This is a genomic window from Blastococcus sp. SYSU D00669 (genome assembly GCF_054050715.1).
This window is the reverse complement of record NZ_JBJGZV010000020.1, coordinates 1-56,902: the sequence shown is the minus strand read 5'-3', so window position 1 is coordinate 56,902 and position 56,902 is coordinate 1. Positions and strand designations below refer to the sequence as shown.

Sequence of the window (56,902 nt, the reverse complement as noted above, 5' to 3'; positions counted from 1 at the left end):
TACGGGGCGCCGGGGCGGTCGGTGGTCAGGTCGGTGCCGTCGCCGGTGTGCCAGGTGAACCCGGTGGCGGTGGCGACGATGACCACCTGGAAGCCGCGGATGTCGACAGTGAACGTCTGGGCGGTCGGGCTGTCGGTCCAGAAGATCACCGGCAGGCCCACGAGCGCGTTGCCCGGAGGCTGCTGCTGGGTGGTCAGCTGCGGCAGCGGGAGCGTCTGGAAGTACCGGTACACCTCACCCGGCGACGGCGGCGGATTCAGATCTGTGACGTCCACGCACGCGGGACCTTCATTGGTCACGGGGCCATAGGCACTGCCGACTGGAGCGTTGGGGTCGGGAGCCAAACCATCGATGGTCGAGCGATCCGGCTGCACGAGGCGCTGACTCAAGACGTAGTAATAGACGACGATCCGACCAGGGGTCTCCGGACACGTGAAGTCCCCAGGAAGACACCCGCCTTCTCGTGGATCCGTGAATTGACAGGGCGTCAGCAACCTGTACGTGCGCTGACTGGGCGCCGTGCTGGCGACGCGAGACTGTTCGCCGGGAAATCCGCTGACAAGACTCGCGGTCAAACTTCCTGGTTCGAAGCCGACGTCGGGTCCAGGTTCAGGGCAGTCGAAGACGCCGCATGCTGCCGCTGTGCTCGCGTGGCCAGCAAACATTGCCAGAACTAATACGGCTACTGCCAAGACCCTTCTCATTGCTGAGTGAAGGAAAGTTGTCTAGTGATCCAGGCATGCCGAGATTGGTCCCATTCCATGGCTGCCGCGCCTACTAGCACTGGAATGTCAGGCGCCTGACGCTCGGGAACCAAAGCCCCGGCCGAATCGCGCACGAGGACAGCGCTCTGCGCTATGGAAAAGCTGAATTCCGCACTGGATCCGTTTACTGCAGGTGGACTGATACTGACGATCGTCGGGTCACCGCCCTCGACGGTGTAGCCCGACGCTGCGTCTCGGTCAGCGCGATCTGCGAGGAATGTACAGAGTCCACAATCTCGGCTGAGATCTCGAAGCGGTTGTCCAGCCTTGGCTTGCTGGTGGGCGACGAGCTGCAAGTAATAGCGCAAAGCGGCTTCGGCGCCGGCGGCGTCCTGGGTGCGCGCCTCATCCGGGACGGGGAAGTCGGGCGGGCCGAGGGGCTCGAGCGCGGGCGAGCTGGTCGTCTCCTCGGCGCTCGGCAGGGTGTCGTTCGCTTCCTGCTTGCTCGAGCAGCCGCTGACCAGCAGTGCGCTCAGCGCGAGACCGGCCAGGAAGCGCAGGGTCCACCGCCGCCGCACCGTCGTCCTCCCCGTCCATCACCCACCGGTTCCGGGGAGACTACGCAGATCACTATCCAGGCGGCGTCGATCCTGTGGACAACGCGCGCCGACCACGCGATGGGGTGAATCAGCGGTCGGGTAACTGCACGACCAGGGTCAGCGCGGCGCCGTCGTCCTCCCACACCACCCGTCCGCCGAGCTCGCGGCTCTGCCGCTGCACCGACCACAGCCCGAGACCCGTCAGATCCACCGGCGGCTGCAGGGTGGCGAGGTGGCCGGCCACGCGGTCGGCCGCCAGCCCGGCCTGGGTCAGCGCGATCTCCACCCACCCGCGGCGCCGGCTCACCGCCAGCCGCACCGCCGCACCGCGGCCGTGCCGGTGCGCGTTCTCCAGCAGGTTCGTCACGATCCGCTGCACGCGGGCGTCACCCACGGCCACCTCACCGGCGTCCCCGTTCACGACGACGGTCAGCTGCTCGGCGGGCAGCCCCGACGCGGCGATCGCCCCCTGCAGCACGTCCCGCAGCAGCCGCAGCCCGGGGGGCCGCCGGGTCGCCCCGCTGCTGGCCGCCGCGGTGCGCAGCATGGAGGACAGGTGCTGCGCCTGCGCCTGGGCCAGCCGCACCAGCTCCGCCCGCTCCTCGGGCACCCGGTCCAGCGAGCCCAGCACCGCCTCCAGTGAGGCGAGCGGGCTGCTCATGTCGTGACACAACGCCCGGACCAGGGCATCCTCCGGGGTGGGCACCTCCTCGGACGCCTTCCGGACGCGTGGAAGATGGGCCTTGAGCACGTGCGCCAGGTCGAGAAGCAGGCCTCTGGAGCGCTGAGACGCAGGGGTGGCCGCGAGTGTCATGGGCACCTCTCCCCGAGTTCGACGGGGGTCACATGGGGTTCGACGAGGCCTCGGCTGCTTCTCAACGCAGGCCGTCGGTGGACGTGGTGGTGGTCGACGACCACCCGCTCTTCAGCCGCGGCTTGGCCCTGCTCCTGCACGGAGTCAGCGACGGGCGCGTCCGGGTCGTCGGGACGACGGACGACGCCTCGGCGGCCGCCGCTCTCGTCCGGCGCCACCACGCCGACGTCGCGCTGGTGGATCTTCACATGCCGCCCCCGGGTGGCGCACGCGCGATCGCGGCCATCCGCCGGGCCGACCCGATGGTCCGCGTCGTCGCCCTCTCCGGCCTCGCCGGGTCCGACGCCGCCCTCGAGGCCCTCCGCGCCGGCGCCGCCGGCTTCCTGCCCAAGACCGCGGACCCGGAGACGATGGTCCGCCCGCTGCTCGCCGTCCTCGACGGCTGGTCCGTCGTCCCCGAGACCCTGCTGCGCGAACTGCTCGAGTCCGCCGCGCCGTCCGACGACGACAGCATCGCCGCCCGGCTGACCAGCGACGAGCGCCGCCTGTGGCGCCTGGTCGCCGACGGCATCAGCACCGTCGACATCGCCACGACGCTGCACGTCTCCGAGCGCACGGTGAAGCGACTGGTCGCCAACCTGCTGCGCCGGCTCGACGTCTCCACCCGCGTGGAGGCCGCCGCCCTCGCCGGCCGGGTCGGCCTGGGCCGGGACGGCCGTCCGGCCTGAGACGTTCCGCAACCTCACCGGGCGCCACCTACCCCCGTCGGCGCCCGGATAAGGTCCGGCTGGTGAGTTCACGGATCGTTCTGCTCGGAGCCACCGGCTACACCGGCGCACGGACGGCGGAGGCACTGGCCGCGCGCGGCGCGAAGCCCGTCCTCGCCGGTCGCAACCAGGGCAGGCTCGACGAGCTGGCCGAGCGGCTCGGCGGCCTGGAGACCGCCCGCGCCGACGTCACCGACCCCGCGAGCGTGCGCGCGCTGCTCGAGCCCGGCGACGTCCTCGTCACCACCGTCGGCCCGTTCCTCCAGCTGGGCGAGCCCGCGCTCACCGCCGCCGTCGACGCGGGCGCGGTCTACCTCGACTCCACCGGCGAACCGGCCTTCGTGCGCCGGGTGTTCGACGAGTTCGACCCGCGCGCGCGGGCCACCGGCGCCACGCTGGTGACCGCCTTCGGGCTCGACTACGTCCCCGGCAACCTCGCCGGCGCCCTCGCGCTGGAGGAAGCCGGCGACCGCGCCCACCGGGTCGACGTCGGCTACAGCGTCCAGGGCACCTCGGGGCAGGCGTTCTCCCGCGGCACCATGGTCTCGGCCATGGGCGTGCTCCTCGAGCCCGGCCCCGCCTTCCGCGACGGGCGGCTCACCGCCGAGCCGGCCGGACGGCGCACCTGGCGCTTCCAGGCCGGCACCCGCAGCCGGCTCGGGCTCTCGGTCGGCGGCTCCGAGCACCTGACCCTGCCGCCGCTCGCCCCGACGCTGCGCGAGGTCGGCGTCCACCTCGACTGGTTCGGGCCCGCGACCCCCGTCCTCCACGCGCTGTCCCCGGCCGCCGCGCTCGCCGCCCGCGTCCCCGGCGCGACGCGGGGCATGTCCCGCCTGGCCCGGGCCGTCGCCCGCCGCGTGAGCGAGGGCCCCTCGGCCGCGAGCACCGCGAACGCGCGCACGACCACCGTCGCCGAGGTCCGCGACGCGGCCGGCGCCCTGGTCAGCCGCGTCGTCCTCGAGGGCGGCGAGCCGTACGGGTTCACCGGCGCGATGCTCGCCTGGGGAGCGACGACGGCCGCGCAGGACGGCGTCCGCACCACCGGCGCAGCCGGCCCCGTGCAGGCGTTCGGGCTGGCCGAGCTCACCGCCGGCGCCGCCGGGGCGGGCCTCGTGCGCGCGTGAGCGCCGTCGCCTGCGTCGACATCGGCAGCACCTACACCAAGGCCGCGCTCGTCGGACTGCCCGACGGCGAGCTGCTCGCCACCGCGCAGGCCCCCACCACCCTCGACGACGTCGTCGCGGGCGTCCTCGACGCGACCAGGGGCTGGGACGCACCCGTGCTCGCCTGCTCCAGCGCCGGCGGCGGCCTGCGCCTGGCCGTGGTCGGCTACGAGGAGCTGATCAGCGCCGAGGCCGGGCACCGGGCCGCGCTCTCGGCCGGCGCGCGCGTCGTGCACGTCGCCGCCGGCCGGCTCGACTCCGCCGCGCTCCACGCGCTCCGGAACGCCGCCCCCGACGTCGTCCTCCTCGTCGGCGGCACCGACGGCGGCGAGGCCGGCGTGCTCCGGCACAACGCCGCGGCCCTGGCGTCCTCGGCCCCGCTGCAGGGACCCGGTGCGAGCGTGCGAGTGCTGGGGGGCAGCGGGGTCCTCAGGCGGTCCGTCCCGGTCGTCCTCGCCGGCAACGCCGCCGTCCGCGACGAGGTCGTGGCCACCCTGCGGGACGGCGGACTGCCGGTCGTGGCGGCCGACAACGTGCTGCCCGACATCGGCCGGCTCGAACCCGAGTCGGCCCGGACGGCGATCCGCGCCGTCTTCCTCGAGCACGTCATCGGCGGGCCCAGGCTCTCCACCGACCCGCGGCTGCGCGAATGGGTGCGGGCGGTGACGCCGGACGCCGTCCTGGAGGGCGTCGGCGTCCTGGCCCGCGAGGACGACGGCGTCGTCGTCGTGGACGTCGGCGGGGCCACCACCGACGTCTACTCGGTGCCCGACCCCGACGCCGAGCAGGCCGCGCTCGGCCGCGAGGCCGTGGGCGTGCCCGCCCGCCGACGGACCGTGGAGGGGGACCTGGGGGTCAGCTCCAGCGCCGGCGACCTGCGCGCCGCGGCCCGTGCCGAGGGCCTGCCCGACCCGAAGGACGACCCGCTCGGCCTGGGGACCGCCGCGGCCACCGTCGCGCTGCGGCGGCACCTGCGCGCCGAGGCCGCCTACGGTCCGGGCGGCGCCAGCGCCCGGGCCGCCGGGCTCGTCGTCCTCTCCGGTGGCGTCTTCCGGCACGCGGACGACGTCGACGCCGCGGTCGCCCGCATCGCCGCCGACGCCGGGGGAGCGGGCAGCGTGCTGGCCGGCAGCCGGGTCGTCGTCGACCGCCGTTACGTGCTGGCCGCCGCCGGGCTGCTCGCCGCCGAGCACCCGCGAGCCGCCGCGGGGCTGGTCAGCCGGCTGCGGTGAACGTCGCGGCCCAGGTGCCGTCGGAGGCCGCGGTGGTGAACGCGACGACCTCGTCGGCGGCCATGTCCACCGCCGCGTAGCCACCGCTGCCCGCGCCGACGCAGGCCAGCACGGTGGCCAGCCCGGCCCGCCGCTGGAAGAACGACTGCTGCACCGTCCAGCCGACGACGGCGCGGCGCTGCAGCACCGCCTGCTCGCGCACCAGCCAGCCGCTGCGCACGCTGAACGCCGTGCCCGCCACGGCGTGGCCGAGCGCGGCGTAGCGGCCCAGCCCGAGCGGCACACCCAGCACGGTGAGGACGGCGCCGGCGACCAGCAGCCACCACCAGCCCAGCAGCGGCGTGACCACCACGCCGGCCGCGAGCACCAGCAGGCCCGAGACGACGGCGCGCACCAGCCGGCGTCGCCGGGCGGCCGCGGGGTGCCGGGCGAGCGGGCCGGGGTCCTCGACCATGCGGCGAGCCAGGTCGACGGCCTCGGTGCGCGGCCCCAGGGGGAGCAGCTGACCGCGCCGGGTGGCGTCGCCGAGCCCGGTGACCAGCGCGCTCACGCGCGCGGCGCGGACCAGCCGCATGCCCAGGCCCTCCGACAGCGTGACGCCGCGGATCCGGTCGACCTCCAGCTCGGTGTGCCGGCGGGTGATCAGCCCGCGGACGGCGACCAGCGACCCGCCCCGCCGCACCAGCCGGAAGCCCCAGTTGACGACGGCCGCGCCGACCACCGCGCCGACCGCCAGCAGCACCAGCGCGAGGACGACGACGATCGCGACCAGCCGGCCGTCGACGACGTCGGGCCCGGGCAGGTCCGGCGTGAGCCGGTCGGGCAGCTCGTCGAGCAGCCGGAACAGCGCGCCGACCCCGGCCAGTGGCAGGACCAGGTAGCTGCCGACCAGCGGCGCGTAGAGCAGCCACCTGTTCTCGAACCGGGCGAACTCCTCCTCGGCCGGCTCGGGCGCCGGGCCCGCCTCCTCCGTCGGGGCCGGTGCGACCGGCCGCCGGGTCAGCAGGGCGGCGCGCAACCGGTCCCCCTCGGCGCGCGGCACCCCGTCGAGGACGATCTCCTCGTCCTTGCCGGCGGCCCCGGCCGCGGCGTCGACGCGCACGCGCACCAGCCCGAAGACACGGTGCAGCGCCGGCGCCTCGACCTCCACGCCGCGGATGCGGTCGTTGGGCACCGTCCGCACCGAGCGGGAGAGGAGGCCGCGGGTGACCACGACCGCCGTCGGGCCGTCGAGGTAGCTGAACCGCCACCACGACAGCGCCGCCGCCGTCAGGGAGAACAGCGTCACGCCGACGACCATGAGGACGACCGCCGTCGTCCCGCCGTTGAACCCGATCGCCGCCCCCAGCCCGATCGCGGCGGGGACGAACTGCCGGGCCTGCCGGAAGGTGACGGTGTGCACGAGGACGACGAGCGGTGAGGTCCGCCGCCCGGCCGCGACCGGGGGGGAGTCGATCACGATGTCTCCTGTTCGCTCCCGCGGGGCGCTCCGCTCCTCGCTCGTTCCTCGCTGCGATGCTCACGCCCCTGTCTGCTCACGTCGCCTCGTCCCGCACCTGCTCCGCCCGGCGCGCGAGGTCCTCGGCGACGCGGTTGGCCACGTCGAGCTCGAGGTTGGGCACGCGGACGGTGCCCTGCGACGAGGCGGTGAGGACGGCGATCGAGGCCAGGCCGAACAGCTGCTGCAGCACCCCGCGGGTGACGTCGACGGTCTGGATGCGGGCGATCGGCACGAGCGTCCAGGTGCGGGTCAGCCAGCCGGTGAGCGTGTAGACCGCCTCGCCGGTGACCTCCCAGCGGTGCACGCGGTAGCGCACGAACGGGCGGATGCCGATCGCCATCACCGCGTACGCCACGGCCAGCGCGGGCACCAGCCAGCGCAGCAGCGGCAACGGGCCGCCCTCGGCCGGCACGAAGACCAGGAAGGCCGCGACCAGGACGGCGTTGAACAGCGAGGCGATGATCCCCTCGGTGGTCCACAGCCAGATCGCCGAGCGGGACAGCTGCCAGGCCGGCATGCGGACCGGGGGCGGGGCGGTGGTCATCGCCCCCCATCCTCGCAGCGTGGCGGCCCGCGGCGGCGTTGCATCATGGAGGCGTGATGCCGATGCAGGTCCCGACCGTGTCCGTGGACGAGGTCCCCGAGGACGCCGTCGTCCTCGACGTGCGCGAGGACGACGAGTGGGTGCACGGCCACGTCGACGGCGCGACCCACATCCCCATGGGCGACGTCCCCGCCCGCCTCGACGACGTCCCCGAGGGCGACCCGCTCTACGTCGTGTGCCGGATGGGCGGCCGCTCGGCGCGGGTGGCCGCCTGGCTGAACCACAACGGCTACGACGCGGTGAACGTCGCCGGCGGCATGGGCGAGTGGGAGGCGGCCGGCCGGCCCCTGGTCAGCGAGACCGGCCGGCCCCCCTTCGTGCGCTGAGGCCCCCTGCAGGGGCCCGCCGCGAGCTTGCGAGCGGCGGGGGGCAGGGGGTCCTCTATTTGAGCTGGTACTCCGCGAACTTGTTGCGGAGGTCCTTCTTCGAGAACTTGCCGACGCTGGTCTTGGGCACCTCGTCGATGAACTCGACGGCGTCGGGCAGCCACCACTTGGCCACCTTCGGCTTGAGGAACTCGAGGACCTCGTCCTCGCTGAGCTCCTCGCCCTCCTTGACCACCACGCAGGCGAGCGGGCGCTCGTCCCACTTCGGGTGCGGGATGCCGACGACAGCGGCCTCCTTCACCTTCGGGTGGCTCATGATCACGTTCTCCAGGTCGACGGAGCTGATCCACTCGCCGCCGGACTTGATGAGGTCCTTGGTGCGGTCGGCGATGCGGATCGAGCCGTCGGTGTCCATGGCCGCGACGTCGCCGGTGCGCATCCAGCCGTCGTCGGTGCTCAGCTGCACGCCGGCGTCGGGGTTGTAGTAGTCCTTCGCGCACCACGGGCCGCGGACCTGCAGCTCGCCGGTGGCCGAGTCGTCCCACGCCTGCGGCTCCATCGAGTCGGCGTCGACGATCCGCGCCTCGACGCCGAACAGCGGGATGCCCGCCCGCGCCCGCCGGTCGGCCTTCTCGTCGTCGGACGCGTCCTCGAAGCGCCGCGGCAGCACCCCGGACGACGCCACCGGCGAGGTCTCGGTCATGCCCCAGGCCTGCAGGATCGGCAGCCCGACCTGCTCGCGGTAGGCCTCGCTCAGCGCCCGCGGCACCGCCGAGCCGCCGCAGCCGATCTCGCGCAGCTTGTGCGGCTTCCCGGCCAGGTGCGGCAGCACGCCCTGCCAGATCGTCGGGACGCCGGCGGTGAAGGTGACGCCCTCGTCGACGATCAGCCTCGCCAGCGCCTCGGGCTGCATCATCGGGCCCGGCATCACCAGCGAGGCGCCGGCGGCGGGCGCGGCCTGGGCGATGCCCCAGGCGTTGGCGTGGAACATCGGCACGACCGGCATGGCCACGTCGCGGATGCTCAGGCCGAACGCGTTGGGCGCGCAGACGGCCATGGTGTGCAGGAACGTCGACCGGTGGGAGTAGACGACGCCCTTGGGGTTGCCGGTGGTGCCGGACGTGTAGCACATCGAGGCGGCGAGGTTCTCGTCCGTGACGCCGAAGTCGACCGGGGAGGCGTCGGCCAGCAGCGCCTCGTAGTCGTGCACCCGCGGGTCGTCGGGGATCTCGTTGTTCCCGCCGTCGTCCATGACCACGACGTGGTGCACGGTCTTCATGGTGTCGATCAGCGGCCACAGCAGCGGGAGCACGCTGCGGTCGACGAAGACGACCTCGTCCTCCGCGTGGTTGGCGATGTAGGTCAGCTGCTCGGGGAACAGCCGGATGTTGAGCGTGTGCAGGACCCGGCCGGTGCACGGGGCGGCGAAGTACAGCTCGAGGTGGCGCTGGCTGTTCCAGCCGAAGGTGCCCACCCGGCCGTCGCCGCTGATGCCCAGCGTGTCCAGCACCCCGCCCAGCTTGCGGGTCCGCTCGGCCCACTCGGCGTACGTCACCCGGGTGACGCCGTCGGGGCCGTTGGTGGCGATCGTCGCGTCGCCGTAGTGCTGCTCGACGTGGCGGAAGATCGAGTCGATGGTGAGGGGGTAGTCCTGCATCAGGCCGCGCATGGCTGGATCGTGCCAGTGACACCGCTCACCCTCTACCGGTGAGTACGCCGCCCCAGCTCGCGCAGGACGTCGACGGCCACCCAGCGGGCGCCGCGCCCGCCCTCGCGCAGCCCCTCCGCCGTCGCCACCGCCCGGGCGTGCAGCGCCGGGTTGCGCTTGCCGATCTGGCGCAGCGCCCAGCTGGCGCCCTTGCGGACGACCGGCCGGTCGTCGTCCGCCCGCTCGGCGACGGCGCGCAGGAACGGCTCGAACCGGTCGTCGCCGGCCCGCTTGTCCGACACGGCGAGCCCGGCCATCGTCGCGAACCCGGCCCGCTTGACGAACGGCTCCTCCCGCCCGCTCCAGTCCAGCGCCCGCTCCCAGGCGAACGGGGTGTGCCGGACCAGGTTCTGGCAGACCTGGTCGCACACGTCCCACGAGTCGAACGCCGCGGCCCAGTCGTCGAGCTGCCGCGCGTCGACCCGGTCGCGCTCCTCGACCAGGCTGGCCAGGATCCGTGCCTCGTGCACGCCCGACGCCCACAGGCCCGCCGCCAGCTCGTGCGAGCGGCCGAGCTCCTTCGCCAGCCCGCGCAGCTCGGTCACCGTGACGCCGAGCGCGTGCGCGCCGCCGATGCCGTAGCGGGCCATCCCCTCCAGCCGCGCCGGGTCGGCCAGCTCCCGCAGCCGGTCGAGGACCTCCGCGGCGTCCGGGTCCGTGCGGCGCATGGGCCGCATCGTGCCAGTGACGGGGCGACCCGCTGCGGAGGAGGATTCCCGGCGGTCAGGGAGGTGAGCGCCCGTGCGGTTCCTGGTGAGCAGCAACCCGGGTCTCGGGCACCTGCACCCCGTGCTGCCGCTGGCCCTGGCCGCCGCGGCGGCCGGGCACGAGGTCCGCGTGGCGACCGGCGCCGACCAGGTGCCGTGGGTGGAGCGGTGCGGGGCGACGGCGGTCCCGGCCGGGCTGCCGCTGCGGGCGATGGTCGAGCAGGCCGACGCGCGCGGGCTCGTCGGGCCCGAGCGGCCCCGGCACCTGTTCACCACGATCGCCGTCCCGCCCATGGCCGCCGACCTGCTGGCGCTCGTCGACGGGTGGCGGCCCGACGTGCTCGTCCACGAGGAGGGGGAGTACGCGGCGCCGCTGGTGGGTGCGCTGCGCGGGTTGCCGGTCGTCACGCACAGCTGGTCGTCGCCGGCGCGCACCGCCGCGGGCAGGCAGCTGCTCGTGGATCCGCTGGACGCGGTCTGGGTGGCCGCCGGTGCCGCCGGGTCGGCGCGCCAGACCGGCGGCCTCTACCTCGACGCGTGCCCGCCGCGGCTGCAGGTGCCCGACGTCGAGCAGCTCGGCGTCCCCGTCGTCACCGTCCGCCCGACCGCGTTCGACGGTCCGGCCGTGACCGCTCCCGACCTCGAGGCGCTGCCGCGGCCGGCCCTCTACGTGACCCTGGGGACGGTGCCCGCGTCGTCCCGGCCGGACCTGCTGCAGCGCCTCGCCGACGCGGCGGCCGACGTCGCGCGCGGCGTCGTCGTCGCCACCGGGCCGAACCCGCCGGACGTCGTCCGGGCGGCGCACCCGGGGGTGCGGGTGGTGGCGTACGTCCCCCAGTCGCTGGTGCTGCCGCACGTCGACGCCGTGGTCTCCCACGGCGGTGCGGGGACGACCGTGGGCGCCCTGCTCGCCGGGCTGCCCCTGCTCGTGCTCCCCGGGATCTCGCCCAGCCAGCGGCTGGGCGCCGAGCGGGTGGTGGCCGCCGGCCTCGGCCTGCGGCTGGAGCCGGACGAGGCCACACCTGGACGGCTCCGGGCCGCCGTCGCCGAGCTGCTCGAGCGCGACGACCTGCGGGCCGCGGCGGCCGAGGCCGCCGCCGGCCTCGCGTCGCTGCCCGGTCCGGACGAGCTGGTGCCCCTGCTGGAGCGCGCTACGGCGTGAGGACGACGGGCAGCTCGGCCAGGCCGCGGATCACGAACTCCGGACGGCGCCGCGCCGGCCGGGCCAGCTCCAGCGCCGAGGTGCGGCGCAGCAGCGCGCCGAACGAGGCCTGCAGCTCCACGCGGGCCAGCGGGGCGCCGATGCAGAAGTGCACGCCGGCGCCGAAGGAGATGTGCGGGTTGTCGGTGCGGCCGACGTCGAGGGTGTCGGCGTCGGCGAACACCGCGGGGTCGCGGTTGGCCGCGCCGAGCAGCGCGGCGACCTTCTGCCCGCGCCGCACGGTCACGCCCCCGATCTCGACGTCGTCGGTGGCGGTGCGCTCGAACAGCTGCAGCGGCGAGTCGAAGCGCATCAGCTCCTCGATCGCCGTCGGCAGCAGGGCGGGGTCGGCGCGCAGCCGCGCCAGCTGGTCGGGGTGCTCGAGCAGCGCCAGCAGGCCGTTGCCGCTGACGTTCACCGTCGCCTCGTGGCCGGCGTTGAGCAGCAGGATGCACGTGGTGACCAGCTCGTCCTCCGTGAGCCGGTCGCCCTCGGTGTCGCGCACGGTGACCAGGTGGCTGACCAGGTCCTCGCCGAGGGCCTTCCGCCGCTCGGCCGCCAGCGCCCGCAGGTACTCGACGAACTCCGCGGCCGCCCGCTCGGCCGCCTGCTCGGCCTGCTCGGTGCGGCCGTATTCGTACATCTTCACGATCGCGTTCGACCACGGTCGCAGCAGCGCGCGGTCGGCCGCGGGCACCCCGAGCAGCTCGGCGATGACCGCCACCGGCAGCTGCTCGGCCATCCCCGCCAGGACGTCGACGCCGTCCCGGCCGGCGGAGCGCTCGACCAGCTCGTCGACCAGCGAGTCGGCCAGCTGCTGCACCCACGGCCGCAGCCGCTCCACGTGGCCGCGGGCGAACGCCGCGCTGATCAGCCGCCGCAGCCGGGTGTGCTCCGGCGGCTCCATCTCGAGGATCGCGTTGCGGTGGATGAGGTTGAACTGCCCGAACCGCTGGGCCGGCTCCTTGTCGCGCCAGATCCGGCCCAGCCGCCGGTCCCGCAGCACGGCGTTGGACTCGGCGTGGGTGAACGCCAACCACAGCCCCAGGCCGTCGTGCCACTGCACCGGCGCGGCGGCGCGGGCCCGGGCGAACGACGGGTAGGGATCGGCGACGACCGCGGGGTCGGTCAGGTCGAGCGGTGCGGCGGCCACGGTCACGCCGACGAGCGTATGACTCCCGCTGCGGGCCGCCGGGGGCCAAGGTGGCGGTCATGGCGATCGCCGACGTCGTCCGCGACTGGGGTGCCACGGACGACGACCTCGTCCGGCCGCTGCCCTGCGACGAGCTGTTCCCCGACGCCGACGTCGTCCTGCACCGGGCCGTGGACGTCGACGCGCCGCCGGAGCACCTGTTCCGCTGGCTGTGCCAGCTGCGCGTCGCGCCGTACTCGTACGACCTGCTCGACAACGGCGGCCGGCGCAGCCCGCAGCGGCTCACGCCCGGGCTCGACCGGCTGGTCGTCGCGCAGCCGGCGATGCGGATCTTCCACCTGGCCTCGTTCGAGCGGCCGGTGCAGCAGACCTACGAGCACCGCGGCCTGTTCGGGCACGTCGTCGTCACGTACGCGGTCACGCCGCGGGACGGCGGCAGCCACCTGCTCGTGCGGCTGCGCTGGACGCCGCCGCCGCTGCCCCTTCCGGCCGCCGTCACCACCCGCGCGATGGCGGTGGGCGACCTGGTCATGGCCCGGCGGCAGCTGCTCAACCTGAAGCGACTGGCGGAGAAGGAGTAGGGGATGGCGGACAACCGAGCACTGGTCACGGCCGCGTTCGAGGCATGGCAGCGCGGGGACGGGCACGTCAGCGCGCTGTTCGCCGAGGACATGCGGTGGGAGATCGTCGGCCGGTCGCGGGCGGCCGGCCGGTACGGCAGCGCCCGGGAGTTCGCCGACGGCGTGCTCGCCCCGTTCGCGGCGCGGTTCCCGGCCGACGCGCCGTTCCGCCCCGTGCGCATCCGCAGCGTGCTCGCCGACGGCGACGACGTCGTGGTCGTCTGGGACGGCGAGGGCACCACCACGGCCGGCACGACCTACCGCAACACCTACGCCTGGTTCCTCACCCTGCGCGACGGCGCCGTGGTCGAGGGGACGGCGTTCTTCGACAGCATCGCCTTCGACGAGCTCTGGACGGGGGTGCCCGCGCCGGGCGCATAGGGTCGGCGCATGGCTCGCTCCTCGACCAAGCGCCGTCCCGCCGCCCCGAAGGCCACCGACGGCGAGGTCAACCCCAAGGCCCCGTGCCCCTGCGGCTCGGGCCGGCGGTACAAGCACTGCCACGGCTCGGGCTACGCCCCCCCGGTGACGCGGCCGTTCGAGGGGCTGCCCGGTGAGGCGCACTGGGTGGCGCTGCGCGAGTTCGTCCCGGCCGCGACCGCGCCCCTGAGGACCGCGGACGGCCGCGAGGTCACGCTGGCCAGCGTGCTGCCCGGCGGCGCCCCCGCGCTGGTGCGGGCGAACGGCGAGATCGTGCTCGGCGTGCAGCTGCCCGCGGCGTCCGACGACGTCAGCCGCGACCTCGGCACCGCGCTGGCCGCCGCGCTCGAGGCCCCGGCCGGCGCGCCGGTCGACCCCGGCCCGGTCGGTGCCGCCGGATCTGCCGGCCCCCGGCTGCAGGAGCTGGTCGACCGCGAGGCCCCGCTCGAGGTGACCGTGCACGACGACTTCGGCTTCTGGCTGGAGGGCGCCGACGCCGGCCCGACCGCGCGGGCGGGACTGGAGCAGGCCAACGCCGCGATCCTGCCCACCCGGCGGCTGGAGGGGCTCGGCGCCGCCTACTGGGTCCGCCCGGGCGACGAGCGGGCGCACCTGCGCTGGGTGCGCGAGGAGGACGAGGAGCCGCTGCTCGACGCCCTGGCCCGGCTGCGCGCCGCCGAGGAGCTGACCCTGGGCGAGGGCACCCGCTACGCCGGGGCCTTCCGCGCCCACGGCCTCCTCGTCCCGGTCTGGGACCTGCCCGCCGACACCCCGGCCGCCGACTGGACCGGCCCGGCGACGGAGTTCCAGGGACGGCTGGAGCGCGCGCTCGCCGTGACCGAGCCGCTCACCGCCGACGAGCGCCGCGCCCGCGCCGGCCTGCTGAGCCGCCAGATCACCCTCCGCTGACGTCAGGCATAGGAACCTTCACCTGCGTTCTGGCCCCTAGAACGCAGGTGAAGGTTCCTATGCCTCACCGGGCCCGACGCCGATCGGGGGAGACGGACGTCGCGGTGTGAGATCGCGGTCTCGCGGTACCCGCCGTCGGTGAAGCGCGCGTTACCCGAACGTGACATCTGAGTTCTGGCACAAGCCTTGACGGCACCCCCATGTGAGCGCTCACACTGGCTGCCGCTCGCGTCAGCGCGGGCCTGAGCGCCCGTGAGGCGGCAGTTGTCTCGAGGAGGAGATGTGCAGGTTAAGAAGCTCCGGCTGAGCGCCCTGGGGGCTGCCCTCGCGCTGAGCCTGGTGGCCTGTGGCGGCGAGGGCGCCGGTGGCGGCTCGAGCGCCGGCGACGAGAACGCCAACCCGGAGGACCAGACGATCGGCGTCTCGATGCCGACCCAGACGTCCGAGCGCTGGATCGCCGACGGCGAGGCCGTGCAGTCGCAGCTGGAGGAGAAGGGCTACACGGTCAACCTCCAGTTCGCGAACGACGACATCCCGACCCAGTCGCAGCAGATCGACCAGATGATCACCGAGGGCGCCGACCTCCTGATCATCGCCGCGATCGACGGCACCGCGCTGTCGAGCCAGCTGCAGGCGGCCGCCGACGAGGGCATCCCGGTCATCTCGTACGACCGGCTGATCCGCGACAGCGAGAACGTCGACTTCTACGTCAGCTTCGACAACTTCGAGGTCGGCGTCGCGCAGGGCACCGCGCTGCTCACCGGCCTGGGCGTCCTCGACGCCGAGGGCAACCCGGGCACCGCGACCGGTCCGTTCAACATCGAGCTGTTCGCCGGCTCGCTGGACGACAACAACGCCCACTTCTTCTTCGACGGCGCGATGTCGGTGCTGCAGGAGTACATCGACAACGGCACGCTCGTCGTGAAGTCGGGCCAGACCGACATCGAGCAGGTCGCGATCCTGCGCTGGCAGCAGGAGACCGCCCAGCGGCGCATGGAGGACCTGCTGACCTCCACCTACAACGACGGCTCGCGCGTCGACGGCGTCCTCTCGCCGTACGACGGCCTGTCGCGCGGCATCATCACCGCGCTGACCAACGCCGGGTACGGGCCGAACCTCGACTCGACCCCGCAGCCGATGTCGGTCGTGACGGGTCAGGACGCCGAGATCGCCTCGGTCAAGCTGATCCAGGACGGCGTCCAGAGCTCCACGATCTTCAAGGACACCCGTCTGCTGGCCGAGCAGGCCGTCGTCGCCGGTGAGGCCTTCCTCCAGGGCGACGAGCCCGAGGCGAACGACACCGAGACGTACGACAACGGCGTCAAGGTCGTGCCCTCGTACCTCCTGCCGGTCGTGACCGTCTTCGCCGAGGACATCCAGGCGGAGCTGATCGACACCGGTTACTGGACGGCCGACGAGGTCGCCACGGGCCAGGCCGACTGACCCGCACCCCCCAGGCCCGGCCGGGCCCGGCGGCAGCGACTGGCGCTGCCGGGCCCGGCCGGTTCCACCTCACCGTCCGCTAGCCCCGCCCCCGCGGCGGGGTCATGCTGACCGCACACAGTTCCATCCGGGCGCACGACTGCGAGGACGACGGAGTCCATGGACGACAACATCCTGGAGATGCGCGGCATCACCAAGACGTTCCCCGGCGTCAAGGCGCTCGAGAACGTCAACCTCTCGGTCCGGCGGGGTGAGATCCACGCGATCTGCGGGGAGAACGGCGCCGGCAAGTCGACGCTGATGAAGGTCCTCTCCGGCGTCTACCCCGCCGGCAGCTACGACGGCGAGATCGTCTACGACGGCGCGGCCGTCTCGTTCCACGGCATCCGCGACAGCGAGCACGTCGGCATCGTGATCATCCACCAGGAGCTCGCCCTGGTGCCGTACCTCTCGATCGCCGAGAACATCTTCCTGGGCAACGAGCGCCGCGGGCGCAACCGCCTCATCGACTGGAACAAGGCCAACGCCGACGCCGACGCGCTGCTCAAGCAGGTCGGCCTCGACGAGAACCCGGTGACGCCGGTCGGCCAGCTCGGCGTCGGCAAGCAGCAGCTGGTCGAGATCGCCAAGGCGCTGTCCAAGGACGTGCGCCTGCTCATCCTCGACGAGCCCACCGCCGCGCTGAACGACAACGACTCGGCGCACCTGCTGGACCTGCTCCGCCGGCTGCGCGAGCAGGGCATCACCTCGATCATGATCTCGCACAAGCTCAACGAGATCACCGCGATCGCCGACAGCGTCACCGTCATCCGCGACGGCAAGACCGTCGAGACGCTGAGCACGGCCTCCGGCGAGGTCACCCAGGACCGGATCATCCGCGGCATGGTCGGCCGCGACCTGCAGAGCTTCTACCCGGAGCGCGAGTCGCACCCGGGCGAGGAGATCCTCCGCGTCGAGAACTGGACCGTCTGGCACCCCACGCAGGACCGCAAGATCGTCGAGGACGCCAACTTCTACGTCCGCGCCGGCGAGGTGGTCGGCATCGCGGGGCTGATGGGCGCCGGCCGCACCGAGCTGGCGATGAGCATCTTCGGCCGCTCCTACGGTCGCAACATCTCCGGCCGGGTCTTCGTGCACGGCAAGGAGGTGCGGGCCCGCAGCGTGGCCGAGGCGATCGACAACGGCATCGCCTACGCGACCGAGGACCGCAAGCGCTACGGGCTGAACCTCATCGAGGACATCAGTCGCAACATCTCCGCCGCCGCCCTCAAGAAGCTGTCCGGTGGCGGCTGGGTCAACGGCAACGAGGAGATCAAGGTCGCCGAGGGCTACCGCAAGGACATGAACATCAAGGCGCCCAGCGTGCTGTCGATCGTCGGGAAGCTCTCCGGCGGCAACCAGCAGAAGGTCGTCCTGTCCAAGTGGCTGTTCACCGACCCCGAGGTGCTCATCCTCGACGAGCCCACCCGCGGCATCGACGTCGGCGCCAAGTACGAGATCTACACGATCATCAACCGCCTCGTGGCGGCCGGAAAGGCCGTCCTCGTCATCTCGTCGGAGCTGCCCGAGCTGCTCGGCATCTGCGACCGTATCTACACCCTGTCGGCCGGCCGGATCACCGGGGAGATGCCGGTCGGCGACGCCACGCAGGAGAACCTCATGGTGCTCATGACCAAGGAGAGGGAGCAGGCCGCATGACCAGGACCGCGCCGCCACCGGCGGAGGAGACCTCCACCGAGGCCGCCCCCTCCGCCGCGCTCCACGCCGGCACCAGCGACATCCGCCAGCTGTTCACCCGCAACCTGCGGCAGAGCGGCATCTACATCGCGTTCGTCGTCATCATCGCGCTGTTCGCGATCCTGACCGACGGCACGCTGCTGTCGCCCGGCAACATCACGAACATCGTCCTGCAGTACTCCTACATCCTGATCCTCGCGATCGGGATGGTCATGGTCATCATCGCCGGGCACATCGACCTCTCGGTCGGCTCGGTGGTCGCGCTCACCGGCGCGGTCTCGGCGGTGACCGTGATCCGGTCGGGCGCACCGTGGTGGGTCGGCGTGCTGGCCGCCCTCGGGGTCGGCCTGCTGGTGGGCATCTGGCAGGGCTTCTGGGTCGCCTACGTCGGCATCCCGGCGTTCATCGTGACCCTCGCCGGCATGCTGCTGTTCCGCGGCCTCACCCTGCAGGTCCTGGACAACATCTCGCTCTCGCCGTTCCCGCAGGAGTACGGCCGGATCGCCAGCGGCTTCCTCAACGGGCTCATCGGCGGTGACGGCTACGACGCCTTCACCCTGCTGATCGGCGGGATCGCGGTCGCCGGCTACGCGCTCAGCTCGTTCCGCACCCGCATGGCGCGGGTGAAGTACCAGCAGCCGGTGGAGTCCTTCCCGCTGTTCGTCGCGCGGATCGTCGTCGTCGGCGCGGTGGTCATGTACTTCGCCTGGCAGCTGGCCCACGCCCGCGGCCTGCCGATCGTGCTGATCATCCTGGCCGTGCTGATCCTCGTGTACGCGATGGTCACCAAGCGGACCGTCTTCGGGCGCCAGGTCTACGCCATCGGCGGCAACCTGGCCGCCGCGACGCTGTCCGGGGTCAAGGTGCGGGCGGTCAACTTCTGGCTGTTCGTGAACATGGGCGTGCTGTCCGCCGTGGCCGGCATCGTGTTCTCGTCCCGCTCGAACGGCGCCCAGCCCGGCGCCGGCAACATGTTCGAGCTCGACGCCATCGCCGCCTGCTTCATCGGTGGTGCCGCCGTCACCGGTGGTGTGGGCACGGTGGCCGGCGCCGTCGTCGGCGGCCTGCTCGTCGGCGTGATGAGCAACGGCATGCAGCTCGAGGGCGTCGACCAGTCCATCCAGTCGGTCGTCAAGGGCCTCGTGCTGCTGCTGGCCGTGGCCTTCGACGTCTACAACAAGCGGCGGGCCGCCGGCTCCCGCTGACCCGCGCGGGTCCGGCCCCGGCGCCTGCGGGCGCCGGGGCGGACCCCGCACACCCAGATCCAGCGCTCCACTCCCGAACCACCCCCGCCGACGACGCCGAGGAGGAGACCGGTGCAGCCCGAAGCGCCGCCTCGTGCGCTCGTCATGTCCGACGTCGCGGCCCGTGCCGGGGTGTCGCACCAGACGGTCTCCCGGGTCATCAACGGCTCGCCCAACGTCGCCCCGCTGACCCGCGAGCGGGTGCTCGCGGCGATCGCCGAGCTCGGCTACCGGCCCAACAGCGCGGCGCGGGCCCTGGTCACCGGCTCCACCAGGACCATCGGCTTCGTCGTGGTCAACATCAGCCAGTACGGCCCGGCGCAGACGCTCGTCGGCCTGGAGCAGGCCGCCCGGTCCGCCGGCTACTCGCTGGCGGTCACGGTGCTCGACGACGCGACGGCGAAGGCCATGCGCGACGCGGTCGACCGCTTCGTCTCGCAGTCGGTCGACGCCGTCGTGGCCCTGGGCACCTACGACGACGCCTTCGAGGCCTTCCACACCGTCTCCGCCCCGATCCCGCTGGTCACCGTGCAGAGCGGCGGCGCGCTCGAGGAGCCGGCCGTGGGCGTCGACCAGGTGGCCGGCGCGCGGCTGGCCACCCGGCACCTGCTCGACCTCGGCCACCGCACGGTGCACCACGTCACCGGCCCGGCCGACAGCAAGGAGGCCCGGGACCGCATCGAGGGCTGGCGGGCCGAGCTGAACGCCGCCGGGGCGCCCGCCCCGCGGATCCTGCGCGGCGACTGGACGCCGTCCTCGGGCTACGCCGCGGGCAAGCTGCTGGCCGAGCGGCGGCGGGACGGCGAGGAGGTCACCGCCGTCTTCCTGGCCAACGACCAGATGGCCCTGGGCCTGCTCGCCGCCTTCCACGAGGAGGGGCTGGAGGTCCCGCGCGACGTCAGCGTCGTCGGCTACGACGACCTGCCGGAGGCTCCGTACTTCACCCCGCCGCTGACCACGGTGCGCCAGGACTTCGCCGAGCTCGGCCGGCGCGGGGTCGAGCTCGTCCTCGCCCGGCTCCAGGGCGAGGACCTGCACCCCGAACCCGTGCTGCCGACCCTGCTGGTGCGCTCCAGCACGGGGGCGCCGCACCACCGGGCATGAGGCCGCCCGCCGTGTTAGCGCTAACATCCAAGCCTGTCACCGGGCGGAAGGGTCTCCCCACATGACGACGGACGCCGGCGAGGCGATCACCGCAGGTCGCACCGCCCTCGGGATCGAGCTGGGCTCGACCCGCATCAAGGCCGTGCTGGTCGGGCCGGACCACGCGCCGCTCGCCGTCGGCACCTCCGACTGGGAGAACCAGTTCGTCGACCGGCTGTGGACGTACTCGCTGGACGCCGTGTGGTCGGGGGTCCGGGAGAGCGTCGCGGCCCTCGCGGACGACGTCCGGCGGCGCCACGGGGTCGAGCTGCCCACGGTCGGCGCGCTCGGCGTCTCGGCGATGATGCACGGCTACCTGGCCTTCGACGCCGACGGAGCGCTGCTCACGCCCTTCCGCACCTGGCGCAACACGAACACGGGGCGGGCGGCCGAGCGGCTCACCGCGGAGTTCGGCCACAACATCCCGCACCGGTGGAGCGTCGCCCACCTGTACCAGGCGGTCCTGGACGGCGAGGAGCACGTCGGCCGGCTCGCCCACCTGACCACCCTGGCCGGCTACGTGCACTGGCAGCTGACCGGCGAGAAGGTGCTCGGCACCGGGGACGCCAGCGGCATGTTCCCGATCGACGGCGCCACCGGTGGGTACTCCGCTCCCATGCTGGCCCGGTTCGACCAGCTCGCCGCCGAGGCGGGCGCGGCGCTGCGGCTGGCCGACCTGCTGCCGGCGATCGCGGTCGCCGGCGAGCCCGCCGGCACGCTGACCGAGGCGGGCGCGGCGCTGCTCGACCCCACCGGGCGGCTGCGCCCCGGCGTCCCGCTCTGCCCGCCCGAGGGGGACGCGGGGACGGGGATGGTCGCCACGAACTCGGTCGCCCCGCGCACCGCCAACGTCTCCGCGGGGACGAGCATCTTCGCGATGGTCGTGCTCGAGCGCGAGCTGGGGCGGGTGCACCGCGAGCTGGACCTGGTCACCACGCCGTCCGGCGACCCGGTGGCGATGGTGCACTGCAACAACGGGGCCAGCGAGCTCGACGCGTGGGCCGGGCTGTTCACCGAGTTCGCCCGCGCGCTCGGGGCGCCCGCCGACCCGTCGGCGGTCTTCGAGACCCTGTTCACCGCCGCGCTCGGCGGTGCCGCCGACGGGGGCGGGATGGTGGCCTACAACTACCTCTCCGGCGAGCCGATCACCGACTTCGAGGAGGGGCGGCCGCTGTTCGTGCGGTCGCCGGACAGCCGGCTCGACCTCGGCACCTTCGTGCGGGCGCACCTGTTCTCGTCCCTGGCCACGCTGCGGATCGGCATGGACGTGCTGCAGAAGGACGAGGGCGTGCGGCTGGACCGCATGTTCGCGCACGGCGGCCTGTTCAAGACCCGGGGCGTGGCGCAGCGCTTCCTGGCCGCGGCGATCGGGACGCCGGTCTCGGTCGGCGACGTCGCGGCCGAGGGCGGCGCCTGGGGCATGGCCGTGCTCGCGGCCTTCGCCGTGCGGCGCGCGCCGGAGCAGGGCCTGGCCGACTACCTGGACAGCTCCGTCTTCGGCGGCGCGCGCCTGCAGACCGCCGAGCCCGACCCGGCCGACGTCGCCGGCTTCGACGCCTTCATGCGGCGCTACGTCGCCGCACTCCCGGTCGAGCGGGCCGCCGTCGACCACCTGAGCCCCGTCCCGCGAGGAGACAGCCGATGACCGCCACCCTGACCGAGCGCGGCACCCACCGCCCGCAGCGCGAGCACGTCGCCGCACTGCACACCTACCTGACCCGCTACGAGCTGGTGACCTGGACGTCGGGCAACGTCTCCGAGCGGGTGCCCGGGGAGGACCTGTTCGTCATCAAGGGCAGCGGCGTCGAGTACGACGAGCTGACCTGGGAGGGCGTCACCGTCTGCGACCTCGACGGCAACCCCGTCGACGGGGTGAAGAAGCCGTCGTCCGACACCGACGCGCACGCCTACGTCTACCGGCACATGCCGCACGTCAACGGCCAGGTGCACACGCACAGCCCGTACGCCACCGCCTGGGCGGCGCGCGCCGAGGAGATCCCGTGCGTGCTGACGGCGATGGCCGACGAGTTCGGCGGTCCGATCCCGGTCGGCCCGTTCGCGCTGATCGGCGACGACTCGATCGGGCGGGGGATCGTCGAGACCCTCTCGTCGTCCCGCTCGCCGGCGGTGCTCATGCGCAACCACGGCGTCTTCACCATCGGCGGGTCGGGCAAGGCCGCGGTCAAGGCCGCCGTCATGACCGAGGACGTCGCCCGCACGGTGCACCTCTCCCGCCAGCTCGGCGAGCCGCTGCCGATCGACCAGCGCGACGTCGACTCGCTCTACGCCCGCTACCAGAACGTCTACGGACAGAAGTGAGGATCGCTCCCTGATGCGCACCGACCCCTACGCCGGGGCCGAGGTCTGGTTCCTGACCGGCAGCCAGGACCTCTACGGCGAGGAGACCCTGCAGCAGGTCGCCGAGCAGTCCCAGCGGGTGGCCGCCGGGCTCGACGCCGCCGACGCCGTCCCGGCCCGGGTGGTGTGGAAGCCCGTGCTCAAGGACGCCGGGGCGATCCGCCGCGCGATGGGCGAGGCGAACGAGGACCCGAACTGCCTCGGCGTCATCACCTGGATGCACACCTTCTCGCCGTCGAAGATGTGGATCTCCGGCATCGACGCGCTGCGCAAGCCGCTGCTGCACCTGCACACCCAGGCCGACGCCGCCCTGCCGTGGGCGACGATCGACATGGACTTCATGAACCTCAACCAGGCCGCCCACGGCGACCGGGAGCACGCGTTCATCCTCACCCGCCTGCGGACGCCGCGGACCACCGTGGCCGGCCACGTGTCGAACCCGCGGGTGCAGGCGCGGGTCGGCTCCTGGGCCCGGGCCGCGGCCGGTGCCGCGGCCGCCCGGTCGCTCAAGCTGGCCCGCTTCGGCGACAACATGCGCAACGTCGCGGTGACCGAGTCGGACAAGGTCGAGGCCGAGCTGCGCTTCGGCGTCTCGGTGAACACCTGGGGCGTCAACGACCTGGTCGCCGTCGTCGACGCCGTCGAGGACAAGACCGTCGACGCGCTGGTCGAGGAGTACCTCGACCGGTACGACTTCCAGGACGGCGCCGAGCCGGGCGGGCCGAAGCACGACGCCGTGCGCTACCAGGCGCGCATCGAGGCGGCGCTGCGGTCGTTCCTCGAGGACGGCGACTTCGGTGCGTTCACCACGAACTTCGAGGACCTCGGCGGGCTGCGCCAGCTGCCCGGCCTCGCCGTCCAGCGGCTGATGGCCGACGGCTACGGATTCGGCGGCGAGGGGGACTGGAAGACCTCCGCGCTGCTGCACGTCCTCAAGGTGGTCGGCCACGGCCTGCCCGGCGGCACGTCGTTCATGGAGGACTACACGTACCACCTCGAGGGGGACACCCCGAAGATCCTCGGGGCCCACATGCTCGAGGTCTGCCCGACGATCACCGACGAGCGGCCCCGCGTCGAGGTGCACCCGCTCGGGATCGGCGGCCGCGAGGACCCCGCCCGGCTGGTGTTCACCGCCACCCCGGCGCCGGGCGTCGTCGTCGGCTGGTCCGACCTCGGCGACCGGTTCCGCTGGGTGGCCAACGAGATCGACGTCGTCGAGCCCGACGAGCCGCTGCCGAACCTCCCGGTCGCCCGGGCGGTCTGGGAGCCGCGGCCCGACTTCGCCACCGCCACCGAGGGCTGGCTGACCGCCGGCGGGCCGCACCACACGGTGCTGTCCACCCAGGTCGGCGCCGACGAGCTCACCGACCTGGCCGAGGTGTTCTCGACCGAGCTGGTGGTCATCGACGCCGAGACCACGCGGCGGTCGCTGGCCAAGGAGCTGCGCTGGAGCGCCGCCTACCACCGCCTCGCCCAGGGGTTGTGACCCTCGGTGCTCCATCGCGATCGAGCACGCGTGCTCGATCGCGGTGAAGCACGTCAGAGCGGGTCGCGGGTGACGGGGCAGCTCATGCACCGCGGGCCGCCGCGGCCGCTGCCCAGCTCGGAGCCGGCGATCCGCACGACCTCGATGCCGGCCGCCTCGAGTGCGGCGTTGGTGACGGTGTTGCGCTCGTAGGCCACCGCCAGCCGCGGGGCGAGGGCGAGGGTGTTGTTGCCGTCGTCCCACTGCTCGCGCTCGGCGGTGACCGGGTCGAGGCCGGTGTCGATGACCCGCAGCCGGTCGATGCCCATGGCGGCCGCCGCGGCCTCGACGAAGGGCGCGGGGCCGCGGACGGCGAGCTCGAGGCCGTCGGCGTCCTCGGTGGGGTCGGCGGGCGGGGAGTACGAGGCGGTGACCGTCCAGGCCACCAGCGCGTCGGCGACGGCCGGGTACATCACCATCGCGTCGACGTCGACCATGGTCGCGATGGTGTCCAGGTGCATCGTCGCCCGCTGCTGCACGATCGGGACGACGAGCACGGTCTGCGCCAGCCCGCGGCTGAGCACCCGCCGGGCCAGCCGCTCCGCCCCGCCGGGCGTCGTCCGCTCGCCCACCCCGACGGCGACGACGCCGGCGGACAGCAGCAGGACGTCGCCGCCCTCCAGGTGCTCCAGACGCGCGCCGTAGAGCTGCTCGACGCCGGCGAAGCGCGGGTGGTGGGTGTAGACGGCGGAGGTGATCGTGCTCTCGCGGTGCCGGGCGGGCATGGCCAGCGAGGTGACGGCGACCTCGTCGCCCACCCACACCGACGAGTCGCGGGTGAACAGCAGGTTGGGCAGCGGCGGGACGATGAACTCGCCCCGGTCCATCAGCCGGTAGGCCAGACCCGAGCCGCCGCGCAGCTCGTCGTGGGCCAGGCCGGCGATGAGCGTCGCGGCGAGCTCGTCGGGGGCGAGGTCGGCCAGGTGCGCGGTCGCGGCCCGCTGCAGCGTCGTGCCGAGGCGGGGGTCGTCGACGGCGGCGGCGATCAGCTCGGCGCGGGCGGCGGGGAAGTCCAGCACCTCGGCGAGCAGCCGGTCGAGGTGCAGCACCTCGACGCCGCGGTCGCGCAGGGCCTGGGCGAAGGCGTCGTGCTCCTCCTGCGCGCGGGCCACCCAGGGGACACCGTCGAACAGCAGCTGGTCGTTGTTCCGCGGGGTGAGCCGCGACAGCTCGGGGCCGGGACGGTGCAGCAGCACGGTGCGCAGACGGCCGACCTCGCTGGTCGCGCCCACGGGCGCGGCGTCGCTCATGATCGGCAGACTCGCACACCCGGTCAGGCGGTGCCCTTCAGCTCCCCGCCGTGCACCGTGATCGCGTGGACGACGAGGACGTCGAACGCGATGACCAGCACCGACCACCAGGGGTGGGTGGGCAGGAAGGCGAGGTTGAGCAGCGCGCTGCACACCGCGATGACCACGCCGAGGATCCGCCCGAACAGGTTGCCCCGCAGCAGGAGGAACGCCGTGACCATGGCGACGGCCCCGAGCACGAGGTGGGTCCAGCCCCAGACGTCGTAGCTCACGCCGACCACCAGCCCGGTGGACGGGACGGCGAACGAGTCCTCGTCGAACAGCGCCGTGAGCCCGGCCAGCGCCTGCAGGAACCCGACGATCGCCAGCATCACGCCGGCGAAGACCAGCCAGGTGACCCAGCGGCTCTGCTGCCCGCTCGGCGCGTACTCCCCGGACCGGACGTGCCAGTTCGGGCGCAGGTCGTCCTGCGAGGTCCCGGTCATGGCGCCTCCCCTCTCCCGGGCACCAGGCTGGCCGCGGACCGGGGCAGCCGCGTCGTCCGCGCCGGGTGAACGCGAGGGCCCGGACGGCGGCTGGATAGGGTCGCCGTCCAGCGGCGCGGCGCGGCGGCGCGGACCTCCCGGAGGTGGCTCGTGGACCTGTTCGACCTGACCGGCAAGGTGGCCGTCGTGACCGGCGGCACCCGGGGGATCGGCCTGATGATGGCCCGGGGCCTGCTGCAGGCCGGCGCCCGCGTCTACATCAGCGCCCGCAAGGCCGACGAGGGCGAACGCGCCCGCGAGGAGCTCGCGGCGCACGGCACGGTCCGGTTCGTGCCGGCCGACCTCTCCACCGAGGAGGCCTGCCAGGCGCTGGCCGCCGAGGTGGGGCGGCACGAGGACGAGCTGCACATCCTGGTCAACAACGCCGGCGCGACGTGGGGGGCGCCGCTGATGGAGTTCCCCGCCTCGGGCTGGGACAAGGTGCTCGACCTGAACCTCAAGTCGCCGTTCTTCCTCACCCGGGCGTTCCTGCCGCTGCTGCAGGAGGGCGGCACCGACGACGACCCGGCGCGCGTGGTGAACGTCGGCAGCATCGACGGCCTGCACGTCCCGCCGATGCACACCTACTCGTACTCGGCGTCCAAGGCCGCGCTGCACCACCTCACACGGGTGCTGGCCAAGGAGCTCGGGCCGCGGCGGATCACCGTCAACGCCGTCGCCCCCGGCCCGTTCGAGTCGAAGATGATGGCCGCCACCCTCGAGGCGTTCGGCGACGAGATCGCCGCCCGGTCGCCGCTGGGCCGCATCGGCCGGCCCGACGACATGGCCGGCGTCGTCGTCTACCTGACCAGCCGCGCCGGTGCGTACGTGACCGGCACGGTCATCCCCGTGGACGGCGGCATCGCGACGACCCGGTGATCGACCGGGCCGAAGGTCTGTGGCGTCCGGCCACGGGACCGGGGGAGGGTGGGCCTCCCGCGCCGGAGGAGCCCCGATGACCGCGACGTCCACCCGCGCCCCCGCCGTCCGTCACCCGCTGGCCCGGCTCACCGCCGAGGAGATCCAGGAGGTCCGAGACCTGGTCGCCGGTGCCGGGGCGCTCTCCGCATCGACCCGGTTCGTGCTCGTCCAGCTCGAGGAGCCGGACAAGGAGCACGTCCTCGGCTGGCGCCCGGGAGCGGAGGTCGACCGGCGGGTGCGGGTGCTGCTGCTCGACCGCGCCACCGGCATCGCGCGTGACGTGTCGGTCTCGCTGAGCGGCCGGGCCATCGTCCGGGACGTCGAGATCGACGCCGCCACCGAGGGGCAGCTGCCGATCCTGTTCGAGGAGTTCCTGGAGATGGAGGGGATCGTGGCCGCCGACGAGCGGTGGACCACGGCACTGGCCCGGCGGGGGCTCGACGTCGCGGACGTCCGCTGCGCGCCGCTGTCGGCGGGCGCCTACGGCCTCGCCGGCGAGGCGGACCGGCGGCTCCTCCGCGTCCTCCCCTTCCTCCAGCCGGATGCACAGGACAGCCCCTACGCCCATCCCGTGGACGGCCTGGTCGCCGACATCGACCTGACCGCGGGCGTGGTCACCGCCGTGCACGACCTGCTCGACCTGCCGGTGCCGGCCGAACGCGGTCGCTGGGACGCCGCGCCGCACGCGGTCCCACCCCGGACCGACCTCCGGCCCATCGAGATCAGCCAGCCGGACGGCCCCAGCTTCACCGTCGACGACGACGAGGTCAGCTGGGCCGGCTGGCGGTTCCGGTTCGGCTTCGACGCGCGGGAGGGTCTCTCCTTGCACCAGGTCACCCACGACGGCCGGTCGGTGGTCTATCGCGCGTCGGTCTCCGAGATGATCGTGCCGTACGCCGACCCCTCACCGGCTCGCTACTGGCAGAACTACTTCGACGGCGGCGAGTACCTGTTCGGCCGGTTCGCCAACAGCCTCGAGCTGGGGTGCGACTGCCTGGGCGAGATCCGCTACTTCGACGCCGTGCTCGCCGACGAGACCGGCCACCCGCAGGTCCTCCCCAACGCCGTCTGCCTGCACGAGGAGGACGTCGGTCTCCTCTGGAAGCACAGCGACGTGTGGTTCGACATGGCCGAGACCCGGCGGCAGCGCCGGCTGGTGATCAGCTTCGTCACCACGGTCGGCAACTACGACTACGGCTTCTACTGGTACCTGTACCTGGACGGCCGGATCCAGTTGGAGGTGAAGGCGACCGGAATCCTGTGGACCTCCTCGTACCGCGGTCCCGACCACCCGTATGCGACCGAGGTGGCTCCGGGGCTGGGTGCGCCCTACCACCAGCACCTCTTCTCGGCACGGCTGGACATGGCCGTCGACGGGACGGGGAACACGGTCTACGAAGTCGACGCCGTCCCCGATCCGGCGGGCGACGGCAACCCGTACGCCAACGGGTTCCGCCGCCGGATGACGCCCCTGACCCGGGAGTCGGAGGCACAGCGGATGGCCGATGCATCCGTCGACCGCGTGTGGCAGGTGGTCAACCCGTCGGTCCGCAACCGGCTCGGGCAGCCGGTCGGGTACGTCCTGGTCCCGGAGGGCAGGCCGGTCCTGCTGGCCGGCGAGGCGTCGTCGATCGCCGAGCGGGCCGCGTTCGCGACCAAGCACCTGTGGGTCACCCGGTACGACCCCGCCCAGCGGCACGCCGCTGGGGACCTGGTCAACCAGCACGCCGGCGCCGGGGGGCTGCCGGTCTTCGTCGCCGGCGACCGCCCGCTCGAGGGGCAGGACGTCGTCCTGTGGCACACCTTCGGCATGGTGCACTTCCCGCGGCCGGAGGAGTGGCCGGTCATGCCGGTCGACTCGTGCGGGTTCTCCCTCGCGCCGTTCGGCTTCTTCGACCGCAATCCCGCGCTGGACATCCCGACGACCACCACCGCCCACTGCGGAGCCTGACGCCGCCCACCGTGGCTCCTCCCTCACCGCAACGCGTCCTCCGTCACGTCCCAGCGTCAGGGAGGTCCCGCCACGACCAGCTCGGCTGATCGTGGCGGAGCTCAGGCGGAGGCGGCGGGTGGGGCCGGCGTCGTGGAGCGCTTGCGGCGCGGGCGGACGGCCTTCTCCGCCGGCACCCGCGCCAGGTGCGACTCGGCCAGCGCCACCTGGTGCGGCGACCCCACCAGCCGGCCCTGCTGGCGGGCGGCCAGCCACCACTCGCGGGCGGCCACCGTGTCGCCGTGCGCCTCGGCGATCCGGCCGAGCAGCTCGTCGTAGGCGCCCAGCGAGAACGACGGCGTCCCCAGGACCGCCTGCCGCCCGCGGAAGGGCAGCAGCTGGACGACGGCCATCTCCTGCTCCGGCTCGTCGCCGAGCAGCAGCGCGCACTCGGCCTCCAGCAGGACGGCGACGTCGCTGGCCCAGTCGCGGATCTGGGTGCGCCCCCAGCGGGCACGCAGCCGGCGGGCCTCCTTGAGGTCGCCCGACTCCGCGGCGGCCAGCACCGCCATCAGCTGCAGCAGCGGGTTGCCCTCGTCGCCGGTCTCGACCAGCAGGTCGACCGCCTCGGGCAGCCGGTGGTCGCCGCGGCGCAGGGTGAACTGGTGGGCGGCGTAGGCGTGCCGCGCGTGCGGCGTCACCCGCCGGTACAGCTCGTAGGCCTCGGTGGTCAGCTCCTCGGCGCGGGCGGCGTCGCCGCGCAGCCAGGCCGCGCCGGCCTGCTGCCACAGCACGTGCGGGCGCACCTCGGGGCCGGACAGCGAGATCGCCAGCCGGCGGGCGGCGTCCAGGTCGGCTTCGAAGCCGCGCAGGTCGGTCATGTGCAGCCGGATCGCCGCGCGGTGCAGCCGCGCGAAGAACTCGGTGCGGCGGGGCAGGCCCCTGCCGGCCAGCGAGATCGTCTCCTCGGCGGCGGCCAGCCGCAGCTCCGCGGCGCCCGGGCGGCCCCACACGGCCAGGCTGTAGTTGTTCAGCGTGCGGCCGCGCAGCTCGGGGTCGCCGATCCGGCGGGCCAGCTCCACTGCCTGGTCGGCGTAGCGCACGCCCTTCTGCAGGTCGTGGCTGAACGCCAGCTCGACGCCGAGGGTGCCCAGCAGCCGCGCGGCCAGCCGGTCGCGCTCGTCCTCGGTGTCGGCGAGCTCGTCGCGGTGCTCGAGCAGGTCCTCCAGGACGGCGACCATGTCGTCGTCGACGACGCCGTGCGGCCGCCAGTTCCAGACGGTGATGCTGCCCCAGATCGCCGCGGCGTCGGCCAGGCACTTGCGGTCGCCGAGCTCGCGGGCGGCGGCGATGGCCTGCGCGGTGACCTCGTGCGCCTCGGTGCGCGAGCCGCTGCGCAGCAGGTCGTGGGCGAGCAGCGTGAGCAGCTGGTGCCGGGTGCGCAGCGCGTCGGGCTCGTTCGGGTCGAGCAGGCCCAGCGCCCGGCGGGTGTGCTCGGCCGCCTCCCCGTGCCCCCACCGCGAGCGGGCCGCCTGGGCGGCGTCGGCCGCGTAGCGCCGCGCCGGGCCGGGGCCGGTCACCGGGACCGCCTCCATGAAGTGGTGCGCCAGCCGCTCGAGCAGCGCCTCCTCGGGCGTGCCCGCCGCGGCCCGCTGCTCCAGCGCCGCGCCCAGCCGGGCGTGCAGCCGGGCCCGCTGCACCGCCGAGAGGTCGCCCGCCAGCACCTCCTGCACCAGCGCGTGGGTGAACCGCCAGGTCCACGGGGTGGCGCCCTCCACGACCAGCCCGACGGCGACGGCGGAGTCCAGCGCCGTCAGGGCGTCCTCGGCGGGCGTGCCGGCGGCCTCCAGCAGCTCCAGCGAGATGTCGCGGCCGGCGACCGCGGCCAGCTGCAGCACGGCGCGGGTGTCCGCCGGCAGCCGGTCCAGGCGCTTGCGCAGCACCTCACCCACCGACGGCGGCACCGGCACGCGGGTCAGCTGCAGGTCGTGCGCGCCGAGCATCCAGCGGGAGAGCTCGACGACGAAGAACGGGTTGCCGCCGGTGCGGTCGTGCACGGCGGAGGCCAGCGAGCGGTCACCGGCGCCGAGCTGGCGCGCCAGCAGCGTCTGCACGTCCTCGGTCGCCAGCCCGGCGAGGCGCAGGCACGTGGCGGAGGGCTCGCGGGCCAGCCGGGCCAGCGCGTCGGAGACCGTCTCCGGGACCTGCTCGCCGACGGTCCGCGCGGTGATCATGACCAGCAGCGGGACGCGGGGCAGGTGCCGGCCGAGCAGCCCGAGCAGCTGGACCGACGTCGTGTCCGCGCCCTGCAGGTCGTCGAGGACGACGAGCAGCGGGCGGCTGGCGGCCGACAACAGCCGGCCCCGCAGGTCCTGGAACAGCCGGAACCGGGCGGCGTCGGCGTCCCCGGCGGCGTCGGCCTCGGTGACCAGGGTGAGCTGCTCCTGGCCGAGCTGCTCGAGCACCTGGGTCCACGGCCACAGCGGCGGCGCGCCGGCGTCGTCGGCGCAGCGCGCCCAGGCCACCGACCACCCGGCGCTGCGGGCGGCGTCGGCGGCGGCCTCGGCCAGGCGGGTCTTGCCGATCCCGGCCTCGCCCTCGATCACCACCACCGCGGGCCGGCCGCCGGCGACCTGGTCGCCGACCGCGCTGAGCCGGTCCAGCTCCTGCCGGCGGCCCACGATCTCCTCCGCCGCCGGCACCACCGGGGCCGGCGCGGGCGGCGGGGCGACGGTCAGCTTCGGGCGGGGGAGCCGCTCGAGCAGCTTCGGGTCCTGGCGGAGCACGGCCTGCTCCAGGTCGCGCAGCTCCGGACCCGGGTCGATGCCCAGCTCGTCGCGCAGCAGCTCGGTGCACCGGCGCACCGCGTCGAGCGCGTCGGCCTGCCGGTCGGCGGCGTAGAGGGCGGTGACCAGCCGGGCCCACAGCCGCTCGCGCAGCGGGTTCTGGGCGACGAGGTCCTGCAGGTCGGTGACCGCGGCGTCGGCCCGGCCCAGCGCCAGCAGGGCGTCGCAGCGCCGCTCGCGGGCGCGCACGTGCAGCTCGACCAGCCGCAGCCGGTCGGTGGCCGCCGACGGCGTGTCGCCCAGCTCGGCCAGCGGCTCGCCGCGCCAGAGCTTCAGCGCCTGGTCGAGCAGGCTGACCCCGCGCGCCGGGTCGCCGCCCTCCAGCGCCCGCTCGGCCTCCTCGACCAGCTCGGGGAAGCGCAGCGCGTCCAGGTCGCCGGCCTCGGTCCGCAGCAGGTAGCCGGGGGCGCGGGTGAGCAGCACCGACGGCGCCTCGCGCGGCCCGCGGTCGGGCTCGAGAACCCGGCGCAGGTGCGAGACGTAGGCCTGCAGCGTGCCGGTGACGGTGGGCGGCGGGTCGTCGCCCCACAGGGTCGCGACGATGCGGTCGACGGCGACCACGCGGTTCGCGTCGGCGAGCAGCAGGGCCAGCAGCGCGCGCGGCTTGGCGCCCCCGACGTCCAGCGGGCGTCCGTCGGTTCCCGACACCTCGAGCGGGCCGAGGACGCGATAACGCACGACGGGGGATCCTCCCAGGTCTCGGGCCGGATCGGGAGACCCTTTCGTGCGGATCCGTCGCGATTCCGGGCGACGGGGACCGCAAGTCGTCGTCCAAGAGTCTTGCAAGTGCGGGTCAAGTCGCCGGGGCCACGGTGCTCCCCGTCCCGATCGACCCCCACCGCGGCGGAGCGCCGCGAGCACTCTCCCGAGGGAAACCCCCCATGAGCCTCATCGAGCCCGAGTCCCTGCCGGTCACCATGGACGACGCCGTCCTCGACAGCCTGGCGCCGGCGATCCCGGCCGAGGACGTCGACGACCTGCGCAGTCGCGTGCACGGCCCGGTCTACGTCGCCGGCGACGACGGCATGGCCGCCGAGGTCGCCACCTTCAACGTCGCCGTCACCCACACCCCGGCGATCGCGGTCGGCGCCACCTGCGCCGCCGACGTCGCCGCCGCCGTCTCGTGGGCGACCGCGCACGGCCTCAAGGTCGCCGTCCAGGCCACCGGGCACGGGCCGGTGCGCAACGCCGCAGGCTCGCTGATGATCTCCACCCGCCGCATGCAGGGCGTGACGATCGACCGGATGCGCGGCACCGCCCGCGTCGAGGCCGGCGTCCGCTGGGTCAAGGTGCTGGAGGCCGCGGCGCCGTTCGGGCTCACCGGCCTGTGCGGGTCGTCGTCCGACGTCGGCGTGGTCGGCTACACGCTCGGTGGCGGGCTCGGCTCGCTCGGCCGCAGGTACGGCTTCGCCGCCGACCAGGTCCTCTCGGTCGAGATGGTCACCGCAGACGGCGCGATCCGCACCGTCTGCGCCGAGCAGGAGCCCGAGCTGTTCTGGGCCGTCCGCGGCGGCAAGAGCAACTTCGGCGTCGTCACCTCGATCGAGATCCAGCTGGTCCCGGTGCGCTCGGTGCTCGGCGGCGGGATCTTCTTCGCCGGCAAGGACGCCGCCGCGGTGCTGCACGCCTTCCGCGAGTGGGCGCCGACCCTGCCCGAGGAGGTCAGCACCTCGATCGCGCTGCTGCGGGTGCCGCCGCTGGAGGAGCTGCCGCCGCCGCTGCGCGGGCAGACCGTGCTGCACCTGCGCTACGCCTACTCCGGCGAGGACTTCGCCGAGGGCGAGCGGCTGCTCGAGCCGATGCGGTCCGCCGGCGAGGTGGTCCTGGGCTTCATCCACCCGCTGCTGGCGACCGAGTTCGACTCGATCCACATGGACCCCAAGGACCCGATGCCGGGCTGGGAGAAGGGCATGCAGCTCGCCGAGCTGACCGAGGGGACGATCGACGCGCTCCTCGCCGCGGCCGGCCCGCAGCTCGACATCCCGCTGATCATGGTCGAGCTCCGGCTGCTCGGCGGCGCGCTGGCCCGACAGCCGCAGAGCCCGAACGCCGTGGCCGGCCGCGACGGCGCCTTCCAGGTGCTGGTCATCGGCCCGGCGGTGCCCGAGCTGGCCGCCGTCGTCCCGGCGCTGGGCAAGGGCCTGCTGGCCGCGCTCGAGCCGTGGAAGGCGCCCGGCTGCGTGGTCAACTTCCTCGGCGAGGTCAGCGGTCCGGCCGAGGTCGCCGCGGCCTACCCGGCCGACGTCGCGGAGCGGCTGCAGGCGGTCAAGCGGGCCGTCGACCCCGACCGCGTCTTCTCCTTCGGCTACGCCCTCTGAGGACCCGCCCCCTGATCCCGGGCACCCCGTGCGGAGTCCCACGGCCGCGTTTTCCGCGCCGTGGGACTCCGCGTCATTCCGGGAGGAGCACGCCGGGGTTGCAGATGCCGGCCGGGTCGAGGCGCTGCTTGACCGCGCGCAGCACCTCGACGCCCAGCGGCCCGACCTCCCGCTCCAGCCACGGCCGGTGGTCGGCGCCGACGGCGTGGTGGTGGGTGAGCGTGCCGCCAGCCGCCACCAGGGCGTCGGTCGCCGCCCGCTTGGCGGTGAGCCACTGCTGGATCGGCAGCGCGTCGTCGCGGTCGGCGAGCACGGTGAAGTACAGCGAGCCGCCGGTCGGGTAGCCGTGCGAGAGGTGCGCCATCACCAGCGGCCGCGCCCCGCCGCGCGCCAGCGACGCCCGCAGCGCGGCCCGGACGGCGTCGTACACCGCCGGCAGCGCCGTCCACGTGGCCGCCGTCTCCAGCGTCTCCACCAGCAGGCCGCCGTCCATCAGCCGGTCGCGCAGGTACGGCCCCTCGAACCGGTGCGCCTTCCACGACTCGCCGACCCGCTTGCCCAGCCGGAGCGCGCCGTCGTCCTTGAGCGCCGAGGCGGCCGCGCGCATCCGCGCCTTCACGATCGACGGCAGCCCCTCCCACCCGACGACGAGTAGGCAGCCGTCGCCGCGGCCGCGGGCCTTGAGCGAGCCGCGCAGCGCCCGCGCCCCGGCGCCGGACGCCATGAGCAGGTTGGCCCGCGTCTCGTCGCCGTCGGAGAGGCGGACGACGTCGGGCAGCAGGTCGTGCCGGGCCAGCCGCTGCAGCGCGGCCAGGCCGGCGGCCCAGGAGCGGAACGACCAGCCCTCGTAGTGCGCCGTCCGCGGCTTGGGGCGGACCCGCAGCGCGAGCTCGGTGATGATCCCGAGCGTCCCCTCGGAACCGACGGCCAGCCCGAGCAGGTCGGGCCCGGCGGCGGTGGCCGGCGGGTGCCCCAGCCGGAGCACGCCGGTCGGCGTCGCCAGCGTCAGCCCGGCGACCAGGTCGTCGAACCGGCCGATGCCGGTCGACTGCTGCCCGGCCGAGCGGGTGGCGGCGTACCCGCCGAGGGTGGCGAACTCGAAGCTCTGCGGCAGGTGGCCCAGCGTCAGGCCGTGCAGGGCCAGCGCCTCCTCCAGCGCCGGCCCGCGCAGGCCCGGGCCGACGGTCACCAGCGAGGACGGGACGTCGACCGACAGCACGCCGGCCATCCGGGAGAGGTCGACCGAGACGCAGGGGCGGTCGTCGGGGTCCATGCCGGCCAGGCCGCCGACCACGCTGGTGCCGCCGCCGAACGGCACGACGACCACCTGGTGCCGGCTGCACACGGCCAGCAGCGCGGCGGTCTCCTCGGTGCTGCCGGGGGTGACGACGGCGTCGGGCGCGTCGGACGCGTCGCCGCTGCGCCGCCGGACCAGGTCGAGGTAGCTCTTGCCGCCGGCGTGCCGCAGCCGCGTCTCGCGGTCGGTGCGCACGTTGCCCTCGCCGAGCAACCCGGTCAGCGTGGCGAGCACCGCCTCGGGCAGCCGGGACGGCGCCAGCGTGATCTCGTCCACCGGCACCGGCGGCGTCGACCGCGGCGTCCACCCGAGCTCGCGGCTGAGGAAGCGGCGGGCCGCCTTGGGCAGCGTCTCCTCCAGGTCGGCGGGGGGCGCGGCGGGAGGCCCCCACCCCTGGATCGTCAGTTCCGGCTGCTCGGGCATCGCTACAGTCTGCCGAGTGCTGCCCGGTGCCCTGAGCCCTGCCCGCCGGGCCCGTGACCTCGACGCCGTCGCCGGCGGGCGGGTCGACGTGGTGGTCGTCGGCGGCGGCGTGACCGGTGCCGGGGTGGCGCTGGACGCGGCGGCCCGCGGGCTGTCGGTGGCCCTGCTCGAGCGCGCCGACCTCGCGGCGGGCACCAGCCGCTGGTCCTCGAAGCTGGTGCACGGCGGGCTGCGCTACCTCGCCCACGGCGAGCTCGGCCTGGCCCGCGAGAGCGCCCGGGAGCGCGCGGTGCTCATGGGCACGACCGCGCCGCACCTGGTCCGGCCGCTGCCGTTCCTGGTCCCCGACGCCGCCGGGCGCTCGGTCAGCGCGCTGGCCGGGCTGGGGGGCCTGGCCGCCGACGCGATCCGCTCCTCGGTGCCCGGCGGGCGGGGCTCGCTGCCACCGACGCGCCGGGTCCGGCCGGCCACCGTGGCGCGGCTGGCGCCCGGGGTGCGCCGCGGGCGCGGCGGCGTCGTCTTCTGGGACGGCCAGCTCGCCGACGACGCCCGGCTGGTGGTCGCCCTGGCCCGGACGGCGGCCGCGCACGGCGCGCACGTGCTCACCGGCGCCGCCGTCACCGGGGTGGACGGCGCCGACGTCCACGTCGCCCTGCCCGGCGGGAGGACGACGACGCTCCGGGCCGGCGCGGTGGTCAACGCGGCCGGCGTGTGGGCGCAGCAGCTGGCGCCGGGCGTGCGACTGGTGCCCTCGCGGGGGTCGCACCTCGTCGTCCCGGCGGCGCGGCTGGGGTCGCCGTCCGCGGCGCTGACCGTGCCGCTGCCCGGCTCGCGCTCCCGGTACGTCTTCGCGCTGCCGCAGGCCCGCGGGCTGGTCTACCTGGGCATCACCGACGAGCCCGTGGCCGGGCCGCCCGGCGACGAGGACCCCAAGCCCTCCGACGCCGAGGTCGAGCAGCTGCTGGGCACCGTCAACCAGGTGCTCGCCGACCCGCTGGAGCGCGCGGACGTGGTGGGCGCCTACGCCGGGCTGCGGCCGCTCGTGCTGCCGGCGTCGGAGGGGACGGGCCCCGGTGACGCCACCGCCGACCTCTCCCGCAAGCACCTGCTGTCGTGGGACGGAGCGGTCCTCACCGTCGTCGGTGGCAAGCTGACCACCTACCGGGCGATGGCCGAGCAGACCGTCGACCAGGTGGTGGCCCGGCTCGGGCGCGGGACGCCGCGGTCGGTCACCGCCCGGCTGCCGCTGGTGGGCGCGGCGCCCCGGTCGGCGCTCGCGCGGGTGGCGGCACCGCGGCGGCTGGTCGAGCGGTACGGCACCGAGGCGCCGGCGGTCGAGGCGCTGGGCGGTGAGCCGGTGGTCGAGGGCCGGCCGGAGACGGTGGGGGAGCTGCGCTTCGCCGTCCGGACGGAGGGCGCGCGGACCGTCGCCGACCTGCTGGACCGCCGGACCCGTGTCGGGCTGGTGCCCGCCGACCGCGCCCGGGCCGCGATGGTCGCCGAGCGGGTGCTCGCCGAGGAGACCTGACTACCGGTTCCGCCACCGGCTCATCTCACATGCTGGGAGGGCTGTTCCACCGTGTGGACTCGGTCGGGCAGGCTGGCGGCGTGGACACCTACACGCACGGGCACGCCGACGCGGTGCTGCAGTCGCACCGCTGGCGGACGGTGGAGAACTCGGCGGCGTACCTGGCCCCGCACCTGCGGCCGGGCCTCGACGTGCTCGACGTCGGCTGCGGCCCGGGCACGATCACGGTCGACCTGGCAGAGCGGGTGGCGCCCGGTCGCGTCGTCGGGCTCGACGTCTCGCCGGACCCGCTGGCGGAGGCGCGGTCGCTGGCGGCCTCCCGCGGGGTGGACGTCACCTTCGCGGTCGGCGACGTCTACGCCCTCGACGCGGCCGACGGCTCGTTCGACGTCGTCCACGCCCACCAGGTGCTGCAGCACCTCACCGACCCGGTGGCGGCGCTGCGCGAGATGGCGCGGGTGTGCCGGCCGGGCGGGCTCGTCGCCGTCCGGGACGTGGACTACGCGACGTTCGTGTGGTGGCCCGACGACGCCGGCCTCGACCGGTGGCTGGACCTCTACCACCGGGTGGCGCGCCGCAACGACGCCGAGCCCGACGCCGGCCGGCGGCTGCTGGCCTGGGCGCACGCCGCCGGCCTGCGCGACGTCACGGCCACGACGTCGGCCTGGTGCTACGCCTCACCCGCCGAGCGCGAGTGGTGGGGGAACTCCTGGGCCGGCCGCGCCACCGCCTCGGCGTTCGCCGAGCAGGCCGTGGCCTACGGGCTGGCCACGCCGGACGAGCTGGACGCGATCGCCGACGCGTGGCGGCGCTGGCGCGACGCCGACGACGGCTGGCTGTCGATGACGCACGGCGAGCTGCTGGTCCGCGTGTGAGGGCCCTCGGGGTGCCTCCCGCGGGCGGGAGGCACCCCCCAGGGCATCAGCCCTGGCGGGCGGCGTTGGCCTGGACGGCGGTGCTCACGTACTGCGCCAGACCGGGCGCGACCTGCTCGTAGTGGGCGGTGAACCGCTCGTCCTCGACGTACATCCGGCCCAGGCCGGCGTGCATCTCGGGCGGGCAGTCGTAGAACCACCGGCTGATCTGCTGCCGGTGCGCCTCAGCGACGTCCATCGCCGGCTCGGAGTCGGCCGGGACGCCGGACCGCATCGCCTCGGCGAAGCGGCGCTCGACGTCGGCGCCCTCCTCCTTGATCCGCAGCCAGTCGTCCTTGGTGTACGACTTCGTGCGGCGCTGCGACTCCTTGTACGCGTCGGTCTCGCCCCAGCGCTCCTGGACCTCCTCCTCGTACTGGGCGGGGTCCTGCTCGCCGAACACCTCGAACCGCTCCTCGGGGGTCAGGGAGATCCCCATCGTGCGTGCCTCCATCTCCTTCTCCACGGCCGCGACCATCTGCTGCGTGCGCTCCAGCCGGTCCCGGAGCAGCGCGAGCTGCCGGCGCAGGTGCGCCACGGGATCGGCGGCCGGGTCGTCCAGCAGGGTCGCGATCTCCTCGAGGGGGAACCCGAGCTCGCGGTAGACCAGCACCTGGTGCAGCCGGTCCAGGTCGGACGGCGTGTAGCGGCGGTAGCCCGCCGCGGTCCGCTCCGACGGCGAGAGCAGGCCGATCCGGTCGTAGTGGTGCAGCGTCCGCACCGTCACGCCGGCCAGCGCGGCGACCTCGCCCACGTTCACCGGGTCCTCCCTCCGTTGACGGGACCGAGGCTGCGGCCTGACGCGACGTCAGGGTCAAGCACCTTTCCGCAGCATGCGCCAGGCTGGCCGGCATGGGCGAGAAGGAAGTCCTGCGCCAGCGGCGCGACGACCTGCTCGGCAAGCTCGACGGCCTGGACGAGTACGACGTCCGGCGGCCGCTGACGCCGACGCTGGGCTACCTCGGCGACGTCTTCGGCCGGCCGGGCGGCCGGGCGTACCCCTGGGACGACGGCGGCGAGCCGGACGCCGACATGTGGGCGACGGCCGCCGGGAGCCGGGCGGACGTCGTCGAGGTGTACCGGTTCTCCGCCGCGCACGCCGACGCCACCGTCGAGGCGCTGCCGCTCGACGCCGTCGGCACGGTGCCGTGGTGGCCGGAGGACCGCCGCCGGCCCACGCTGCACACCGTCCTGGTGCACCTGACCGCGGAGGTCGCCCGGCACGCCGGCCACGCGGACGTCCTCCGCGAGCTGATCGACGGCGCCGTCGGCACGAGCGCCGCCGACACCGACCTCCCGGACCGGTCGGCTGGTGAGTGGGCCGCGTACCGGGCCCGCATCGAGGCCGCCGCCGGCACCTTCCGCCGCGCCTGAGGCAGCCGTGCGGGAGAGGATCGCGAGCATGGCCGACGACGACGTCTCCCCCGAGGACCCGTTCGAGCGCTCGCGCGTGGCGGTGCGGGACGCCGAGATGGCCTACGTCGAGGTAGGTGCCGGGGATCCCGTCGTCTTCCTGCACGGCAACCCGACGTCGTCCTACCTGTGGCGCAACGTGATCCCGCACGTGCAGGGCCTCGGCCGCTGCCTGGCGCCGGACCTGATCGGGATGGGGGAGTCAGCCAAGCTGCCCGACCCCGGCCCGGGCACCTACTCCTTCGCCACGCACGCCGCGTACCTCGAGGCCTGGCTGGACGCCGTGGTGCCCACCGGGCGGATCACCTTCGTGCTGCACGACTGGGGTTCGGCGCTGGGCTTCGACTGGGCGGCCCGCCACCCCGACCGCGTGCGCGGGATCGCCTTCACCGAGGCGATCGTCACGCCGATCGTCTGGGCCGACTGGCCCGAGGGCGGACGGCGGATCTTCCAGGCGATGCGCGGGCCCGACGGCGAGCGCAAGGTGCTCGACGAGAACGTCTTCGTCGAGCGGATCCTGCCGGCCTCGGTGGCGCGCGGGCTCTCGGCCGAGGCGCACGAGCGGTACCGGGCGCCGTTCCGGTCGCGGGAGGACCGCTGGCCCACGCTCGAGTGGCCGCGGCAGATCCCGATCGAGAACGTGCCGCCGCGGGTCCGCGACGTCGTCTCCCGGTACGGGCAGTGGCTGCGCACCAGCGACGTCCCGAAGCTGTTCCTCAACGCCGAGCCCGGCTTCCTGCTGGTGGGGCGGCCGCGGAGCGTCGTCCGGAAGTGGCCGGCGGTGACCGAGGTGACCGTGCCGGGGTCGCACTTCGTGCCCGAGGACTCCCCGCACGCCATCGGCCGCGCCCTGGCGGAGTGGCTGCCCGGGCTGGGCTGATCACGGGGGAGGGTGACACTGGAGGGGTGACCGCTTCCGATCTGCGCGCCGACTGCAGCGCCTGCGCCGGCCTGTGCTGCGTCGCGCTGCCGTTCGCGCGGTCGGCCGACTTCGCCCTGGACAAGCCCGCCGGCACGCCCTGCCCGAACCTGGGCGAGGACTTCCACTGCGGGATCCACGCGCAGCTGCGCGAGCGCGGCTTCGCCGGCTGCACCGTCTTCGACTGCCAGGGCGCCGGGCAGAAGGTCACCCAGCTCACCTTCGGCGGCCGGGACTGGCGCACCGACCCCGGGACGGCGCGGCAGGTGTTCGCCGTCTTCCCCGTCGTGCGGCAGCTGCACGAGCTGCTGGCCCTCCTCGCCGAGGCGCTCCAGCTCGACGCGGCGCGGACGTTGCACGTGGAACTGCGCGCCGCCTACGAGGAGGTGGACGCGCTCACCCGCGGCAGCGCCGAGGAGCTCGAGCGCTGCGACGTCGGCGCCGCCCGGGCCGGGGTGGGGGAGCTGCTGCTCCGGGCGAGCGAGCTGGCCCGGGCGGGGCTGCGCGGGCGCGAGCACCGCGGCGCCGACCTGACGGGCAGGCGGCTGCGCCGGGCGGACCTGCGGGGCGCCAACCTGCGCGGCGCCTACCTGATCGGGGCCGACCTGCGCGACGCCGACCTGCGCAGGGCCGACCTCCTCGGCGCCGACCTGCGCGGGGCGGACCTGCGCGGCGCCGACCTCACCGGCGCGCTGTTCCTCACCCAGGCGCAGCTGGACTCGGCCCGCGGTGGCACGAGCACCCGCCTGCCCGGGCGCCTGCGCCGTCCCCTGCACTGGGTGACCCAGGCATAGGTACCTATACGTGCGTTCTGCCGCCCAGAACGCACGTATAGGTACCTATGCCTGGGCCGTCAGGAGAAGAGCAGGAACAGCAGCACCGCGTTGAGCGCGATGATCACCGTCGCGACGACGGCGGCCGCCACCGTCGTGCGGCGCTGGTTGACCAGCTCGCCCATCACGTCGCGGCGGCGGGTCAGCAGCAGCAGCGGCACCAGCGCGAACGGGATGCCGAAGGACAGCACCACCTGCGAGACCACCAGCGCCCACGTGGGCTCGACGCCCAGCGCCAGGATCGCCAGCGCGGGGAAGATGGTCAGCGCCCGGCGGAGGAACAGCGGGATCCGCCGCTCCAGGAACCCCTCCATGATCACCTGGCCGGCGTAGGTGCCCACGCTGGTGGAGGCGAACCCCGAGGCGAGCAGCGCCAGCGCGAACAGCAGCGCCGCCGAGCCGTCAAGGGCGCTGCCGAAGCCGGCGTGCGCGCCCTCGAGGGTGTCGGTCCCCGCCATCGACGAGCCCGCGAACAGCGCGGCCGCCACGATCAGCATCGAGGCGTTGACCAGCCCGGCGAGGCTCATCGCCGCGGTGACGTCCATCCGCTGCGCGCGCAGCGCCCGGCGCCGCTGGCCGACCGTCGTCGCCGTCGTGGTGCTCGGGACGAGGGCCGAGTGCAGGTAGATCGCGTGCGGCATGACGGTGGCACCGAGGATGCCGGTGGCCAGCACGAGGCTCGCCACCCCGTCGAAGCGCGGCACCAGGCCGCCGGCGACCGACGCCGGGTCGATGTCGACCCGCAGCACCAGCAGGAGGAACGCGACGAGGATGACGGCGAAGAACACCGTGACCGCGCCGATGTAGCGCCGGTCGCCGCGGGTCTGCAGCGCGAGCAGGAGGAAAGCGACCGCGCCGGTGAGCACCCCGCCGGTGAACAGGTCCAGCCCGAACAGCAGGTGCAGCGCGATCGCGCCGCCCATCACCTCGGCCAGGTCGGTGGCCATGGCGACCAGCTCGGCCTGCACCCACAGGCCGAGCACCACCGGACGGCGGTACCGCTTGCGGCAGTTCTGCGGCAGGCTCAGCCCGGTCGCCAGCCCGAGCTTCGCCGACAGGCTCTGCACGAGCATCGCCATGAGGTTGGCCGAGACGATCACCCACAGCAGCAGGTAGCCGTACTGCGCGCCGGCCGAGACGTTGGTCGCGAAGTTGCCGGGGTCGACGTAGGCCATCGCCGCGACGAAGGCCGGCCCGAACAACGCCAGCCGGCGCCGGCGGGTCGCCCGGACCGCCGCGTCCTTCTCCAGCACGGTCAGACCGCCTTAGGTTCGGGGACGTGAGCGAGGGCCCGCGCGGCTGGGGCGCGCCCCTGCACGCGGCCGTGCTGGACGCGACCGGCGTCGGCCGCGGCACCACGCTGCTCGACCTCGGCTGCGGCCCCGGGCTGTTCGCCCGCGCCGCGGCCGACCGCGGCGCGGTGGTGACCGGCATCGACGCCGACCCGTCGGCGGTGCGGGCCGCCGCGGCCGAGGTGCCCGGCGGCACGTTCCTCGTCGGCGACGCGGCGGCCCCGCCGGCCGGCCCGTTCGACGTCGTCGCCGCGGTGCAGCTGCTCGCGCACGTCGCCGACCCGGTCGCGGTGCTCGCCGCGGCCGGGCGGGCCGGCGCGGTCGTCGCCGTCACCACCTGGGGACCCGAGGAGCAGTGCGACGTGCGTGCGTTCGGCGAGGCGCTCGCCCCGTGGCTGGGACGGCGACCGCCGTCCCCCGCGGTCGACGCGCGGCCGCTCGCCGAGCGGGCCGGCCTGGTGGTCGAGTGCCTCGACGAGGTGGTCTGCCCCTTCGACTACGCCGGCGACGACGCGCTGGTCGGCCCGCTCCTCGGCTCCGGCCTCGGCCGCGCGGTCGCGCGGCGGGTGGGCCCGGACGCCGTGCGGGCCGCCGTCCTGGAGCGGTGCCGGCCCTTCCGCACGGCGATCGGGACCTACCGGCTGCGCAACCTCTTCCGGGTGCTGGTCGCCCGCCCCGCCCCGCCGCTCACCCCGTGCCGGCCGCGTCCGCATAGCGGGTCTTGAGGAAGCTGCGGCAGAACTCCCCGTTGCTCTCGATGCTCAGGCGCGTGAGGCGGGCCCGGCGCAGGTGCAGCGGCACCTGGTCGGAGGTGACCGGGCTGCCGTCGGGATGGATCAGCAGCGGCGAGCCGTCGCCGTCCGGGAGGCCGAGCGCGGCCCTGCGCTCCCGGAGCCGGTCGAGATCCGGTGAACCGGACACCGCGCCGAGGGTCAGCGTGGCCAGCTCCTCGGGGCCGACGCCGGCATCGACCAACGGACGAGCGACCCGGTCCTGCCCGGCGACGACGGCCTTCTCGAGGAACCGTCGGCGCAACCCGTCGAGCTCCGCCCGGGCCTCGCCGGTGAACGTCTCGACGAACCCGGCGTGCGCGGCGACCCCTCTGTTGATCTCGCCCGAGGCGTGGTGGTCCTCCAGCACGATCTCCGCGCGCGTGACGCCCTCCACCGCCGACACCGCGTCGTAGGCGTCGGCGACCATGAGGAAGGAGAAGTTCGGTGCGCAGAAGAACGTGGGCAGCCGGAGCCGGACGTGCGCGACCCCGTCGCCGGAGACGGCGCACGACGCGACGAAGTCGAGAGCCGTGATCGGCTCGTCGAGCTCGGGGTCGAGCACCGTCCCCAGCGCCGCCCACACGCCGGCGGCGGTGTCGGTCATTCCGCCGGTGCCAGGGTCCGGTCGGCCACCCGCTGGTCGTCCGGCGTGCCCTCGGCCTCCGGCGGGATCTGGCACTCCGCCGGCACCTCGATGTCGTAGAGCTTGGCGGCGTTGAGCCCGAGGATCTTCTTCTTGGTCGCCGTCGTCAGCTTCGGGTAGTCGGTGAACGCGTCGTCGTCGGGCATCTGCCAGTCGACGAAGCCCTCGACCTGCCACTTCGGCGTCCAGATGTTGTAGTCGCTGCCGAAGGTCATGCGGTCCTCGCCGACCCAGAAGAGCAGCTCACCCATGCACTTGGCGAAGAACTTGGGCCGGGCGTGCATGAGCCCGCCGATGACGACGGCGAGACCCGCGTACACGTTGGGCTCCTGCACCGCCATGAAGCAGAAGTCCTCGATCCGCGGGATCCCGGCGTGCTCGACGATGAAGTTCAGCTCCGGGAAGTCAGAGGCGGCCCGGTCGACATCGGTGGGGTCGAACCCGTCCTTGTCCAGCGGCCAGATCGTCGGGCCCTTGTGGACGTGGATGTTCTTGATCCCCAGCTCCTGGCACTTCTCCAGGAACCGGGAGGCCTCGGGGTCGGTCATCTTCCAGCCGCGCGAGCCGTCCTTCCACTCCGCGGTGTAGAGCTTCACGCCCTTGAGGCCCCACTCGCGGGCCTCCTCCTCGAGCTGCTTGAGGCCCGCGTCGCCGTCGCGGGGGTCCCAGCGTCCGTTGGTGATCAGCCGGCCGGGGTGCTTCCGGGCCAGCGCGCCGTTGCGCTCGAGGGTGTTGAAGCCGTCCTTGTACCACTCCTTGAGGTACGTCGACTGGAAGACGGCCACGTCGACGTAGCCCTCCTCGAAGACGTCGCGGACGAAGTCCTCCTCGCTGACCTTCAGGTAGTGCTCGTAGTCCCAGTGCGTCTCCGGCGGGGCCAGCTGGTGGTAGCCGAAGAAGCAGTCGATCCAGCCCTTGGCGTACTGCTCGCGACCCTCGATCCAGTTCTCCCGGCTCGCGTCCCAGAAGTGGATGTGGCTGTCGACCACGAAGTACTTCTCGCCGTCCTTCTCGTACATGGGGACACACCTCTCGCGTCGCTGCGGCGGGGAAAAGGGGCGGTGCAGGGGGATTCAGGGGACGAGGATGGCGCGGCCGCGCACCTTCCCCGCGTCGAGGTCGTGCAGGGCGTCCACGGCCCGGTCGAGGGGGTACTGCTGGGTGTGCAGGGTGACCTTCCCGGCCTGCGCGAGCACCATCAGCTCGGCCAGGTCGGAGTAGGTGCCGACGATGTTGCCGACGACGTTCTTCTCGCCGGCCACGAACTCCAGCGTCGGGATGCGCAGCTCGCCGCCGTAGCCGATGACGTACAGGGAGCCGCCCGGCCCGGTCATGTGCCAGCCGTCCATCTCCGCGCCCTGCTCGGCGACGAAGTCGAACACCACCGTCGCCCCGCCCCCGCTGAGGTCGTTGACCGCGGCCACGTGGTCGCCGTCGGCGACCACCGTGTCGTCGGCACCGATCTCACCGGCCAGCTTCAGCGCGTCGGGGTTCTTGTCGACGACGACGACCCGGGTCCCGGTGAGCGCCTTGAGGCACTGGATGCCGATGTGCCCCAGCCCGCCGGCGCCCTGCACGACCGCGGTCGTCCCGGGGTGCAGCACCGGCACGGCCTTGCGGACCGCGTGGTAGGCGGTGATGCCGGCGTCGGCCAGCGCGGCGACGTCCGCCGGGTTGGTGCCCGCGTCGAGCTTCACGCAGGCCCGCGCCGTGGTGCGCAGGAACTCGGCCATGCCGCCGTCGTTGTTCGACAGCCCGGGGAAGAAGGCGTTCTCGCAGTGCATGTCGTCGCCGCGGCGGCAGGCCGCGCACAGCCCGCAGCTGGGCTGGGGGTGCAGGATGACCGTGTCGCCGACGGCGACGTTGGTGACGCCCTCGCCCACCTCGTGCACCCAGCCGGCGTTCTCGTGGCCGATCACGTAGGGCAGCTCGGGGTTCTGGATCTCGGCCCACTGGCCTTCGAGGATGTGCAGGTCGGTGCGGCAGACGCCGGCGCCGCCGATCTTGACGATCACGTCCAGCGGGCCCTGGAGCTTGGGCTCGCCGATGTCGTCGATCGAGGGGTCTTCGTGGTAGCGGTGGACGCGGACGGCTCGCATGCGCGCTCCTCGGGCTCGGCGACCTCGTGAACGGCAACGTACGGATCCCCGGCTGTGGCGTGCGTCTCAACTTGAGACACGGCCACCGGCCGCTTTCGGCGCCGAGAGCGGTCCTGCTCTCGGCGCCGGAAGCGGAGGTGGGGCTCAGCCCATGGAGGGGCCGAGGCCCAGGGACTGCGGCGTGCTGGGGTCGGGCGAGGGCTGCGGGATGCCCTCGTCGAGCTGGCCGAACTCGGTCATGAGCGACTTGTTCCAGGGCGTCTGCTCCTCGGCCACCAGCGAGTTCGTCGTCAGCACGAGCCCGGCCACCGAGGCGCCGTTCTGCAGCGCCGAGCGGACGACGCGCAGCGGGTCGATGACGCCGAGGTCGACGAGGTTGCCGTAGCGGCCCTGCAGCGCGTCGAAGCCCTCGTCGACCGCCATCGAGGACACCTGCTTGACGACCTCCTCGGCGTCGTAGCCGGCGTTGGCCGCGATGAGGTGCACGGGCTCGGTGAGCGCGCTGCGCACGATCTCCACGCCCGTGCGGTAGTCGCCGGAGACGTCGAGGTCGGACAGCGCCGGCTCGGCGTGCAGCAGCGCCGAGCCGCCGCCGGCGAGGATGCCCTCGGCCATCGCGGCGCGGGTGGCCTGCAGCGAGTCGTCGACGCGGTGCCGGATCTCCTTGGCCTCGGCGTTGGTCGGCGCACCGACCCGGATGACGGCGGCCTTGCCCGACAGCCGCGCGATCCGCTCGGAGAGGAAGTCCTGGTCGGTGCCGATCGTGGCCCGCTCCAGCTCGGCGCGCAGCTGCGAGAGCCGCTGCTCGCGCGCGGCGGCCGCGCCGTGCCCGCCGATGATCACGGTGCGGTCGCTGGTCACCCGGATCTGGTCGGCCTGGCCCAGGTGCGCCGTCGTCATCTGCTCGAGGGCGAACGACGACGCCCGCGAGTGCACCTGCCCGCCGGTGAGCGCGCCGATGTCCTCGAGCAGGTGGATGCGCTTCTCGCCGAATCCGGGGGCCTGGATCGCCACGCAGCGGAAGATCCCGTTGACGTGGTTGTGCACCAGCATCTGCAGGGCGGTGCCCTCGACCGACTCGGCCACGATGACCAGCGGCTTCGGCGCCCGCATGATGCTGTCCAGCACCGGCATCAGCTGCTTGACGTCGGTGATCTTGTGCGCGGTCAGCAGCACGTAGCAGTCCTCGACCACCGCCTCGAGCCGGCCGAGGTCGGTGACCATGTACGGCGAGATGTAGCCGTTGTCGAACTCGAAGTCCTCGACGAAGTCCACGTCGATGCCCAGGACGGCGGAGTCCTCGACGGTCACCACGCCGCCGTCGCCGACCGCGTAGAGCGCCCGCGCGACGACGTCCCCGATCACCTCGTCGTCGTTGGCCGAGATCGACGCCACCCGGCGGAAGTCGTCCTCGGTCCGCATCGGGTGCGCGACCCCGCCCAGGTGCTCGACCAGCCGGGCGACGGCGACGTCGATGCCGCGCTTGACCAGCACCGGGTTCCCGCCGCTCTGGATCGCGGTCATGCCCTGCCGCACGATGGCGTCGGCCAGCACGATGGCGGTGGTCGTGCCGTCGCCGACGGTGTCGTTGGTCTTGATCGCCGCTTCCTTGACCAGCTGCGCGCCCATGTTCTCGAAGGGGTCGCGCAGGTAGATCTCGCGGGCGATCGTGACGCCGTCGTTGGTGACCTCGGGCGAGCCGGTGATCCGCTCGAGGATCACGTTGCGGCCCTTCGGCCCGAGCGTGCTCTTCACCGAGGCGGCGAGCTGCTCGACGCCTGCCTGCAGCAGCTGCCGGGCGTCGGCGCCGAAACGCAGTTCCTTGGCCATGGGTTCCTCCCTGGAGCCGGACGTGCGGGGACGGTCTGTGCGCGGGTGGGACCGGCCGACGTCGGCCGGGAAGGACGCCGCCGGCCGGCGCGGTGGCCGGCCGGCGGCAGGGGGAGGTGCTCAGCCCTTCTGCAGGGCCTTGAGGTCGAAGCCGATGTACTCGGCGGCGTCCTCGGGGTTGGCGAACATGATCGTGCGGTCGTCCTCGTGGACCATGCGGCCGTAGTGGGTCGACATGCTCTCCTCCAGGTCGGCGGAGGTGAACGACCCGGCCTCCTCGCCGAGGGCCTCGGCGAGCTCGTCGTAGACGAAGTCCATCCGGACGTCGGCGTCGACCCGGATCATCGACGGCAGGTAGGTCACGCGGACGCCGGGCTTCTCCTTCATCACCTCGGCGATGACGTGCCCGACCTGGTCGTTCATCAGCGTGATCCCGCAGAGGTTGGACGACGTCTTGTTCGCCGCGCCGAACTCGGTCGATGCCGTGGTGGTCACTGGGCCAGCTCCTTCGGGGTCTCCAGGCCGAGGTCGCTGAGGATCCCGGCGAAGCGGTTCTTGGCGCGGTCGAGGGAGTCCTCGAAGCGGGGTGGGCGGGCGTCGGGCTGCGACCACAGCGGCTGCAGGGTCCGGGCCGCGCCCAGGCACCGCGGCACCCAGTGCTCCAGCCAGCCCTGCATGAGCTGCCGGTTGTGGTCGGCGAACTCGGGGTCCTGGACCAGCGGGCCGAAGCAGGCCTGCGTCCAGCGCAGGTCGCGCTGGGCGTAGTCGTACTCGCCCGCGCCGATCACCGTCGGCGTCACGAAGTCGCCGTTGCCCGGCGCGGCCTGCATGACCAGGCCGGACCGGAACAGCTCACCGATCAGCGGCTCGAAGACGACGTTGGTGGCGAAGATGGCCTCGCCCCAGTCGTCCTCGATCGCCGGCAGCGCCTCGGTGACCTCGCGGACGCCCTGCCACTCGGCGTCGCCGTTCCACGCGGCCAGGTGCGCGGTGCCGTCGAAGCCCGGCACCTCCTCGGTGAGGGTCAGGTTGTACAGCGCCAGGTCCTGGGCGAAGCGGATCTTGTGCGCGCTGTTCACCGCCATCGCGGTGTTGTGCATGTTGGTCGGGCCGGACCGCTCGTTCCCGGCGAAGACGTAGAGGCCCAGGATGTGCTCGACGTGCATCCAGGCGCCGACGCTGCGCTCGACGAACGTGACCCAGTTCTTGCTCCACTGCTCGAACGCCTTGGCGTTGCGCGCGTTCTCGATGTTCTGGTTGACCTGCCGGACGACGTTGGCGTTGTACCGGTAGATCGTCTGCTCCCACTCCTCGTTCGGGTCGCGGAACTCGTGCCAGCCGTGCGCCGGCCAGTCGAGGTCCTTGCCGCCACCGCCCGTCCCGACCCCGCGCTCCGGCTCCGGCCGGTCCACCCCCCAGGCCTTGAGCTTGGTCCAGGTCAGCGGGTAGCCGCGGGACCCGTCGGCGAAGCCGTAGATCCAGCCCTGCGACAGGTAGTGCCGCGGGTCGGGCTGCACCTCGACGGTGACGTCCTCGTAGTGGGTCTGCTTGCGCTTGGCCGGCTTGTAGTAGTTGTAGCGCCGCGCGGCCGCGCTCGAGTCGGGGAACTCCTTGGCCCCGGCCTCGGCGTCGGTGAAGCTGACCCGCGGGACGCTCCGCTCCGGCCGCACGGGTACCTCGGCGACTCGGGGCTCGGTGGTGGTCATGGTCGGTCAGTCCTCGCCTTCCGGTTCACCGGTGGTGGTGAACTTGTCGTAGAAGATGTGGTCCTCGCTGCGCCCGAGCCGGGTGAGCGTCGCGACGGCCGCCTCGACCATCGGTGGCGGACCGCAGACGTAGGCGTCCACCCGGGACAGGTCGCTCTCCCGGCGCGCGACGACGTCGGTGATGAGGCCCGTCTCGCCGTCCCACCCGTCGCCCTCGGCCGGCTCGGACAGCGCGGGGACGAAGGTGAGCCCGGGCAGCTGCTCGCCGAGCTTGGTGAGCTCCTCCTGGAAGCACAGGTCCCGCACGGTGCGGGCCCCGTAGTAGAAGGTCACCGGGCGGTCGAGGCCGCGTTCGGCCATCGACCGCAGCAGGGCCAGCAGCGGCGCCATGCCGGCGCCGCCCCCCACGAACAGCAGGTCGGCGCCGCTGCTCTCGCGGAGCCGGAAGGCCCCGAAGGGTCCCTCCACGTCCAGCCGGTCCCCCGGGGCGATCCGGTCGGCCAGCAGGCCGGAGAACAGCCCGCCGGGGTACACCTTGATGACGAACTCGAAGATCCGCTCGCGGTTGGGGGTGTTCGCCATCGAGAACGACCGGGTCGCGTCGTGGCCGGGCACCCGGAAGTCCATGTACTGGCCGGGGAAGTACTTGATCTCCTCGGGTTCCAGCAGGCGGACGACGAGGTGGCGCATGTCGTGCGTCACGGGGTCGTTGGCGACCACCTCGACCGTGCCCTGCCGGAGCGGCAGCCCCGAGGCGATGATCTCCTCGTCGTAGTTGAGGAGCTCGATCACCAGGTCCTCGTAGGCGTGCGCCCGGCAGAGCAGCGTCTGCCCCTCCTCTCTCTCGAACTCGGGCAGGGCGAAGGTCGAGTAGCTGTCCAGCTCGATGTCCTCGCCGTCCAGCACGAAGGACTTGCAGGAGGCGCACTGGCCCTCCTTGCAGCCGTGCATGAGCTGGACGCCCTGCTCGGCGGCGGCGCGCAGGATGGTCTGCTCGCTGTCGACCTCGATCTCGATGCCGACCGGCTCGAACCGGACGCGGTGCTTCTCGCCCATGGCCCTCCCCGTTCAGGGACGTGGCTGGTCGCACCCCGGACCGGTCGGCCCGGGGGCAGGGGACTGCGGGAGGCGGGGGAGGGCCGGGGGGCACCCGACCCTCCCCCTCGCCTGACCCGCGCTCAGGCGCTCGGTGCGGGGGCCGGCCGGCCGGCCGGGCCCTGGCGGTTGTAGTCGGCGACGAACGCCGCCCGCTGCTCGTCGGTCATCTCGTTGAACAGGACGTTCGGGCTCAGCAACGGGCCGAGCCGCTTGAGGTGCTCGGTCGTCCACATCTTCTTCGGGTCGAGGTCGAGGTGCGGCTGCGCCGTCATCGTCTTCCCGTCGTCCCGGACGAAGCCCATGTCCTCGACGACCTTGTCCCAGTCCCAGCCGTGGTACAGGGTCTCCCACTCGCGGTGCCCGACCAGCCGGCCCATGTTCGGGGTCTCGCGGCCCTGGTACACCGGGCGGAAGGCCTCGACGTCGGTCCAGCGGCAGGTCTCGCTGCAGTAGGTGCGGTGCACCCCGTCGACCTCGGCGGTGACCATGTCCTCACGGATGAGGCAGGGCACCATGCAGGTCCAGCAGCGCTGCGGGTAGACGTAGTCGACGTCCTCGCCGACGATCGGCTTGTGCCCGTTCGGCACCGACAGGCGGGCGTAGTTCTCCCACCACTTGCCGTACTTGTCGTACCAGCCCGGGTACTTGTGCTCGAACCACTCGAAGTCCTCGTCGGTCATCGGGTCGATGCGCCAGTAGTTGGCGAGCCACCCGGTGGCGAAGAACTGCGCGACCTCGTGCACGTAGCCCTTGTTCCAGATGCGGTTCCAGGCCTCCTCGATCAGGTCGTGCGGGATGGTGAGCCCGTACTTCTCGAGCGGGACCAGGTAGCTGCGGTAGTAGTCGTCGTAGATCCAGCGACGCCACATCTCCGCGTAGGACTCCCGGTCCTTGCGGCGGTCCTTGGTGCCGTACTCGATGAAGGTGCCGATCGCGGCGTCCACCACGGCGTGGTTGTTCCACCAGGCGTAGCGCAGGTCGCGCTCGAGCAGCTGCCGGTTGCCCTCGTCCGACAGCGCCATCAGCAGGGTGGCGTAGCCGTTGGAGATGTGCCGCGACTCGTCGGACTGCACCGAGTGGAACACCGTGGGCAGCAGGTAGTCGCCGTTGGCCGCCGCCTCCGCCGGCATGGCCACGAACAGCGTGTTCGTGAAGGCGGTCTCGGCGACGATGGTCAGGTAGATGCTCGCCGCGGTGATCGCGTCCCCGGTGATGAACCCCTCCGCGAACTGCCGGCCGATGGTGCCGCAGTAGTCGTTGTGGAAGTTCCGCAGGCTGTTGTTGAAGCCCGCCGGGTCGATGTAGTTGTTCATGTACAGGCGCTTGAGGTTCTGCTGGATCGTCGAGTGGCGGACCTCGTCGATCATCTGGATCGCCTGGCCGTTGTGGAGCTCCGGGTTGGGCACCACGTGGAACAGCATGGGCATCGAGCGGGCCGCCGAGATCTCCGGCAGCGGGATGATCGACAGGAACAGCTTCTGCCACTCCAGCCAGCGCTCCTGCACCTGGCGGAACATGTTGCCGCGGATCGCGCCGTCCTCGGCGCCGTAGACGCGGTTGTCCTTCTCCTCCTCCATGGGGAAGTACGAGCGGAGGATCTGCTTGAGCGGATCCTTCTTCTGCGCCTTCCGGAAGGTGTAGTCCGTGCCGTACTTCATGTACGGCTCGTGGTAGACGGGCTCCCAGGCCAGTTCCTGGATCTTCTGGTGGGCCTTCGCCAGACTCTGTCGACTCACGTCGACTCCTCACGATCGGGGCGGGAACTCTCGGTCGGCTGCTGCCGCGCGGCAGCGCGTTCTCGGTTCCTCGGAGCCGCGACGGACGCGGGCGCGACGGCCCCGGAGGCGGCGAGGGGCGCGGCGCGGTGCCCCCTGCACCGTGCTCCTCGTGGTACGGATCACAGTGGCTCGCCAGGGCGCTCGTGGTCTCAATATGAGACGTCCGCCACACCCTGGGCCCCCGACCTTGGTCTCCCTAGAGTGGGTGGAGCTCGATCCTTCAGAGTCGAGGGAGCCGGCCGTGACCGTGTCGAACCAACCGGCGACCCGGCTCGCCGTGGGCTCCCCGGTCGGGGACGTCGCCCGTGCCCGGTCGCTGTTCCTGGTCGACGAGCCGGTCGCCCCCGGTGTGGTGCGCGACGAGATCCTCGCCTCCTGGACCCGCTCGCGGCTCTGGCGGGTCCGCCCCGACTCCATCGAGCTGCCGTGCGAGTCGGGCGCCGACGACGACACCAAGCTGACCCGCGCCGCCGAACCGGTGCTGCGCGACGTCGCCGACCTGTTCGCCACCGAGCCGGTGAGCGTGATCCTCTGCGACGTCGACGGCGTCGTCCTCAGCCGGCGCACCGGCGACTCCGGCCTGGAGCAGCACCTCAACCGGGTGTGGCTCGCGCCCGGGTTCAGCTACGCCGAGCAGTTCATCGGCACCAACGGCATCGGGACGGCGCTGGAGGCCCGCGGCCCTGCGCAGGTGTTCGGCTCCGAGCACTACGTGGAGGGCCTCGAGGAGCTGGCCTGCGCGGGCTCGCCGATCCGCCACCCGGTGACCGGCAAGGTGCTCGGCGTCGTGGACCTGACCTGCTGGTCGCGCGACGCCGGGCCGCTGCTGGTGGCCACCGCCGGCACGCTCACCCGCCGCATCGAGCAGGTGCTGCTGGAGCACTCGGGGCAGCGGGAGCTCGCCGTCCTCAACGACTACCTGGTGGCCTGCCGGCGCAACCGGGGTCCGGTCCTCGCCATCGGCGAGGACCTGCTGATGATGAACGACCGCGCCCGGGAGCTGCTCGACCCGGCCGACCAGGAGCCGCTGCTCGCCGAGGCCGGCGAGGCGCTGGTGCAGGGCCGGCGGCACCCGCTGGTGATCGACCTGCCCAGCGGCCGGACGGCCCGCGTGCACTGCCGGCCGACGGTGAGCGCCAGCGGCGTCGTCGGCGGGGTGCTCGACGTCCAGGTGATCAGCACGGCCCCCGCGGCCGAGGCACGGGCGGTCCGGCCGGTGCCGGCGCCGCCGTCGGTCGCCGTCGGCTCGGGCCCGGCGTGGACCAAGTGCCTGGCCGCGGTGGACCGCCACCAGCGGGCCGGCGAGTGGCTGGTCCTGCAGGGCGAGCCGGGGTCGGGCCGGGAGACGCTCGCCCGCGCCGTGCACCAGGCCCGGACGCCGGCCGGGCGGCTGCGCGTGCTGCGCGGCGAGGACGCCGGCCCCGACTGGCTGGCGGAGGTCGCCGACGAGCTGACCCTCGACGGCGGCACGCTGGTGCTCACCGACGTCGACCGGGTCCCCCGCCCGCTGCTCTCCGAGCTGGCCGACGTCCTCGAGCCCCTGCGCGAGTCCACGGACTCCGACCGGCCGTGGGTGGTGGCCACCGCGGGGCCGGCCGCCGACGACCCGGCCCCGGAGCTGGCCGGGCTGCTGTCGGCCTTCCCGCGCACGCTGCCGGTGCCGCCGCTGCGGCACCGGCTCGAGGACCTCGCCGAGCTGGTGCCGCACCTGCTCGCCCGCCTCGGGCACGGGGCGGTGAGCTGCTCGCCGGAGGCGATGCGGGTGCTCACCCACAACCGCTGGCCGGGCAACGTCGACCAGCTCGTCGCCGTGCTGCGCAAGGTCGTGGCGAAGCGCCGCTCGGGTGTGGTGGGGGTGCGCGACCTGCCGCCGGAGTGCCGCTCCACCACCAAGCGGATGCTCAGCCCGCTCGAGGCGCTGGAGTGCGACGCCATCGTCGAGGCGCTGCTCGACGCCGGCGGCAACAAGGTCGAGGCGGCCCGCCGGCTGGCGATGTCGCGGGCCACGATCTACCGCAAGATCCGCGACTACGGCATCTCGGTCCCCGCGACCGAGCTGTCCGTGCCCTGACCCGGGAGGGGCGCCGTGGGACATCCGCTCACCACCCGGGTCGTCGCCCGGACCGTCGTCGTCGGCGGCTACGTGCTGGTGCTCGCCGTCGCCGGGCGACCGGGCTGGCTGGCCGCCCTGCTGGGGCTGCTGCTGGTCGGCGTGTGGGCGGCGCCGTTCCTGCTGGCGACCAACCGCCGGCCCGCTGACACGCGCGGTGAGTCCACCGTCACGGTGATCCGCGGCCGTCCGGGCGCTAGTCTGGACCGCAGCGAAGGGGAGTAGCCCCCAATGTCGCGGTCGACACACTGACCTCCCGCCGGTCCTCCCGGCGGACGGTCCGGCCGCGCGGCCTCGTTCCGGCGGGGCGGGCGAGACCTTCGATCCAGGCAGCACGTGCCGGGTCGAGGTCTCGCGTCTCGCCCCGGCCGGACCAGAGAGGCCCGACCCGCTCCGTGGACGCAGTACTCGTCAGCACGCTCGTCTCCTTCGGCGTCATCTTCGTCGCCGAGCTCGGGGACAAGTCGCAGCTCATGGCCCTGACCTTCGCCACCCGCTTCCGGGTGTGGCCGGTGCTGGTCGGCATCACCATCGCCACCGCGATCGTCCACCTGGCCTCCGTCGCGATCGGCTACGGCCTGGGCGCCGCGCTGCCCACCGGCTGGATCAACCTCGCCGCCGCGCTGGCCTTCGTGGCGTTCGGCCTCTGGACCCTGCGCGGCGACGAGCTCACCGACGACGAGCAGGACAAGGTCAACCGGGCCGGCAAGCGGGCGATCATCGCGGTGGGGACGGCGTTCTTCCTGGCCGAGCTGGGCGACAAGACCATGCTGGCGACGATCACCCTGGCCACCGACTACGGCTGGTTCGGCACCTGGCTCGGCTCCACGCTCGGCATGGTCGCCGCCGACGCGCTGGCCATCGTCGTTGGCCGGGCGCTGGGCAAGCGGCTGCCGGAGAGGGTCATCGCGATCGGTGCAGCCGTGCTGTTCTTCCTGTTCGGCCTGTGGCTCGGCATCGAGGCGATCGTCGAGCTGACCTGAGCCGGACCCGGGTCAGACCGCTTCGGCGGGGGCTTCGGCCGGCACGGGCAGCACGTGGTGGCGGCGGACGACCAGCGGAGCGGCCCACACCGCGACCAGGGCCACGCCGAGCAGGGTGGCGAGCCACCCCGGTGAGCCGGCGACGGCCAGCACGACCAGGAAGCCCAGGACGACGGTCGTGCGGCAGGCGGTGGGGATCGACGGTGCGGTCACGGGTGGCACGTCCTCTCGGTGGCGACGGCGACGTCAGCCTCCTCCTGCCCGGGGGGTGCCGTCCACCCGGGCCAACCCGTGGCCCGGCCGGGCCAGGAAACCGGGTGCGGGCGGCGGCCGACCGGCGCTAGCGTGCCCGCCATGCCGTTCCGTTGACGCCGCGCACCCCTGACCCCGGCACCGGCGCGCTCGCTCACCCGCCTGGCGCTCGCCTGGTCGATCACCGACTCCCTGGTGCCGCTGTACCCCCTCTACGCCCTGCTGTTCGCCGACGCCGGGCTGTCGGAGGCGGAGATCTCGGCGCTGTTCGCGGTGTGGTCGGTGACCGCGTTCGTCGCCGAGGTGCCCACCGGCGCGCTGGCCGACCGCTGGTCGCGCCGGGGCGCGCTGGTGCTGGCCTCGCTGCTCGAGGCGGCCGGGTTCGCGCTGTGGGCGGCGGTGCCCGAGACGTGGTCGTTCGCCGCCGGCTTCGTGCTCTGGGGCGTCGGCGGGGCGCTAGCCTCCGGCGCGGCCGAGGCGCTGGTCTACGAGGGCCTCGAGGCGGCCGGTGCGCGCGACTCGTACGCCCGGCTGAACGGCTGGATGGGCGCGGCCACGCTGGCCGCCCAGGTGCCGACGGCGTTCGTCGCCACCGGCCTGTTCGCCCTCGGCGGCTACCCCCTCGTGGGCTGGGCCAGCGTGGCGACCTGCCTGGTCACCGCGGCCCTGGCGACCCGGTTCCCGGAGCCGCCGCGGCCGCCGGACGGCGACGGCGTGGCCGAGGTGGTGGGGTTCGCCCGCACCCTGTGGTCCGGCGTGACCGACGTGGGCCGCAGCCGGGCGCTGCGCGCGGTCGTGGTGGCCGCCGCGCTGCTGGGCGGGCTGGACGCCGTCGAGGAGTACTGGCCGCTCATGGCCGGGGCGTGGGGTGTCCCCGCCACCGCCGTCCCGGTGGCCACGCTGGCGATCCCCCTGGCCGGCGCGGTCGGTGCCGCGCTCGGCGGCCGCGCCGGACGGCTGGCCACCCGGTGGCTGCTCGCGCTGCTGGTGCTGGCCGGGCTGCTGCTGGGCGCCGCGGCGCTGTGGGCGCGACCGGCCGCGCTGGCCGCCGTCGCCGTCTTCTACGGCCTGTACTGCGCCGTGCTGGTCGTCGCCGAGGCCCGGCTGCAGGACCGCATCACCGGGCCGCGGCGGGCGACGGTCACGTCGGTGGCCGGGCTGGGCATGGAGCTGGCCTCGCTGCCGGTGTTCGCCGTGTTCGCGCTCGGGGGCACCGGCGCGGTGGCGCTGCTGGTGCTCGCCGTCGTCCCCGTGGTCGCGGGGGGGGGGGGGGGGGGGGGGGGGGGGGGGGGGGGGGGGGGGGGGGGCGGGCGGGGGGGGGGGGGGGGGGGGGGGGCGGGGGGC

51 protein-coding genes (1 of these 51 cut by a window edge) are annotated in these 56,902 nt (G+C 73.9%); 28 read left to right on the top strand and 23 right to left on the bottom strand.

Going from position 1 to position 56,902, the window contains the following annotated elements; all coding sequences use genetic code 11:
* The 3 genes from ACI8AF_RS15355 to ACI8AF_RS15345 form a co-directional block, all read right to left on the bottom strand.
* Window positions 1-275, bottom strand: partial view of a hypothetical protein gene (locus ACI8AF_RS15355; RefSeq protein WP_456540593.1) — the 5' portion only. It extends 193 nt beyond the left edge of the window; only the first 275 of its 468 coding nucleotides appear in the window; it begins with the start codon at window positions 273-275; its stop codon lies off the left edge, out of view.
* 425 nt (window positions 276-700) lie between these two features.
* On the bottom strand, window positions 701-1,282 hold the full coding sequence (locus ACI8AF_RS15350) for a hypothetical protein (RefSeq protein ID WP_456540592.1): 582 nt from the start codon (window positions 1,280-1,282) through the stop codon (window positions 701-703).
* Window positions 1,283-1,391: 109 nt separating this feature from the next.
* Window positions 1,392-1,964, bottom strand: a complete 573-nt coding sequence (locus ACI8AF_RS15345) for an ATP-binding protein (protein WP_456540591.1) — start codon at window positions 1,962-1,964, stop codon at window positions 1,392-1,394.
* 185 nt (window positions 1,965-2,149) lie between these two features.
* On the opposite strand from ACI8AF_RS15345, the gene ACI8AF_RS15340 reads away from it, so the two are divergent.
* The 3 genes from ACI8AF_RS15340 (at window position 2,150) to ACI8AF_RS15330 (ending at window position 5,279) form a co-directional block, all read left to right on the top strand.
* Entirely contained in the window at window positions 2,150-2,845 is a 696-nt protein-coding gene (locus ACI8AF_RS15340) for a response regulator (protein ID WP_456540590.1), read from the top strand.
* A gap of 62 nt (window positions 2,846-2,907) precedes the next feature.
* Window positions 2,908-4,008 carry a saccharopine dehydrogenase family protein gene (locus ACI8AF_RS15335; RefSeq protein WP_456540589.1) on the top strand — a complete coding sequence of 367 codons (1,101 nt, stop codon included), beginning with the start codon at window positions 2,908-2,910 and terminating at the stop codon, window positions 4,006-4,008.
* Entirely contained in the window at window positions 4,005-5,279 is a 1,275-nt protein-coding gene (locus ACI8AF_RS15330; protein WP_456540588.1) for a glutamate mutase L, read from the top strand. Before ACI8AF_RS15335 ends, ACI8AF_RS15330 begins: the two co-directional genes overlap by 4 nt.
* Here ACI8AF_RS15330 and ACI8AF_RS15325 read toward each other — a convergent pair.
* Together ACI8AF_RS15325 and ACI8AF_RS15320 are read right to left on the bottom strand one after the other, a co-directional pair.
* Window positions 5,263-6,738: a PH domain-containing protein gene (locus ACI8AF_RS15325; RefSeq protein ID WP_456540587.1), complete on the bottom strand. Its 1,476-nt coding sequence runs from the start codon at window positions 6,736-6,738 to the stop codon at window positions 5,263-5,265. The two genes, ACI8AF_RS15330 and ACI8AF_RS15325, sit on opposite strands and share 17 nt — an antisense overlap.
* Before the next feature lie 76 nt (window positions 6,739-6,814).
* Complete coding sequence (locus ACI8AF_RS15320) at window positions 6,815-7,324, bottom strand: PH domain-containing protein (protein ID WP_456540586.1); 510 nt, start codon at window positions 7,322-7,324, stop codon at window positions 6,815-6,817.
* A gap of 56 nt (window positions 7,325-7,380) precedes the next feature.
* Here ACI8AF_RS15320 and ACI8AF_RS15315 point away from each other — a divergent pair, with 56 nt between their 5' ends.
* Window positions 7,381-7,710 (top strand): rhodanese-like domain-containing protein, encoded by a 330-nt coding sequence (locus ACI8AF_RS15315; RefSeq protein ID WP_456540585.1) that lies wholly within the window; start codon window positions 7,381-7,383, stop codon window positions 7,708-7,710.
* A gap of 55 nt (window positions 7,711-7,765) precedes the next feature.
* On the opposite strand, the gene ACI8AF_RS15310 is transcribed toward ACI8AF_RS15315, so the two are convergent.
* A complete protein-coding gene (locus ACI8AF_RS15310; protein ID WP_456540584.1) occupies window positions 7,766-9,379 on the bottom strand; it encodes a long-chain fatty acid--CoA ligase in 1,614 nt (537 codons plus the stop codon).
* 32 nt (window positions 9,380-9,411) lie between these two features.
* Window positions 9,412-10,086 carry a DNA alkylation repair protein gene (locus ACI8AF_RS15305; protein ID WP_456540583.1) on the bottom strand — a complete coding sequence of 225 codons (675 nt, stop codon included), beginning with the start codon at window positions 10,084-10,086 and terminating at the stop codon, window positions 9,412-9,414.
* 73 nt (window positions 10,087-10,159) lie between these two features.
* Between ACI8AF_RS15305 and ACI8AF_RS15300 the strand changes: the two genes are divergently transcribed.
* Window positions 10,160-11,287 (top strand): glycosyltransferase, encoded by a 1,128-nt coding sequence (locus ACI8AF_RS15300; RefSeq protein WP_456540582.1) that lies wholly within the window; start codon window positions 10,160-10,162, stop codon window positions 11,285-11,287.
* Here the strand turns inward: ACI8AF_RS15300 and ACI8AF_RS15295 are convergent.
* Window positions 11,277-12,485, bottom strand: coding sequence for a cytochrome P450 (locus ACI8AF_RS15295; RefSeq protein ID WP_456540581.1), 1,209 nt, complete (start codon window positions 12,483-12,485; stop codon window positions 11,277-11,279). The two genes, ACI8AF_RS15300 and ACI8AF_RS15295, sit on opposite strands and share 11 nt — an antisense overlap.
* 53 nt (window positions 12,486-12,538) lie before the next feature.
* On the opposite strand from ACI8AF_RS15295, the gene ACI8AF_RS15290 reads away from it, so the two are divergent.
* From ACI8AF_RS15290 to araA, 10 genes are all read left to right on the top strand, one after another.
* On the top strand, window positions 12,539-13,060 hold the full coding sequence (locus ACI8AF_RS15290) for a hypothetical protein (RefSeq protein ID WP_456540580.1): 522 nt from the start codon (window positions 12,539-12,541) through the stop codon (window positions 13,058-13,060).
* A 3-nt stretch (window positions 13,061-13,063) separates the two neighbouring features.
* Window positions 13,064-13,480 carry a nuclear transport factor 2 family protein gene (locus tag ACI8AF_RS15285; protein ID WP_456540579.1) on the top strand — a complete coding sequence of 139 codons (417 nt, stop codon included), beginning with the start codon at window positions 13,064-13,066 and terminating at the stop codon, window positions 13,478-13,480.
* Between the two features lie 9 nt (window positions 13,481-13,489).
* Window positions 13,490-14,428: a DUF5926 family protein gene (locus tag ACI8AF_RS15280; protein WP_456540578.1), complete on the top strand. Its 939-nt coding sequence runs from the start codon at window positions 13,490-13,492 to the stop codon at window positions 14,426-14,428.
* A 282-nt stretch (window positions 14,429-14,710) separates the two neighbouring features.
* Window positions 14,711-15,871: a multiple monosaccharide ABC transporter substrate-binding protein gene (gene chvE / locus ACI8AF_RS15275; protein WP_456540577.1), complete on the top strand. Its 1,161-nt coding sequence runs from the start codon at window positions 14,711-14,713 to the stop codon at window positions 15,869-15,871.
* A 159-nt stretch (window positions 15,872-16,030) separates the two neighbouring features.
* Entirely contained in the window at window positions 16,031-17,569 is a 1,539-nt protein-coding gene (gene mmsA, locus ACI8AF_RS15270; protein ID WP_456540576.1) for a multiple monosaccharide ABC transporter ATP-binding protein, read from the top strand.
* Complete coding sequence (mmsB, locus tag ACI8AF_RS15265) at window positions 17,566-18,813, top strand: multiple monosaccharide ABC transporter permease (protein ID WP_456540575.1); 1,248 nt, start codon at window positions 17,566-17,568, stop codon at window positions 18,811-18,813. Before mmsA ends, mmsB begins: the two co-directional genes overlap by 4 nt.
* 111 nt (window positions 18,814-18,924) lie before the next feature.
* The gene (locus ACI8AF_RS15260; RefSeq protein ID WP_456540574.1) at window positions 18,925-19,956 is read left to right on the top strand and encodes a LacI family DNA-binding transcriptional regulator; all 1,032 of its coding nucleotides are present in this window, start codon (window positions 18,925-18,927) and stop codon (window positions 19,954-19,956) included.
* 61 nt (window positions 19,957-20,017) lie between these two features.
* Window positions 20,018-21,640, top strand: a complete 1,623-nt coding sequence (locus ACI8AF_RS15255) for a xylulokinase (RefSeq protein ID WP_456540573.1) — start codon at window positions 20,018-20,020, stop codon at window positions 21,638-21,640.
* Entirely contained in the window at window positions 21,637-22,314 is a 678-nt protein-coding gene (locus tag ACI8AF_RS15250) for an L-ribulose-5-phosphate 4-epimerase (RefSeq protein WP_456540572.1), read from the top strand. Before ACI8AF_RS15255 ends, ACI8AF_RS15250 begins: the two co-directional genes overlap by 4 nt.
* Window positions 22,315-22,327: 13 nt before the next feature.
* A complete protein-coding gene (gene araA / locus ACI8AF_RS15245; RefSeq protein ID WP_456540571.1) occupies window positions 22,328-23,839 on the top strand; it encodes an L-arabinose isomerase in 1,512 nt (503 codons plus the stop codon).
* Between the two features lie 53 nt (window positions 23,840-23,892).
* Here the strand turns inward: araA and ACI8AF_RS15240 are convergent, their stop codons facing one another.
* Entirely contained in the window at window positions 23,893-25,128 is a 1,236-nt protein-coding gene (locus tag ACI8AF_RS15240) for an arginine deiminase (protein WP_456540570.1), read from the bottom strand.
* Window positions 25,129-25,151: 23 nt separating this feature from the next.
* Complete coding sequence (locus tag ACI8AF_RS15235) at window positions 25,152-25,613, bottom strand: DUF7144 family membrane protein (protein WP_456540569.1); 462 nt, start codon at window positions 25,611-25,613, stop codon at window positions 25,152-25,154.
* A gap of 150 nt (window positions 25,614-25,763) precedes the next feature.
* Here ACI8AF_RS15235 and ACI8AF_RS15230 point away from each other — a divergent pair, with 150 nt between their 5' ends.
* Both ACI8AF_RS15230 and ACI8AF_RS15225 read left to right on the top strand, forming a co-directional pair.
* A complete protein-coding gene (locus tag ACI8AF_RS15230; protein ID WP_456540568.1) occupies window positions 25,764-26,531 on the top strand; it encodes an SDR family oxidoreductase in 768 nt (255 codons plus the stop codon).
* Between the two features lie 76 nt (window positions 26,532-26,607).
* Window positions 26,608-28,524 (top strand): primary-amine oxidase, encoded by a 1,917-nt coding sequence (locus ACI8AF_RS15225; RefSeq protein ID WP_456540567.1) that lies wholly within the window; start codon window positions 26,608-26,610, stop codon window positions 28,522-28,524.
* A 101-nt stretch (window positions 28,525-28,625) separates the two neighbouring features.
* Here the strand turns inward: ACI8AF_RS15225 and ACI8AF_RS15220 are convergent, their stop codons facing one another.
* Entirely contained in the window at window positions 28,626-32,027 is a 3,402-nt protein-coding gene (locus tag ACI8AF_RS15220; protein WP_456540566.1) for a BTAD domain-containing putative transcriptional regulator, read from the bottom strand.
* A gap of 203 nt (window positions 32,028-32,230) precedes the next feature.
* Here ACI8AF_RS15220 and ACI8AF_RS15215 point away from each other — a divergent pair, with 203 nt between their 5' ends.
* Window positions 32,231-33,667: an FAD-binding oxidoreductase gene (locus ACI8AF_RS15215; protein ID WP_456540565.1), complete on the top strand. Its 1,437-nt coding sequence runs from the start codon at window positions 32,231-32,233 to the stop codon at window positions 33,665-33,667.
* A gap of 73 nt (window positions 33,668-33,740) precedes the next feature.
* Here the strand turns inward: ACI8AF_RS15215 and ACI8AF_RS15210 are convergent, their stop codons facing one another.
* Entirely contained in the window at window positions 33,741-35,387 is a 1,647-nt protein-coding gene (locus ACI8AF_RS15210) for an FAD-binding oxidoreductase (RefSeq protein WP_456540564.1), read from the bottom strand.
* Between the two features lie 16 nt (window positions 35,388-35,403).
* Between ACI8AF_RS15210 and ACI8AF_RS15205 the strand changes: the two genes are divergently transcribed.
* Together ACI8AF_RS15205 and ACI8AF_RS15200 are read left to right on the top strand one after the other, a co-directional pair.
* Window positions 35,404-36,915 carry a glycerol-3-phosphate dehydrogenase/oxidase gene (locus ACI8AF_RS15205; RefSeq protein ID WP_456540563.1) on the top strand — a complete coding sequence of 504 codons (1,512 nt, stop codon included), beginning with the start codon at window positions 35,404-35,406 and terminating at the stop codon, window positions 36,913-36,915.
* Window positions 36,916-36,995: 80 nt separating this feature from the next.
* Window positions 36,996-37,790 carry a methyltransferase domain-containing protein gene (locus ACI8AF_RS15200; protein WP_456540562.1) on the top strand — a complete coding sequence of 265 codons (795 nt, stop codon included), beginning with the start codon at window positions 36,996-36,998 and terminating at the stop codon, window positions 37,788-37,790.
* A gap of 46 nt (window positions 37,791-37,836) precedes the next feature.
* Here ACI8AF_RS15200 and ACI8AF_RS15195 read toward each other — a convergent pair whose 3' ends face one another.
* Window positions 37,837-38,589, bottom strand: coding sequence for a MerR family transcriptional regulator (locus ACI8AF_RS15195; RefSeq protein WP_456540561.1), 753 nt, complete (start codon window positions 38,587-38,589; stop codon window positions 37,837-37,839).
* Window positions 38,590-38,681: 92 nt separating this feature from the next.
* Between ACI8AF_RS15195 and ACI8AF_RS15190 the strand changes: the two genes are divergently transcribed.
* From ACI8AF_RS15190 to ACI8AF_RS15180, 3 genes are read left to right on the top strand one after another with little or no spacing between them, the layout of a single operon-like run.
* Window positions 38,682-39,203 carry a mycothiol transferase gene (locus tag ACI8AF_RS15190; RefSeq protein WP_456540560.1) on the top strand — a complete coding sequence of 174 codons (522 nt, stop codon included), beginning with the start codon at window positions 38,682-38,684 and terminating at the stop codon, window positions 39,201-39,203.
* A gap of 28 nt (window positions 39,204-39,231) precedes the next feature.
* Complete coding sequence (locus tag ACI8AF_RS15185) at window positions 39,232-40,122, top strand: haloalkane dehalogenase (protein WP_456540559.1); 891 nt, start codon at window positions 39,232-39,234, stop codon at window positions 40,120-40,122.
* A gap of 26 nt (window positions 40,123-40,148) precedes the next feature.
* On the top strand, window positions 40,149-40,955 hold the full coding sequence (locus ACI8AF_RS15180; protein WP_456540558.1) for a pentapeptide repeat-containing protein: 807 nt from the start codon (window positions 40,149-40,151) through the stop codon (window positions 40,953-40,955).
* A gap of 59 nt (window positions 40,956-41,014) precedes the next feature.
* Here the strand turns inward: ACI8AF_RS15180 and ACI8AF_RS15175 are convergent, their stop codons facing one another.
* Window positions 41,015-42,247, bottom strand: a complete 1,233-nt coding sequence (locus tag ACI8AF_RS15175; protein WP_456540557.1) for an Nramp family divalent metal transporter — start codon at window positions 42,245-42,247, stop codon at window positions 41,015-41,017.
* A gap of 26 nt (window positions 42,248-42,273) precedes the next feature.
* Here ACI8AF_RS15175 and ACI8AF_RS15170 point away from each other — a divergent pair, with 26 nt between their 5' ends.
* Window positions 42,274-43,011, top strand: a complete 738-nt coding sequence (locus ACI8AF_RS15170; RefSeq protein WP_456540556.1) for a class I SAM-dependent methyltransferase — start codon at window positions 42,274-42,276, stop codon at window positions 43,009-43,011.
* Here ACI8AF_RS15170 and ACI8AF_RS15165 read toward each other — a convergent pair.
* The 8 genes from ACI8AF_RS15165 to ACI8AF_RS15130 all read right to left on the bottom strand — a co-directional run bounded on the left by ACI8AF_RS15165 (window position 42,974) and on the right by ACI8AF_RS15130 (window position 52,171).
* Complete coding sequence (locus ACI8AF_RS15165; RefSeq protein WP_456540555.1) at window positions 42,974-43,663, bottom strand: iron-sulfur cluster assembly protein; 690 nt, start codon at window positions 43,661-43,663, stop codon at window positions 42,974-42,976. The genes ACI8AF_RS15170 and ACI8AF_RS15165 overlap by 38 nt on opposite strands.
* Window positions 43,660-44,721, bottom strand: a complete 1,062-nt coding sequence (locus ACI8AF_RS15160; RefSeq protein ID WP_456540554.1) for an amidohydrolase family protein — start codon at window positions 44,719-44,721, stop codon at window positions 43,660-43,662. The genes ACI8AF_RS15165 and ACI8AF_RS15160 overlap by 4 nt, the downstream gene beginning before the upstream one ends.
* Before the next feature lie 54 nt (window positions 44,722-44,775).
* The gene (locus tag ACI8AF_RS15155; protein ID WP_456540553.1) at window positions 44,776-45,801 is read right to left on the bottom strand and encodes an NAD(P)-dependent alcohol dehydrogenase; all 1,026 of its coding nucleotides are present in this window, start codon (window positions 45,799-45,801) and stop codon (window positions 44,776-44,778) included.
* 144 nt (window positions 45,802-45,945) lie between these two features.
* Window positions 45,946-47,631 carry a chaperonin GroEL gene (groL, locus tag ACI8AF_RS15150; protein ID WP_456540552.1) on the bottom strand — a complete coding sequence of 562 codons (1,686 nt, stop codon included), beginning with the start codon at window positions 47,629-47,631 and terminating at the stop codon, window positions 45,946-45,948.
* A 120-nt stretch (window positions 47,632-47,751) separates the two neighbouring features.
* A complete protein-coding gene (mimD, locus tag ACI8AF_RS15145; protein WP_456540551.1) occupies window positions 47,752-48,126 on the bottom strand; it encodes a propane 2-monooxygenase effector subunit MimD in 375 nt (124 codons plus the stop codon).
* Complete coding sequence (locus ACI8AF_RS15140) at window positions 48,123-49,337, bottom strand: hypothetical protein (RefSeq protein ID WP_456540550.1); 1,215 nt, start codon at window positions 49,335-49,337, stop codon at window positions 48,123-48,125. Before ACI8AF_RS15140 ends, mimD begins: the two co-directional genes overlap by 4 nt.
* Before the next feature lie 6 nt (window positions 49,338-49,343).
* Window positions 49,344-50,393, bottom strand: a complete 1,050-nt coding sequence (locus ACI8AF_RS15135) for an FAD-binding oxidoreductase (protein ID WP_456540549.1) — start codon at window positions 50,391-50,393, stop codon at window positions 49,344-49,346.
* Window positions 50,394-50,515: 122 nt separating this feature from the next.
* Window positions 50,516-52,171 carry a hypothetical protein gene (locus ACI8AF_RS15130; RefSeq protein ID WP_456540548.1) on the bottom strand — a complete coding sequence of 552 codons (1,656 nt, stop codon included), beginning with the start codon at window positions 52,169-52,171 and terminating at the stop codon, window positions 50,516-50,518.
* A gap of 283 nt (window positions 52,172-52,454) precedes the next feature.
* Here ACI8AF_RS15130 and ACI8AF_RS15125 point away from each other — a divergent pair, with 283 nt between their 5' ends.
* The 3 genes from ACI8AF_RS15125 to ACI8AF_RS15115 all read left to right on the top strand — a co-directional run bounded on the left by ACI8AF_RS15125 (window position 52,455) and on the right by ACI8AF_RS15115 (window position 55,306).
* Window positions 52,455-54,284 carry a sigma-54-dependent Fis family transcriptional regulator gene (locus ACI8AF_RS15125; protein WP_456540547.1) on the top strand — a complete coding sequence of 610 codons (1,830 nt, stop codon included), beginning with the start codon at window positions 52,455-52,457 and terminating at the stop codon, window positions 54,282-54,284.
* A gap of 15 nt (window positions 54,285-54,299) precedes the next feature.
* Complete coding sequence (locus ACI8AF_RS15120) at window positions 54,300-54,548, top strand: hypothetical protein (RefSeq protein ID WP_456540546.1); 249 nt, start codon at window positions 54,300-54,302, stop codon at window positions 54,546-54,548.
* 170 nt (window positions 54,549-54,718) lie between these two features.
* On the top strand, window positions 54,719-55,306 hold the full coding sequence (locus ACI8AF_RS15115) for a TMEM165/GDT1 family protein (protein WP_456540545.1): 588 nt from the start codon (window positions 54,719-54,721) through the stop codon (window positions 55,304-55,306).
* Between the two features lie 12 nt (window positions 55,307-55,318).
* On the opposite strand, the gene ACI8AF_RS15110 is transcribed toward ACI8AF_RS15115, so the two are convergent.
* The gene (locus tag ACI8AF_RS15110) at window positions 55,319-55,519 is read right to left on the bottom strand and encodes a hypothetical protein (protein WP_456540544.1); all 201 of its coding nucleotides are present in this window, start codon (window positions 55,517-55,519) and stop codon (window positions 55,319-55,321) included.
* A 234-nt stretch (window positions 55,520-55,753) separates the two neighbouring features.
* On the opposite strand from ACI8AF_RS15110, the gene ACI8AF_RS15105 reads away from it, so the two are divergent.
* Window positions 55,754-56,902 (top strand): MFS transporter (locus ACI8AF_RS15105; protein WP_456540543.1); only part of this gene is annotated, 1,149 nt, incomplete at its 3' end.

Coding starts and splice junctions, on each gene's coding strand:
- ACI8AF_RS15315 (WP_456540585.1), top strand. CDS start 7,381: ATGCCGATGCAGGTCCCGACCGTGTCCGTGGACGAGGTCCCCGAGGAC.
- ACI8AF_RS15135 (WP_456540549.1), bottom strand. CDS start 50,393: ATGGGCGAGAAGCACCGCGTCCGGTTCGAGCCGGTCGGCATCGAGATC.
- ACI8AF_RS15140 (WP_456540550.1), bottom strand. CDS start 49,337: ATGACCACCACCGAGCCCCGAGTCGCCGAGGTACCCGTGCGGCCGGAG.
- mmsA (WP_456540576.1), top strand. CDS start 16,031: ATGGACGACAACATCCTGGAGATGCGCGGCATCACCAAGACGTTCCCC.
- ACI8AF_RS15305 (WP_456540583.1), bottom strand. CDS start 10,086: ATGCGCCGCACGGACCCGGACGCCGCGGAGGTCCTCGACCGGCTGCGG.
- ACI8AF_RS15165 (WP_456540555.1), bottom strand. CDS start 43,663: ATGACCGACACCGCCGCCGGCGTGTGGGCGGCGCTGGGGACGGTGCTC.
- ACI8AF_RS15240 (WP_456540570.1), bottom strand. CDS start 25,128: ATGAGCGACGCCGCGCCCGTGGGCGCGACCAGCGAGGTCGGCCGTCTG.
- ACI8AF_RS15225 (WP_456540567.1), top strand. CDS start 26,608: ATGACCGCGACGTCCACCCGCGCCCCCGCCGTCCGTCACCCGCTGGCC.
- ACI8AF_RS15255 (WP_456540573.1), top strand. CDS start 20,018: ATGACGACGGACGCCGGCGAGGCGATCACCGCAGGTCGCACCGCCCTC.
- ACI8AF_RS15185 (WP_456540559.1), top strand. CDS start 39,232: ATGGCCGACGACGACGTCTCCCCCGAGGACCCGTTCGAGCGCTCGCGC.
- ACI8AF_RS15320 (WP_456540586.1), bottom strand. CDS start 7,324: ATGACCACCGCCCCGCCCCCGGTCCGCATGCCGGCCTGGCAGCTGTCC.
- ACI8AF_RS15155 (WP_456540553.1), bottom strand. CDS start 45,801: ATGCGAGCCGTCCGCGTCCACCGCTACCACGAAGACCCCTCGATCGAC.
- ACI8AF_RS15250 (WP_456540572.1), top strand. CDS start 21,637: ATGACCGCCACCCTGACCGAGCGCGGCACCCACCGCCCGCAGCGCGAG.
- ACI8AF_RS15215 (WP_456540565.1), top strand. CDS start 32,231: ATGAGCCTCATCGAGCCCGAGTCCCTGCCGGTCACCATGGACGACGCC.
- ACI8AF_RS15280 (WP_456540578.1), top strand. CDS start 13,490: ATGGCTCGCTCCTCGACCAAGCGCCGTCCCGCCGCCCCGAAGGCCACC.
- ACI8AF_RS15340 (WP_456540590.1), top strand. CDS start 2,150: ATGGGGTTCGACGAGGCCTCGGCTGCTTCTCAACGCAGGCCGTCGGTG.
- groL (WP_456540552.1), bottom strand. CDS start 47,631: ATGGCCAAGGAACTGCGTTTCGGCGCCGACGCCCGGCAGCTGCTGCAG.
- ACI8AF_RS15210 (WP_456540564.1), bottom strand. CDS start 35,387: ATGCCCGAGCAGCCGGAACTGACGATCCAGGGGTGGGGGCCTCCCGCC.
- ACI8AF_RS15310 (WP_456540584.1), bottom strand. CDS start 9,379: ATGCGCGGCCTGATGCAGGACTACCCCCTCACCATCGACTCGATCTTC.
- ACI8AF_RS15285 (WP_456540579.1), top strand. CDS start 13,064: ATGGCGGACAACCGAGCACTGGTCACGGCCGCGTTCGAGGCATGGCAG.
- ACI8AF_RS15345 (WP_456540591.1), bottom strand. CDS start 1,964: ATGAGCAGCCCGCTCGCCTCACTGGAGGCGGTGCTGGGCTCGCTGGAC.
- ACI8AF_RS15235 (WP_456540569.1), bottom strand. CDS start 25,613: ATGACCGGGACCTCGCAGGACGACCTGCGCCCGAACTGGCACGTCCGG.
- mmsB (WP_456540575.1), top strand. CDS start 17,566: ATGACCAGGACCGCGCCGCCACCGGCGGAGGAGACCTCCACCGAGGCC.
- araA (WP_456540571.1), top strand. CDS start 22,328: ATGCGCACCGACCCCTACGCCGGGGCCGAGGTCTGGTTCCTGACCGGC.
- ACI8AF_RS15190 (WP_456540560.1), top strand. CDS start 38,682: ATGGGCGAGAAGGAAGTCCTGCGCCAGCGGCGCGACGACCTGCTCGGC.
- ACI8AF_RS15290 (WP_456540580.1), top strand. CDS start 12,539: ATGGCGATCGCCGACGTCGTCCGCGACTGGGGTGCCACGGACGACGAC.
- ACI8AF_RS15160 (WP_456540554.1), bottom strand. CDS start 44,721: ATGTACGAGAAGGACGGCGAGAAGTACTTCGTGGTCGACAGCCACATC.